Annotated in this window: 52 protein-coding genes and 2 pseudogenes (1 of these 54 only partly in view); 25 read left to right on the forward strand and 29 right to left on the reverse strand. The window is 70.8% G+C overall.

Going from position 1 to position 55974, the window contains the following annotated elements:
- Window positions 1-45: 45 nt before the first annotated feature.
- Window positions 46-3087: an excinuclease ABC subunit UvrA gene (uvrA, locus tag ACWIF2_RS07720; RefSeq protein WP_454359200.1), complete on the reverse strand. Its 3042-nt coding sequence runs from the start codon at window positions 3085-3087 to the stop codon at window positions 46-48.
- A gap of 222 nt (window positions 3088-3309) precedes the next feature.
- Here uvrA and ACWIF2_RS07725 point away from each other — a divergent pair, with 222 nt between their 5' ends.
- Together ACWIF2_RS07725 and ACWIF2_RS07730 are read left to right on the forward strand one after the other, a co-directional pair.
- The gene (locus tag ACWIF2_RS07725; RefSeq protein WP_454359201.1) at window positions 3310-3999 is read left to right on the forward strand and encodes a maleylpyruvate isomerase family mycothiol-dependent enzyme; all 690 of its coding nucleotides are present in this window, start codon (window positions 3310-3312) and stop codon (window positions 3997-3999) included.
- A 50-nt stretch (window positions 4000-4049) separates the two neighbouring features.
- Window positions 4050-4703 (forward strand): MBL fold metallo-hydrolase, encoded by a 654-nt coding sequence (locus tag ACWIF2_RS07730; protein ID WP_454359202.1) that lies wholly within the window; start codon window positions 4050-4052, stop codon window positions 4701-4703.
- Window positions 4704-5372: 669 nt separating this feature from the next.
- Here ACWIF2_RS07730 and ACWIF2_RS07735 read toward each other — a convergent pair.
- On the reverse strand, window positions 5373-5696 hold the full coding sequence (locus ACWIF2_RS07735; RefSeq protein WP_454359203.1) for a CU044_2847 family protein: 324 nt from the start codon (window positions 5694-5696) through the stop codon (window positions 5373-5375).
- 130 nt (window positions 5697-5826) lie between these two features.
- On the opposite strand from ACWIF2_RS07735, the gene ACWIF2_RS07740 reads away from it, so the two are divergent.
- Window positions 5827-6513: a hypothetical protein gene (locus ACWIF2_RS07740; protein ID WP_454359204.1), complete on the forward strand. Its 687-nt coding sequence runs from the start codon at window positions 5827-5829 to the stop codon at window positions 6511-6513.
- Window positions 6514-6540: 27 nt separating this feature from the next.
- Window positions 6541-8658, forward strand: coding sequence for a CHAT domain-containing WD40 repeat protein (locus ACWIF2_RS07745; protein WP_454359205.1), 2118 nt, complete (start codon window positions 6541-6543; stop codon window positions 8656-8658).
- 285 nt (window positions 8659-8943) lie between these two features.
- On the opposite strand, the gene ACWIF2_RS07750 is transcribed toward ACWIF2_RS07745, so the two are convergent.
- Complete coding sequence (locus ACWIF2_RS07750; protein WP_454359206.1) at window positions 8944-9552, reverse strand: hypothetical protein; 609 nt, start codon at window positions 9550-9552, stop codon at window positions 8944-8946.
- A gap of 423 nt (window positions 9553-9975) precedes the next feature.
- On the opposite strand from ACWIF2_RS07750, the pseudogene ACWIF2_RS07755 reads away from it, so the two are divergent.
- From ACWIF2_RS07755 to ACWIF2_RS07770, 4 genes and pseudogenes are all read left to right on the forward strand, one after another.
- A pseudogene (locus ACWIF2_RS07755) lies at window positions 9976-10161 on the forward strand (MBL fold metallo-hydrolase); the annotation flags it as partial.
- A 291-nt stretch (window positions 10162-10452) separates the two neighbouring features.
- Window positions 10453-11325, forward strand: a complete 873-nt coding sequence (locus ACWIF2_RS07760; protein ID WP_454359207.1) for an ABC transporter substrate-binding protein — start codon at window positions 10453-10455, stop codon at window positions 11323-11325.
- The gene (locus tag ACWIF2_RS07765) at window positions 11322-12224 is read left to right on the forward strand and encodes an amino acid ABC transporter permease (RefSeq protein WP_454359208.1); all 903 of its coding nucleotides are present in this window, start codon (window positions 11322-11324) and stop codon (window positions 12222-12224) included. The genes ACWIF2_RS07760 and ACWIF2_RS07765 overlap by 4 nt, the downstream gene beginning before the upstream one ends.
- Window positions 12221-12973, forward strand: a complete 753-nt coding sequence (locus tag ACWIF2_RS07770) for an amino acid ABC transporter ATP-binding protein (RefSeq protein ID WP_454359209.1) — start codon at window positions 12221-12223, stop codon at window positions 12971-12973. The genes ACWIF2_RS07765 and ACWIF2_RS07770 overlap by 4 nt, the downstream gene beginning before the upstream one ends.
- 85 nt (window positions 12974-13058) lie before the next feature.
- Here ACWIF2_RS07770 and aroQ read toward each other — a convergent pair whose 3' ends face one another.
- The gene (gene aroQ, locus ACWIF2_RS07775; protein ID WP_454359210.1) at window positions 13059-13532 is read right to left on the reverse strand and encodes a type II 3-dehydroquinate dehydratase; all 474 of its coding nucleotides are present in this window, start codon (window positions 13530-13532) and stop codon (window positions 13059-13061) included.
- Window positions 13533-13635: 103 nt separating this feature from the next.
- Here aroQ and ACWIF2_RS07780 point away from each other — a divergent pair, with 103 nt between their 5' ends.
- Both ACWIF2_RS07780 and ACWIF2_RS07785 read left to right on the forward strand, forming a co-directional pair.
- Entirely contained in the window at window positions 13636-14682 is a 1047-nt protein-coding gene (locus ACWIF2_RS07780; protein WP_454359211.1) for a S66 family peptidase, read from the forward strand.
- Window positions 14683-14775: 93 nt separating this feature from the next.
- Complete coding sequence (locus tag ACWIF2_RS07785; RefSeq protein WP_454359212.1) at window positions 14776-16068, forward strand: MFS transporter; 1293 nt, start codon at window positions 14776-14778, stop codon at window positions 16066-16068.
- On the opposite strand, the gene ACWIF2_RS07790 is transcribed toward ACWIF2_RS07785, so the two are convergent.
- From ACWIF2_RS07790 to ACWIF2_RS07820, 7 genes are all read right to left on the reverse strand, one after another.
- The gene (locus tag ACWIF2_RS07790) at window positions 16058-17158 is read right to left on the reverse strand and encodes a calcium:proton antiporter (RefSeq protein WP_454359213.1); all 1101 of its coding nucleotides are present in this window, start codon (window positions 17156-17158) and stop codon (window positions 16058-16060) included. The two genes, ACWIF2_RS07785 and ACWIF2_RS07790, sit on opposite strands and share 11 nt — an antisense overlap.
- 63 nt (window positions 17159-17221) lie before the next feature.
- A complete protein-coding gene (locus ACWIF2_RS07795) occupies window positions 17222-17524 on the reverse strand; it encodes a hypothetical protein (protein ID WP_454359214.1) in 303 nt (100 codons plus the stop codon).
- 129 nt (window positions 17525-17653) lie between these two features.
- Window positions 17654-18655 (reverse strand): TerC family protein, encoded by a 1002-nt coding sequence (locus ACWIF2_RS07800; protein WP_454359215.1) that lies wholly within the window; start codon window positions 18653-18655, stop codon window positions 17654-17656.
- Between the two features lie 224 nt (window positions 18656-18879).
- Window positions 18880-20898 carry a TerD family protein gene (locus tag ACWIF2_RS07805; RefSeq protein ID WP_454359216.1) on the reverse strand — a complete coding sequence of 673 codons (2019 nt, stop codon included), beginning with the start codon at window positions 20896-20898 and terminating at the stop codon, window positions 18880-18882.
- A 78-nt stretch (window positions 20899-20976) separates the two neighbouring features.
- Window positions 20977-21555 carry a TerD family protein gene (locus ACWIF2_RS07810; RefSeq protein ID WP_454359217.1) on the reverse strand — a complete coding sequence of 193 codons (579 nt, stop codon included), beginning with the start codon at window positions 21553-21555 and terminating at the stop codon, window positions 20977-20979.
- A 139-nt stretch (window positions 21556-21694) separates the two neighbouring features.
- Window positions 21695-23848 (reverse strand): excinuclease ABC subunit UvrB, encoded by a 2154-nt coding sequence (gene uvrB, locus ACWIF2_RS07815; protein ID WP_454359218.1) that lies wholly within the window; start codon window positions 23846-23848, stop codon window positions 21695-21697.
- Between the two features lie 40 nt (window positions 23849-23888).
- Complete coding sequence (locus ACWIF2_RS07820; protein ID WP_454359219.1) at window positions 23889-24761, reverse strand: MHYT domain-containing protein; 873 nt, start codon at window positions 24759-24761, stop codon at window positions 23889-23891.
- A 286-nt stretch (window positions 24762-25047) separates the two neighbouring features.
- Here ACWIF2_RS07820 and ACWIF2_RS07825 point away from each other — a divergent pair, with 286 nt between their 5' ends.
- Both ACWIF2_RS07825 and ACWIF2_RS07830 read left to right on the forward strand, forming a co-directional pair.
- Entirely contained in the window at window positions 25048-25920 is an 873-nt protein-coding gene (locus ACWIF2_RS07825) for a glycerophosphodiester phosphodiesterase (protein WP_454359220.1), read from the forward strand.
- A gap of 75 nt (window positions 25921-25995) precedes the next feature.
- Window positions 25996-26550, forward strand: a complete 555-nt coding sequence (locus tag ACWIF2_RS07830) for a methylated-DNA--[protein]-cysteine S-methyltransferase (protein WP_454359221.1) — start codon at window positions 25996-25998, stop codon at window positions 26548-26550.
- Window positions 26551-26582: 32 nt separating this feature from the next.
- Here ACWIF2_RS07830 and ACWIF2_RS07835 read toward each other — a convergent pair whose 3' ends face one another.
- The gene (locus ACWIF2_RS07835; protein WP_454359222.1) at window positions 26583-27011 is read right to left on the reverse strand and encodes a VOC family protein; all 429 of its coding nucleotides are present in this window, start codon (window positions 27009-27011) and stop codon (window positions 26583-26585) included.
- Between the two features lie 99 nt (window positions 27012-27110).
- Here ACWIF2_RS07835 and ACWIF2_RS07840 point away from each other — a divergent pair, with 99 nt between their 5' ends.
- Window positions 27111-28019, forward strand: coding sequence for a pseudouridine-5'-phosphate glycosidase (locus ACWIF2_RS07840; protein WP_454359223.1), 909 nt, complete (start codon window positions 27111-27113; stop codon window positions 28017-28019).
- An 89-nt stretch (window positions 28020-28108) separates the two neighbouring features.
- The gene (locus ACWIF2_RS07845; RefSeq protein WP_454359297.1) at window positions 28109-28999 is read left to right on the forward strand and encodes a carbohydrate kinase family protein; all 891 of its coding nucleotides are present in this window, start codon (window positions 28109-28111) and stop codon (window positions 28997-28999) included.
- 43 nt (window positions 29000-29042) lie between these two features.
- Here the strand turns inward: ACWIF2_RS07845 and ACWIF2_RS07850 are convergent, their stop codons facing one another.
- Window positions 29043-29837 (reverse strand): methyltransferase, encoded by a 795-nt coding sequence (locus ACWIF2_RS07850; protein WP_454359224.1) that lies wholly within the window; start codon window positions 29835-29837, stop codon window positions 29043-29045.
- A gap of 240 nt (window positions 29838-30077) precedes the next feature.
- On the opposite strand from ACWIF2_RS07850, the gene ACWIF2_RS07855 reads away from it, so the two are divergent.
- The gene (locus ACWIF2_RS07855) at window positions 30078-31205 is read left to right on the forward strand and encodes a magnesium and cobalt transport protein CorA (protein WP_382498844.1); all 1128 of its coding nucleotides are present in this window, start codon (window positions 30078-30080) and stop codon (window positions 31203-31205) included.
- 36 nt (window positions 31206-31241) lie between these two features.
- Here the strand turns inward: ACWIF2_RS07855 and ACWIF2_RS07860 are convergent, their stop codons facing one another.
- Together ACWIF2_RS07860 and ACWIF2_RS07865 are read right to left on the reverse strand one after the other, a co-directional pair.
- Window positions 31242-31667: a CBS domain-containing protein gene (locus ACWIF2_RS07860; protein ID WP_454359225.1), complete on the reverse strand. Its 426-nt coding sequence runs from the start codon at window positions 31665-31667 to the stop codon at window positions 31242-31244.
- A gap of 225 nt (window positions 31668-31892) precedes the next feature.
- Window positions 31893-32534 (reverse strand): uridine kinase, encoded by a 642-nt coding sequence (locus ACWIF2_RS07865; RefSeq protein ID WP_454359226.1) that lies wholly within the window; start codon window positions 32532-32534, stop codon window positions 31893-31895.
- Between the two features lie 219 nt (window positions 32535-32753).
- On the opposite strand from ACWIF2_RS07865, the gene ACWIF2_RS07870 reads away from it, so the two are divergent.
- The 3 genes from ACWIF2_RS07870 (at window position 32754) to ACWIF2_RS07880 (ending at window position 35801) form a co-directional block, all read left to right on the forward strand.
- A complete protein-coding gene (locus ACWIF2_RS07870; protein WP_454359227.1) occupies window positions 32754-33437 on the forward strand; it encodes a DUF2293 domain-containing protein in 684 nt (227 codons plus the stop codon).
- 247 nt (window positions 33438-33684) lie between these two features.
- Window positions 33685-34164, forward strand: coding sequence for an anthrone oxygenase family protein (locus ACWIF2_RS07875; RefSeq protein WP_454359228.1), 480 nt, complete (start codon window positions 33685-33687; stop codon window positions 34162-34164).
- 146 nt (window positions 34165-34310) lie between these two features.
- On the forward strand, window positions 34311-35801 hold the full coding sequence (locus ACWIF2_RS07880) for a glutamate synthase subunit beta (protein WP_454359229.1): 1491 nt from the start codon (window positions 34311-34313) through the stop codon (window positions 35799-35801).
- Window positions 35802-35935: 134 nt separating this feature from the next.
- Here ACWIF2_RS07880 and ACWIF2_RS07885 read toward each other — a convergent pair whose 3' ends face one another.
- A complete protein-coding gene (locus ACWIF2_RS07885) occupies window positions 35936-36409 on the reverse strand; it encodes a carboxymuconolactone decarboxylase family protein (protein ID WP_454359230.1) in 474 nt (157 codons plus the stop codon).
- 47 nt (window positions 36410-36456) lie between these two features.
- On the opposite strand from ACWIF2_RS07885, the gene pdxR reads away from it, so the two are divergent.
- Window positions 36457-37869 (forward strand): MocR-like pyridoxine biosynthesis transcription factor PdxR, encoded by a 1413-nt coding sequence (gene pdxR / locus ACWIF2_RS07890; RefSeq protein ID WP_454359231.1) that lies wholly within the window; start codon window positions 36457-36459, stop codon window positions 37867-37869.
- Between the two features lie 19 nt (window positions 37870-37888).
- Here pdxR and ACWIF2_RS07895 read toward each other — a convergent pair whose 3' ends face one another.
- The 3 genes from ACWIF2_RS07895 to ACWIF2_RS07905 form a co-directional block, all read right to left on the reverse strand.
- On the reverse strand, window positions 37889-38701 hold the full coding sequence (locus ACWIF2_RS07895) for an SAM-dependent methyltransferase (RefSeq protein ID WP_454359232.1): 813 nt from the start codon (window positions 38699-38701) through the stop codon (window positions 37889-37891).
- 107 nt (window positions 38702-38808) lie between these two features.
- A complete protein-coding gene (locus ACWIF2_RS07900) occupies window positions 38809-39063 on the reverse strand; it encodes a DUF397 domain-containing protein (protein WP_399020417.1) in 255 nt (84 codons plus the stop codon).
- Window positions 39064-39924 (reverse strand): helix-turn-helix domain-containing protein, encoded by an 861-nt coding sequence (locus tag ACWIF2_RS07905; protein ID WP_454359233.1) that lies wholly within the window; start codon window positions 39922-39924, stop codon window positions 39064-39066.
- A 242-nt stretch (window positions 39925-40166) separates the two neighbouring features.
- Between ACWIF2_RS07905 and ACWIF2_RS07910 the strand changes: the two genes are divergently transcribed.
- The 3 genes from ACWIF2_RS07910 to ACWIF2_RS07920 all read left to right on the forward strand — a co-directional run bounded on the left by ACWIF2_RS07910 (window position 40167) and on the right by ACWIF2_RS07920 (window position 43480).
- Complete coding sequence (locus tag ACWIF2_RS07910; protein WP_454359234.1) at window positions 40167-40823, forward strand: ATP-binding protein; 657 nt, start codon at window positions 40167-40169, stop codon at window positions 40821-40823.
- A complete protein-coding gene (locus tag ACWIF2_RS07915; RefSeq protein WP_454359235.1) occupies window positions 40820-41254 on the forward strand; it encodes a hypothetical protein in 435 nt (144 codons plus the stop codon). The genes ACWIF2_RS07910 and ACWIF2_RS07915 overlap by 4 nt, the downstream gene beginning before the upstream one ends.
- Window positions 41255-41506: 252 nt before the next feature.
- On the forward strand, window positions 41507-43480 hold the full coding sequence (locus ACWIF2_RS07920; protein ID WP_454359236.1) for an ABC transporter ATP-binding protein: 1974 nt from the start codon (window positions 41507-41509) through the stop codon (window positions 43478-43480).
- Window positions 43481-43504: 24 nt separating this feature from the next.
- Here the strand turns inward: ACWIF2_RS07920 and ACWIF2_RS07925 are convergent, their stop codons facing one another.
- From ACWIF2_RS07925 to ACWIF2_RS07950, 6 genes and pseudogenes are all read right to left on the reverse strand, one after another.
- Complete coding sequence (locus tag ACWIF2_RS07925; RefSeq protein WP_454359237.1) at window positions 43505-43687, reverse strand: hypothetical protein; 183 nt, start codon at window positions 43685-43687, stop codon at window positions 43505-43507.
- A gap of 158 nt (window positions 43688-43845) precedes the next feature.
- A complete protein-coding gene (locus tag ACWIF2_RS07930; RefSeq protein ID WP_454359238.1) occupies window positions 43846-44535 on the reverse strand; it encodes a DUF899 domain-containing protein in 690 nt (229 codons plus the stop codon).
- Window positions 44536-44614: 79 nt separating this feature from the next.
- Window positions 44615-45795: pseudogene (locus ACWIF2_RS07935) on the reverse strand (cytochrome P450 family protein).
- 18 nt (window positions 45796-45813) lie between these two features.
- A complete protein-coding gene (locus tag ACWIF2_RS07940; RefSeq protein ID WP_454359239.1) occupies window positions 45814-47178 on the reverse strand; it encodes an amidohydrolase in 1365 nt (454 codons plus the stop codon).
- A 23-nt stretch (window positions 47179-47201) separates the two neighbouring features.
- On the reverse strand, window positions 47202-49100 hold the full coding sequence (locus tag ACWIF2_RS07945) for an FUSC family protein (protein WP_454359240.1): 1899 nt from the start codon (window positions 49098-49100) through the stop codon (window positions 47202-47204).
- A gap of 176 nt (window positions 49101-49276) precedes the next feature.
- The gene (locus ACWIF2_RS07950; RefSeq protein ID WP_454359241.1) at window positions 49277-50053 is read right to left on the reverse strand and encodes a nucleotidyltransferase domain-containing protein; all 777 of its coding nucleotides are present in this window, start codon (window positions 50051-50053) and stop codon (window positions 49277-49279) included.
- Between the two features lie 152 nt (window positions 50054-50205).
- On the opposite strand from ACWIF2_RS07950, the gene ACWIF2_RS07955 reads away from it, so the two are divergent.
- Both ACWIF2_RS07955 and ACWIF2_RS07960 read left to right on the forward strand, forming a co-directional pair.
- Window positions 50206-50619: a RidA family protein gene (locus ACWIF2_RS07955; protein WP_454359243.1), complete on the forward strand. Its 414-nt coding sequence runs from the start codon at window positions 50206-50208 to the stop codon at window positions 50617-50619.
- A gap of 10 nt (window positions 50620-50629) precedes the next feature.
- Window positions 50630-51235: a gamma carbonic anhydrase family protein gene (locus tag ACWIF2_RS07960; protein ID WP_359895329.1), complete on the forward strand. Its 606-nt coding sequence runs from the start codon at window positions 50630-50632 to the stop codon at window positions 51233-51235.
- A 1-nt stretch (window position 51236) separates the two neighbouring features.
- Here ACWIF2_RS07960 and ACWIF2_RS07965 read toward each other — a convergent pair whose 3' ends face one another.
- Together ACWIF2_RS07965 and ACWIF2_RS07970 are read right to left on the reverse strand one after the other, a co-directional pair.
- Complete coding sequence (locus tag ACWIF2_RS07965) at window positions 51237-51959, reverse strand: aspartate/glutamate racemase family protein (protein WP_454359244.1); 723 nt, start codon at window positions 51957-51959, stop codon at window positions 51237-51239.
- 5 nt (window positions 51960-51964) lie between these two features.
- Window positions 51965-53416: an NCS1 family nucleobase:cation symporter-1 gene (locus ACWIF2_RS07970; protein ID WP_454359246.1), complete on the reverse strand. Its 1452-nt coding sequence runs from the start codon at window positions 53414-53416 to the stop codon at window positions 51965-51967.
- A 174-nt stretch (window positions 53417-53590) separates the two neighbouring features.
- Between ACWIF2_RS07970 and ACWIF2_RS07975 the strand changes: the two genes are divergently transcribed.
- Window positions 53591-54244: a GntR family transcriptional regulator gene (locus tag ACWIF2_RS07975; protein ID WP_454359248.1), complete on the forward strand. Its 654-nt coding sequence runs from the start codon at window positions 53591-53593 to the stop codon at window positions 54242-54244.
- A gap of 7 nt (window positions 54245-54251) precedes the next feature.
- On the opposite strand, the gene ACWIF2_RS07980 is transcribed toward ACWIF2_RS07975, so the two are convergent.
- Complete coding sequence (locus tag ACWIF2_RS07980) at window positions 54252-54953, reverse strand: uracil-DNA glycosylase (RefSeq protein ID WP_454359250.1); 702 nt, start codon at window positions 54951-54953, stop codon at window positions 54252-54254.
- Window positions 54953-55974, reverse strand: the 3' portion of a protein-coding gene (locus ACWIF2_RS07985; protein ID WP_454359252.1) for an MFS transporter. The gene runs 313 nt beyond the window's last position; 1022 of the gene's 1335 nt are visible here — the last part of the coding sequence; its start codon lies off the right edge, out of view; its stop codon occupies window positions 54953-54955. The genes ACWIF2_RS07980 and ACWIF2_RS07985 overlap by 1 nt, the downstream gene beginning before the upstream one ends.

Consider the following 55974-nt stretch of genomic DNA (forward strand, 5'->3'; position numbering starts at 1 on the left):
GTGCACCACGGGAGTCTCCGTGGTGCACGGCGCGTCTGCGCAGCCTCAGCCCTTGGTCGTCCGCGTCGTCTTCTTCGCGGCGGCCTTCGTGGTCTTGGCGGCCTTCGTGGTCTTGGCCGCCGCCTTCTTGGTGGCGGTGCTGTTGACCCTCTTGATGGCGGTCTTCTTCGCCGGGGTCTGTGCCGCGACCGTCTTCTTCGCCGCCGTCCGGCGCGGTGCCGGCACCGCGGACGCGTCGCTGATGCGGTCGGCGCCGAGGACCTCCCGGAGGAACTTGCCGGTGTGGCTGGTCGGGACCGCGGCGACCTGCTCGGGGGTGCCCTCCGCGACGACCAGGCCGCCGCCGGCACCGCCCTCGGGACCCATGTCGACGATCCAGTCGGCGGTCTTGATCACGTCGAGGTTGTGCTCGATGACGATGACCGTGTTGCCCTTGTCGACCAGTCCGGACAGGACCGTCAGCAGCTTGCTGATGTCCTCGAAGTGCAGACCGGTGGTCGGCTCGTCCAGGACGTAGACCGTGCGGCCGGTGGAGCGGCGCTGGAGCTCGCTGGCGAGCTTGACGCGCTGGGCCTCACCGCCGGACAGGGTGGTCGCGGACTGGCCGAGCCGGACGTAGCCGAGGCCGACGTCCTTCAGGGTCTTCATGTGCCGGGAGATCGCGGGGACCGCCTCGAAGAACTCCGTGGCCTCCTCGATCGGCATGTTCAGGACGTCGGCGATGGACTTGCCCTTGTAGTGGACCTCCAGGGTCTCCCGGTTGTACCGGGCGCCGTGGCAGACCTCGCACGGGACGTACACGTCCGGGAGGAAGTTCATCTCGATCTTGATGGTGCCGTCGCCCGAGCAGTTCTCGCAGCGGCCGCCCTTGACGTTGAAGGAGAAGCGGCCGGGCAGGTAGCCGCGGACCTTCGCCTCGGTGGTCTCGGCGAACAGCTTGCGGATGTGGTCGAAGACGCCGGTGTAGGTGGCCGGGTTGGAGCGCGGGGTGCGGCCGATGGGCGACTGGTCGACGTGCACGACCTTGTCGACGAGGTCGTCGCCGTCCACGCGCGTGTGCCGCCCGGGCACGCTCCTCGCGCCGTTCAGCTCACGGGCCAGGTGGGTGTACAGGATGTCGTTGACCAGGGTCGACTTGCCTGATCCGGACACGCCGGTGACGGCCGTGAGCACGCCCAGTGGGAAGGACACGTCGATGTCCTGGAGGTTGTTCTCCCGGGCGCCGTGCACCGTGAGCTGCCGGGACGGGTCCAGCGGGCGCCGGATGTCGGGCAGCGGGATGGCCTTCTTGCCTGACAGGTACAGACCGGTCTGGGACTCGGCATTGGCGAGCAGCTCCTTGAGGGAGCCGCTGTGCACCACCTTGCCGCCGTGCTCACCGGCGCCGGGGCCGATGTCGACGATCCAGTCGGCGGTCTTGATGGTGTCCTCGTCGTGCTCGACGACGATGAGCGTGTTGCCCATGTCGCGCAGCCGGACCAGGGTCTCGATCAGGCGGTGGTTGTCGCGCTGGTGCAGACCGATGGACGGCTCGTCGAGGACGTACAGGACGCCGACCAGCCCGGAGCCGATCTGGGTGGCCAGACGGATGCGCTGGGCCTCGCCTCCGGAGAGGGTGCCCGCCGCGCGGTTCAGCGAGAGGTAGTCCAGGCCGACGTCGACCAGGAACCGCAGCCGTTCGTTGACCTCCTTCAGCACGCGCTCGGCGATCTTCTTGTCGCGGGCGGTGAGCTTCAGCTCGCCCAGGAAGTCCGCGCAGTCGCTGATCGACATCGCGGAGACCTCGGCGATGGACTTGCCCATGATCGTGACCGCGAGGACGATCGGCTTCAGACGCGTGCCCTCACAGGTGGGGCAGGGCACCTCGCGCATGTAGCCCTCGAAGCGCTCACGGCTGGAGTCGCTCTCGGCCTCGCTGTGCCGGCGCTTGACGAAGGGGATGGCGCCCTCGAAGGCCGTGGTGTACCGGCGCTCGCGTCCGTAGCGGTTGCGGTAGCGGACCTCGACCTGGGTCTTGTGGCCGTGGAGCAGGGCCTTCTTGGCGCGCTGCGGCAGGCCCGCGAAGGGGATGTCCGTACGGAAGCCCAGCGCGTCGGCCAGGGCGCCGATGAGGCGGCCGAAGTAGTCCTTGGTGTGGCCGTGCGACCAGGGGTGGATGGCGCCTTCGTCGAGGCTCTTGTCCTCGTCCGGGACGATCAGCTCCGCGTCGACCTCCATGCGGGTGCCGATGCCGGAGCAGTCCGGGCAGGCGCCGAAGGGCGAGTTGAAGGAGAAGGAGCGGGGCTCCAGCTCCTCGAAGGAGAGGTCGTCGTACGGGCAGTACAGGTGCTCCGAGTACATGCGCTCGCGCTCGGGGTCGTCCTCGGGGAGGTCGACGAAGTCCAGCACGACCATGCCGCCGGACAGGCCGAGGGCGGTCTCCACGGAGTCGGTGAGGCGGCGCTTGGCGCCCTCCTTGACCGTGAGGCGGTCGACGACCACCTCGATGGTGTGCTTCTCCTGCTTCTTCAGCGTGGGCGGGTTCGACAGCTGGATGGTCTCGCCGTCCACGCGCGCGCGGGAGTAGCCCTTGGTCTGGAGCTCGGCGAAGAGATCGACGAACTCGCCCTTGCGCTCGCGCACCAGCGGCGACAGCACCTGGAAGCGGCTGCCCTCCGGCAGCTCCAGGACCTTGTCGACGATGGCCTGCGGCGACTGGCGTGAGATCGGGCGGCCGCACTCGGGGCAGTGCGGCTTGCCGATGCGCGCGAAGAGCAGGCGCAGGTAGTCGTAGACCTCGGTGATGGTGCCGACCGTGGAGCGCGGGTTGCGCGAGGTCGACTTCTGGTCGATGGAGACTGCCGGGGAGAGGCCTTCGATGAAGTCGACGTCCGGCTTGTCCATCTGGCCGAGGAACTGCCGGGCGTAGGAGGAGAGCGACTCCACGTAGCGCCGCTGTCCCTCGGCGAAGATGGTGTCGAAGGCCAGCGAGGACTTGCCCGACCCCGACAGGCCCGTGAAGACGATGAGCGAGTCGCGCGGGAGGTCGAGCGAGACGTTCTTGAGGTTGTGCTCGCGCGCTCCACGAACGATGAGACGGTCGGCCACGCCGGTCCGCACCTTTCTTGAGAGAAGTGACAGGGGCGGGGCCCCCGTCATTCTCAGACTAGGGGGAGCCACTGACAACGCCGGTCGGATTCACGGGTTGCCAACAAACCCCGGCTCTCCAGCATGCCCGACGTCACGTCCGACCATATAGCACGTACATTCGATTTACGGCACTCGTTCACCACCTTCACCCAAAGGTGTGGCGGGACTAGGGTCAGCACCATGATTGATCACGGTCATGACCTGGCGTCTGTACATGACGCTACCGAGCGGCTGCTCATCGCAGTCGGCAAACTGGACAACGCGTCTGTGACGCAGCCGTCACGGCTTCCCGGCTGGACCCGCGGCCACGTCCTCGCCCACCTCGCCCGCAACGCGGACGCCCTCGTGAACGTCCTCGAGGGGCGACCCATGTACGTCTCCGGCGAGGCCCGGGACGGCGACATCGAGCGGGACGCCCCGCGCGCCCTCGACGTCCAGCTCGCCGACCTGCGCGAGAGCGCGGCCCGCTTCCAGGAGACCGGGGCCGCTCCGGCGGACTGGTCGCGCACGGTGGAGCTGCGCAACGGGGTCACGGACTCCGCGTCCCGGGTGCCGTTCCGGCGCTGGGTGGAGGTGGAGCTGCATCACGTGGACCTGGGGATCGGGTACGAGCTGGAGGATCTGCCGGCGGAGTTCGCCGAGCGGGAGATCGTCTTCCTGGCCGACCGCTTCGCCGGGCATCCCGAAGTACCGCCCACGCGCCTCACGGACGGCACGCGCGCGTGGAGCACCGGGCGGGAGCGGGGCGACGGGCCCGAGGTGACCGTCACCGGCTCCCCGGCCAATCTGCTGGGCTGGCTCGCCGGCCGCCGTGCCGGATCCGGCCTGACGGTGGCCGGCGGCCCGCTTCCGGCGCTGCCCCCGCTCTAGGACCCGGAGCTCCAGCACCGGGGCCACTCCCCCGCTATAGGCTGGCGGACATGACGTACAGCGGAGAGGTGACGGTCGGCGGGCCTGCCGACGTGCATGAGCTCAAGGACCTGATGATCACCAAGATCGCGGTCGGCCCGATGAACAACAACGCCTATCTGCTGCGGTGCCGGGCCACGGACGAGCAGTTGCTGATCGACGCCGCGAACGAGGCGGAGACGCTGCTCGGCATGATCGGTGGCGACGGCATCGCGTCCGTCGTCACCACCCACCAGCACGGCGACCACTGGCAGGCACTCGCCGAGGTCGTGGCGGCCACCGGCGCCCGCACGTACGCGGGCCGGGACGACGCCGAGGGCATCCCCGTACGGACCGACGTGCTGGTCGACGACGGCGACACCATCCAGGTGGGGCGCGTGGAACTCACCGCGCGCCACCTGGTCGGCCACACGCCCGGCTCGATCGCCCTCGTCTACGACGACCCGCACGGGCATCCCCATGTGTTCACCGGGGACTGCCTGTTCCCGGGCGGTCCCGGCAGGACAACACGTCCGGAAGAGTTCAACTCCCTCATGGACGGCCTGGAGACCAAGGTCTTCGACGTCCTGCCCGACGAGACGTGGGTCTACCCCGGCCACGGCAACGACACCACCATCGGCACGGAGCGGCCCCACCTCGCGGAGTGGCGCGCACGAGGCTGGTAACCGTTCAAAAACGACCGCTCCGTTTCGAATCCGAAACGGAGCGGTCGCGCGTTCAGGCCCGTCGGGACCCGGAAAACGTCATGCCCCGAGGACGGTGGCGTCCAGAGCTCCACCACCGATGTCGGAAACAGTGACCAGGGGTCACTGCTATAGATCGTCATCGGGTTGGTCTGTACGGGTACTCCGGCCTTGGCGGCCGTCCGGCCACGGTCGATCACCTCGGCCACCCGTCGAAGGCTCACGGGACCAGGGGAGGCGCTAATGGGTCGCGTGGATCTCGGCGTACAGCTCGGCCGCCCGGCGCTGCGCGTCCCGGAGCTTCTGGGGGTAGCCGAGGGGGTCGAATGGCTTCTCTGCGGCGAGGGCCTGCTCGGAGGCAAGGGTGGTGGCGCTGGTTCCGACCCCCGCTCCCGCGGCGATTTCCTCGCGTCGACGGTGAGGGGGTGATCAGGTGAGGGCGGCGCGGTGCTCCGGCGTACGGCTGGGAGCCGGGTGTGCGCTCCGGCTACCTGCGCGCTGGGGTGAGAGGGCTGTGATGGGTTGCGGCGCGCGGGAGGTGCCGCCCCAAGGCGCTGCTGGCCATGTCGCACGGCGGCGAAAACGAGGACGGCGGAGAGTCAGGGTGGGGGCAGCTTGGGTCACGCCAGCGGATCTACGGGGCGCACTCGCTCAGGAGGCGTTCCACGTGAGGCTCACCTTCAACTGGGCGGACGCGCCGGCCGCTGAGACGAACGCACCCGCCTGGGCGCTCAGCTCGACGCCGAACTCCACCACGAGCGCATCTGGTTTGTGCACGAATTCCTCCACTTGTGTGGCAACGCTTCGGCTCACCGCACGGACGACACCCATCGCCGACTCGAATGTTCCCTCGGCCCGCGCCATCACGGCGGATGCCGAGGCTCCGCGGGTGACAACAGGGCTTTCTGCTTGCTCGTCAGAAACTCTGACCAGCACCGTACTGCCGTCCTGTAGCACGAACTCTGCAAGGGTCATAGACTCGTAATAACACGAACTGCTGCGGCTAGCCACTTAGTTGACCGTTCTCCCATTTGCTGGCCTTGCGGTATGTGGAGCAGGGTCGGCGGGAGCGTGACATGCGGGGAGTCACCCGAGGAGCGGAACCATGCCACTCGCGATAGAAATCCTACTCGTCCTCGTCGGCATTCTTCTTCTGGCGCTTGCGCTGATCGGCAGCGGAATATCCCGACGCCTGATGACTATACCCAGAATGCATAAATGGCCCCGCATAGTCATAGCCGTCCTCGGTGTCGTGATGCTTGTCGGCGGAGGCTGGCTTTTGATGACCCCTAACGAGGAGGATGGTCCCTCCTATGCGGACCTCGAGGATCACATACCCAGCACGTTGACGAGCTGGATGACGTGCGAGAAGCACAGTGAGGCACCCGAGGGAGCAGTCGAGGCGATGTGCACGTCGAGCGACGGCGCGCAAACCGTATATTACTCGCTATTCAAGGAGGTCAACTCCATGCAGGCGTTTTACACGAAGAGCGTCGACCCGGAAGCACTTACCGATTCCGAGTGCAGTAGCGTGGAGGATTTCCAATCAGGCGGCAAGAGTATCTATGGCAACGACGAATTCCCCGTGCTGGGCGACGTGGCGTGCCAGGTTGGCAGCGACGACAGTCTTTGGATGACCTACACGGATCGGCGATTCAACATCGTCGTGGAGGCAAACCACGCTGAGCAAGAAGATGTTTCCGGATTCTCCGACTGGATGGCTGACACCACACCTGTAGGGGCCGCAAACTCCACACCCGCGACACCCACCCAAACCGCAGCACAGCAGTGATCTCGTGCCACGGAAGAGAAGGCTGTCATGGCCGAGGAGTTCGACTTCGTGGTTCAGATGAGCGAGACACCCGGCGGGTACGAGATTGAGGTGTCCTCATCAGCTGGCGAGGACCGGGAAGTCGTCAATGTTAGCACCGACGATCTGCTGAGTAGAATGCCCGATCTGCAAGCCGCGATTCTGGGATCGTCCGTTCACTCCCGAGGGGCCGGCAGCGAACTCGAGGAGCCGGTTCTGCAAATCGGTGACGCTTTGTTTGATTCAGTCTTCCAGAACTCCATCAAAGGGCTTTACATCTCCAGCAAGCAAAAAGCGGAAGAGCAGGACCACGTGCTGCGTATCGTTCTTCGGGTGCGGTCGCCAGAACTTGCCGCCCTCCCGTGGGAACTTCTTCACGACTCGAAGCACGGCGGCTACCTGTGCCTGAATCACCCCATCGTGCGCTATGTCGACATCCTGAAACCAGTCGCACCGCTTCGCGTGTCGCCGCCGCTCCGTGTGCTCGGAATGGTAGCTCTTCCCGGTTCTCTGGCGAGCCTGGACACCGAAACCGAGAAAGAGAATCTGCACGCCGCATTGAAGCCACTCATCGACGAGGATATGGTGCGGCTCGAATGGGTTCCGGGAAACAAGAAAAGCGACTTGTACAGCGCTCTGCTGCATGGCGGATGCCATGTTCTGCATTTCATCGGTCACGGAAGGTTCGACGAGCATCGACGTCAGGGCACAATCATTTTCGTCGACGAGAGAGGACGGGAGGACCCGTTGCATGCGGAAGCACTCGGTTCTCTCATCAGCGTCGGCCAACCGCGCCCACGCCTGGTCGTACTCAACAGTTGCCAGACGGGAACCTCCAACGCTCAGGACCTCTTCTCCAGTACGGCAGCCCAGTTGGAGCACACAGTCCCGGCAGTGGTGGCCATGCAGTTCGCCGTGACCGACATGGCGGCCGTGCTGTTCTCCCGCGCGTTCTACCAGGCCCTCGCGGCGAATCGCCCCGTCGACGAGGCGGTGCGCGCCGGTCGTATAGCGTTGCGGGTCCACAAGGACGACAGCCTGGAGTGCTTCACACCGGTTCTGTACCAGCGCGCCGGCGACGCCAGGCTCTTCGACCTCACTGCGCGAACACCCCCGCCTCCCCCGGCGCCCGAGACGACCGAGCCTCCGCCGGAACGCGGAAAGCACGGCGTGGATACGGAGCCGGAGACAGAGCCGAACAGAAAGCGGGCCGAGACCGGCTCTGGCCCGGGGAAGATGACCGACATTCCGGTCCTGCCGGTGATCGACACGGACCACTGGGTCGTGAGCATGGCCGTGCATCCCCGGGGGCGTCTGCTCGCCACAGGTGCCCGCCGACTCGTGCGCCTATGGGACACGTCCACCGGTCAGGCGGAATGGGAGCGCCGGATCCCGGGCTGGAGCACGATGGCGAATGCCGTCTGCTTCAGCCCCGACGGCGGCCTCTTGGCCGTCGGCAGTTCCGACAACACGGCACGTGTGTGGGACCTCGCGACCGGTCAGGTCTCACTGGAACTCGCGCACCGACATTTCGTGAACGCCGTCGACTTCGACGCCAGGACCCGCCGTCTGGCCACAGGCGACTCCGATTCCTTGGCTTGTCTTTGGGATCTCCGTACGGGCAGCAAAATGCTGACCCTGCGGCACGGTCGGGCAGTCAGGGACGTCAGGTTCAGCCCGGACGGGACATTGCTGCTCACCGCCAGCGAGGATCGGCACGCGTACGTCTGGGACACGGCAAGCGGCGAACAGCGGGCGCGGATCCCGCACGAGAGCTACGTCCTCGGCGCCGCCTTCTCTCCTGATGGGCGACGGATTGCTACCTGCAGCGAGGACCGAACCGCTCAGATACGGGACACCAGCACCTGGGAGCCCCTCTTCCACGTCGAGCATCGGAGCGGTCTGCGCGCAGTGGCCTTCAGCCCCGACGGCGCCCTGATCGCCACGGGCAGCGAGGACGGCGCGGTACACGTATGGAGCGCGACCACAGGCGAGCAGGTACTGCACATCAAGCACAAACGCTCGGTCAACGTCGTGGCGTTCTACCCCGACGGCCGACACCTGGCGAGCGGCGGTGAGGACAAGAACGTGCGGAGTACGCGGATCTCTACTCGGGGAGCCGGGTGACTGTCAGTCCCTCAAGGCCGGTGAGAGCGCGGCCGCGTAGTGACCAGGTGGCCCCGGGCGCCGGGCGTCCGTGGGTCAGTGGACCTCGCGTGCGTACGGTGCGACGGTGATCCGGTCGATCAGCGGCGCGTAGCGCGAGCAGAACAGGACGCTGGGGAACGTGTCCGAGGCGTAGGTAGTGCGCCGTCGAGGTTCGGCAGTTCCTCGGAGCGGAAGCCGATCGTATTCCTTCCCTTCTTCAGTCGGACCGGGACGGCCAGCTCCCAGGAGTCGTTCTCGTGGAAGCTATGCGGGAAGCCGACGCGCCGCGCCGCCGTTGACGCTGATGTCGGCGTGGCGGGCGAGCAGTCGGGGTTGTAGTGCGTGGCCTCGGAGTGTTCGGGGTTGGAGTAGCGGATGCTCAGCGCGTACAGACCGGCCCGCTCGGCCGTCACGGTGAACGCCGCGGTGTTGCCGTTGCGGGCCCCGCCGATTGTCCGTGATCGCCGCGCCGTCGGTGGCGAGGAACAGCGGGGCGAGCGTGGTCGAACCGGCGAGCGTCGCGTCCCCGGCTTCATAGATGCGCGCCGGCAGCGTGCCCTCGGTTGGTGTGACCGTGAGGCGGTCGACGAGGGTCGTGGCCGGGCCACCACCGGTCGCGGTCACCTTGTTGACGCCGCCGGAGGGGGAGACCGCCGCATGGCTCCGGTCCTTGGCCAGGCACAGCACGTCATGGCCGTTGACGGCAAGCTGGGCACCGCTGCCGCCGAGCGTGTCGACCTGGAGGGTGGCCTCGCGGTCGGCCGGTGAGTAGACCCAGAACGTCGCGCTATGGCCGGCTGTAGCGGGTGGTGTGGCGGACCGTACGGCGCAGGACACGACCGCCGTGGCGGCGGACGTACCGGCTCGTCGCACGGGCCGCCTTCGGGGTGCACGGCGCAGGAGCCGGGCTCCTCGACGTCCCGCGCGGCGACTGCGCCGGGCGATGGAACGGCCGGCGTCCTTCGCGGCGCTCAGGGCCAGGGCCCGGCCGCACGAGGCCACGCAACGCTTGTAGCGGCATCCAGTTTCGCACCGGCTGGCGGTGCCGTGGGCGGGGCGTCCTGCGCCCTTGCCCTTCCCTCCGGCCTTCCCGCCCTTGTTGCCCTTGCCCGCCGGGCCGGTCGGGGTGCCGCCGCCCTTTGGTGGCCTTGTCCTTGCCGCCGCGCTTGCTGGGGTTCTTGGTGCCCTTGCCGGTCGGCTTCGGCCCGGAGTCCTTGCCGCCCCCGCCCGACCCGCCGGAGCCCTTGCCCTTGGCCGGAGCCCTTGCCCTTGGGGTCCTTGCCGCCGCCGTTGCCCTTCCCCGGCGGTGTGGGCAACACACACAAGGATCCCAAGGCGTTCGCCAGCCTGCTCCACGATGTCGAGACCAGGATCTTCGACGTCCTCCCGGACGAGACATGGGTCTACCCGGGGCACGGCAACGACACGACGCTGGGCACGGAGCGCCCGCAGCTTCCGGAGTGGCACGCGCGCGGGTGGTGACGGTGGCGCGGAGCGCGTGCGTGTCGGGTGATGAGCCGCGCACGCACCCCGTGTGAACGCTTCGCACACGCCGGTGTCGTGCGCGCGCTCCCGGTGCGCGTAGTTGCGCAGTCAACTGGTGGGAGCCCCGCGCAGGATGACGGCTCCTGGGCGGATGGGCCGCCGGCCTGTCGATCCCCGCCCTCGGCCGGCGGCCCCGGCCGTTCACGAGATTGCAACACCCGTTCCCACCATGCGGAACATGTCGGCGTGACCTCGACAAACAGGTCCGTCGGCTGCCAATCTCCCGCCATGCATCCTGCCCCGCGCGCCCTGCGCCGCGCTGCCGCCGCCGTCGCCCTTCTCGCCGCCGCCGTGAGCTGCGCTCCGCAGCCGGAGGCCTCGGACAGGCCGTCGGCATCGGCCGGAAGCACCTGCGCGAAGGGCAAGTTGGCCACCCACACCTCGGGCAAGCTGACGATCGCCACCGACGAACCCGCCTACGAGCCGTGGTTCAAGGACGACGACCCCGCCGGCGGCAAGGGCTTCGAGTCGGCGGTCGCGTACGCCGTCGCCGAGCGGCTCGGGTACGGCAAGGACAAGGTCGCCTGGCAGACCGTCCCGTTCAACAAGGCCTTCGCGCCCGGCGAGAAGACCTTCGACTTCGACATCAACCAGGTGTCCGTCAGCGCCGAACGCAAGAGAGCCGTGGACTTCTCGTCCGGCTACTACGACGTCCGCCAGGCCGTCGTCGCGCTGAAGGGCTCCAAGGCCGCGAAGGCGAAGAGCATCGCCGACCTGAAGGACGTGAAGCTGGGCGCCCAGGTCGGCACCACCAGCCTCGACTACATCGACGACGTGGTGAAGCCGAAGCAGGAGGCCGCCGTCTACGGCAAGAACGACCAGGCCAAGTCCGCGCTGAAGAACGGCCAGGTCGGCGCCATCGTCGTGGACCTGCCGACCGCCTTCTACATCACCGGCGCCGAGATCACGGACGCGACGATCGTCGGCCAGTTCGAGAACCAGGGTGGTACGCCGGAGCAGTTCGGTCTCGTGCTCGACAAGGGCAGCGCGCTCACCCCCTGCGTCTCGCGGGCCGTGGACGCGCTGCGCGAGGACGGCACACTCGCCAAGCTCGAGCAGCAGTGGCTGTCGGACGCCGTCGACGCCCCGGTGCTCAAGTGACGGTGAACAAGGCGGAGCCGGTGGAGAGCTCCGGCGAGCACGACGCGCCGGACGGGTACGTCCCCTCGCGGCGGCGCCTGGACCGCGAGCGCTACAAGCGCGCCCGCGCCCGGCGTGCCACCGCCATCGGCGCGCTCTCGACCCTCGTCACCGCAGCGGTCCTCTACCTGGTCGTCGTCAACGCCCCGGGCTGGCCGCGTACCAAGGAGACCTTCTTCGACTGGGGATACGCGCGCGAGGCGTTCCCGAAGGTCCTCGAAGGGCTGTGGCTGAACGTCCGGCTGCTGCTGGTCTGCGGTGCCGCGGTGCTCGTCCTCGGCATGCTGATCGCCGTCGCGCGTACGCTTCGCGGCCCGGTGTTCTTCCCGCTGCGCTTCCTGGCCGCCGCCTACACGGACTTCTTCCGGGGGCTGCCGCTCATCATCAACCTGATGATCGTGGTCCTCGGCGTCCCGGCGCTGCGGCTCCAGGGGGTGACCGTCGACCCGGTGCTCCTCGGCGGCACCGCGCTCACCCTGACGTACTCGGCGTACGTCGCCGAGGTGTTCCGCGCGGGCATCGAGTCCGTGCATCCCTCGCAGCGCGCCGCGGCCCGTTCGCTCGGGCTCAGCAACCGGCAGGCGCTGCGCCACGTGGTGCTGCCCCAGGCGGTACGGCGCCAGGTGCCGCCGCTGCTGAACGACCTGGTGTCGCTCCAGAAGGACACCGGGCTCGTCTCGATCGGCGGCGCGGTGGACGCCGTACGGGCCGCCGACATCATCGTGGGCCGCAGCCTCAACTACACGCCGTACATCGTCGCGGGGCTGGTCTTCGTCGCGCTGACCATCCCCATGACCCGCTTCACGGACTGGGTGACGGCACGGATGGACCACCGGCGGGCCCAGGGAGGAACCACATGAGCGAGACGCCCGTGCTGCGCATGGAGTCCGTCCGCAAGACCTTCGGCGGCTCGGTCGTCCTGCGGGACGTCGATCTGGAGGTGGCCCCGCACACGGTCACCGCGTTGATCGGTGCCTCCGGCTCCGGCAAGTCCACGCTGCTGCGGTGCGCGAACCTGCTGGAGGAGATCGACGACGGGGCGATCTGGCTGGACGGCGAGGAGATCACCGACCCGCGCGTCGACCAGGACGCCGTGCGCCGCCGGATCGGCGTGGTCTTCCAGTCGTACAACCTCTTCCCGCACATGACGGTCCTGGAGAACATCACGCTCGCTCCGCGCCGGGTGCACGGCCTGGGGCGCGCCGAGGCCGAGGCACGCGCGCGTGAGCTGCTGGAGCGGCTGGGGCTGGGCGGGAAGGCGGGTGAGTACCCGGACCGGCTGAGCGGCGGCCAGCAGCAGCGGGTGGCGATCGTGCGTGCCCTGGCCGTACGCCCCCGGCTGCTGCTGCTCGACGAGATCACCGCCGCGCTCGATCCCGAGCTGGTGGGCGAGGTCCTCACCGTCGTCCGCGGCCTGAAGGACGAGGGCATGACCATGGTGCTGGCCACGCACGAGATGGGTTTCGCGCGGGAGGTCGCCGACCAGGTGTGCTTCCTGGAGGGCGGCGTGGTGCTGGAGCGCGGGACCGCCGAGCAGGTCTTCGGGGAACCGCGGCAGGAGCGCACACAGCGCTTCCTGCGGCGGATCGTGGAGGCGGGGCGGCTGTAGTCGGTGGCGAGGCGGGTGTAGTCGGGGCAAGGCTGGTGTAAGGGGCGCTCGCCATGGTCGTCGGGGCTTACATCGCGGGCAGGCTCTACGTGTCCGCCTGGCCCGCCCCCGCCAGCGCCGCGACGCGCTCCACCCCGAACACGTAGCCCTGCACACCACAGCCCGCGATGACACCGTCGGCACGCAGCGAGACATAGGAGTGGTGCCGGAACGACTCGCGCTTGTGGATGTTGGAGATGTGGACCTCCAACACCGGCATGCCGTCGCAGGTGTTGAGGGCGTCCAGGATGGCGACGGAGGTGTGCGAGTAGGCGCCCGGGTTGATCACGATGCCGCAGTGGTTCAGCCGCGCCTCGTGGATCCAGTCCACCAGCTCGCCCTCGTGGTTGGACTGGCGGAAGTCGACCGTACCGCCGTGCGCGGCCGCCGCCTTGGCGCACAGGGCCTCCACGTCGGCGAGGGTGTCGGAGCCGTAGATCTCCGGCTGACGCTGGCCGAGCAGGTTCAGGTTGGGGCCGTTGAGGATCATGATCGGGGCGTGGGCCAGGGTGCGGGGCACGGTTCCTCCGGTCCGTTCAGGGTCGGGCGGCCCGTGACGGACCGCTGCTCGGACCCGGTTTATCACGGTGCGCCGACAGCGCGCCGGGCCGTAGCCTCCCAGCATGACGAGCCTCTCCTACCCGCCCAAGCCGTCGCCCGGTGACCGTATCGCCGTGATCTCGCCCTCCTCCGGTCTTCCTGGGCTCTTCCCGCTCCCTTACGAGCTGGGCCTGGAGCGGCTGCGCAAGGAGTACGGGCTGGAGCCGGTCGAGTATCCGGCGACGCGCAAGATGGGCTCCTCCCCACGGGAACGGGCCGACGACATCCACGCCGCCTTCGCCGACCCGGACATCAAGGCGGTCATCGCGTCGATCGGCGGGGACGACCAGATCACCGTGCTGCCGCTGCTGGACCGGGAGTTGATCCGGGCGAACCCGAAGCCGTTCTTCGGGATGAGCGACAACACCAACCTGCTCGCGTTCCTGCGCAACAGCGGCATCGTCGGCTACCACGGCGGGAGCGTCATGTGCGAGCTGGGCCGTCCTGGCGCCATGCACCCGCAGACCGCCGAGTCCCTGCGGGCGGCCCTGTTCACCTCCGGCCCGTACGAGCTGAAGCCCGCCGAGTGGTGGCGTGACGTCGACCGGGACTGGGCGGATCCGGCGACCTTCGATGCCGAGCCGGAGACCCGGCCCGGGACCGGCTGGACCTGGGTCAACGCCGACCGGGTGGTGGAGGGCCGCAGTTGGGGTGGGTGCATGGAGATCGTCGGCTGGCTCCTGATGGCCGACCGCGAGATCGCGCACGACCTGTCCGAGTACGACGGCGGGGTGCTGCTGCTGGAGACCTCGGAGGAGATGCCGAGTGCCGCGGAGGTCTTCAGCACCCTGCGCAACATGGGCGAGCGCGGGCTGCTCCAGCGCTTCCCGGCGCTGCTGATGGGCCGCCCGAAGACCTGGTTCTTCGAGCGCCCCAACACCCCGGAGGAAGCCGCTCGTTACGCGTCCGACCAGCGTGAGGCGGTCCTGCGCGCCATGCGGGTCTACGCTCCCGACACCACGATCGTCTTCGACGTGGACTTCGGGCACACCGATCCGCAACTGGTGATCCCGTACGGGGGAACCGTGCGCGTGGACGGCCCGGACCGGCGCATCACGGTCACCTACTGAAGGACCCCGACCCCCCGCGCGCCCCCGTAACCGGCCGTCACCGTGGGTAGTTGACGCGGCATGCACGACGTACGCACCGTAAGGGCACCCTCCATGCCGCGCCTCGCGGCCGCCTCGCTCGCCGGCACGGCCATCGAGTTCTACGACTTCTTCGTCTACGGGACCGCGGCGGCCCTCATCCTGGGGCCGCTGTTCTTCCCAACCTTCTCGCCGGTGGCCGGGACGCTGGCCGCCTTCGCCACCTTCGGCGTGGGCTTCGTGGCGCGGCCGCTGGGGTCGGTGCTGTTCGGGCACATCGGGGACCGGCGCGGACGACGGCCGGTCCTCGTTGCCTCCCTGCTGCTGACCGGCGCCTCCACGGTCGCGGTCGGCTGTGTGCCGACGTACGACACGATCGGCGTGCTCGCTCCCCTGCTGCTCCTGGTGCTGCGTTTCCTGCAGGGGCTGGGGCTCGGCGGGGAGTGGGGCGGGGCGGTGCTGCTGACGGTGGAGCACGCGCCCGCCGGCCGGCGCGGGCTGTGGTCGAGCTTCCCGCAGGTCGGGCCCGCGGTGGGGTTCCTGCTCGCCAACGGTGTGGTGCTGGGGCTGTCGACGACCCTGTCCGAGGCGCAGTTCGCCGCATGGGGGTGGCGGGTGCCGTTCTGGGCGGCGGGGGTGCTGGCGATCGTGGGGCTGTGGCTGCGCTCGTCGCTCGCCGAGAGCCCCAGCTTCCTCGAACTCGACGACCACGCGCGCGTGCCCCTCGCCGAGGTCCTGCGCCACCACTGGCGCCTCCTCCTGCTGACCGGCGGAGCGCTCGCGATCGGCTACGCGATCTTCTACGCCGTGACGACCTGGTCCCTCGCCTACGGCACGGAACGGCTCGGGGTGAGCCGCGGCGTCATGCTGACCTGCATCATGGGCGCGGTGCTCGTGAAGGGCGCGCTCACACCGCTGGTGGCCATGCTCGGGGACCGCTACGGCCGACGGCCGATGTGCCTGGCCGGGTGCGCGGCAGCCGCCCTGTGGATGTTCCCGATGGTCGCGCTTCTCGCCACCGGCGCACCGCTGCCGATGTTCCTCGGCTTCCTCGGGGCGATGCTCTCGTTCATCACGATGTTCGCCGTGATCGCCGCGTATCTGCCGGAGCTGTACGAGCCGCGGGTGCGCTGCACCGGCGCCGCCGTCGGCTACAACCTCGGCGGTGTCCTCGGCGGCGCGCTCACGCCGATCGTGGCGACGGCGCTCGCCGAGCAGGGCGGGCGGGTGCCCTGGGGCGTGGCCGCGTATCTGACGGTGATCGCGCTGTTCAGCCTGGGGTGCTTCGCGCTGCTGCCGGAGACGCGACCGGTGCCGGTGGAGCCGGGGGCGAAGGCCGGCGCCGAGGCCGAGGCGTCTACGGGTTGATCGCCAGCTCCAGATACGCCGCGAACAGCACCAGATGGACCCCGCCCTGGAGTGGTGTGGCCCGGCCCGGGACCACCGTCAGGGAGGCCACCACCACGGTCAGGGCGAGCAGCACCATGTGCGTGGCGCCGAGGCCGAGCACCAGCGGGCCGGACAGCCACACGGACGCGAGCGCGACGGCGGGGATGGTCAGTCCGATGCTGGCCATGGCCGAGCCGAGGGCGAGGTTCAGACTGGTCTGCACGCGGTCGCGGCGTGCGGAGCGCAGTGCGGCGATGGTCTCCGGGAGCAGCACCAGCAGCGCGATGATCACACCGACCACGGCCTGGTGCAGCCCCGCGGCCTCCACCCCGGACTCGATGGTGGGCGACACACCCTTGGCCAGGCCGACCACGCCGATCAGCGCCAGGCCCAGCAGTCCCAGGCTGATCAGGGCGGTACGAGCGGTCGGCGCCGCGGCGTGCTCCTCGGCGGTGATCACGTCGCCCTGCCGGGTGATCGGCAGGAAGTAGTCCCGGTGCCGCACGGTCTGCGTCGCGACGAACAGGCCGTACAAGATCAGCGAGGAGAGCGCCGCGAAGGTCAGCTGGACGGTGGAGAACTCCGGGCCCGGCTTGCTCGTGGTGAACGTCGGCAGGACCAGGCTGAGCGTGGCCAGGGTCGCGACGGTCGCGAGTGCGGCCCCGGTGCCCTCGGGGTTGAAGACGGCCGTGCCGTGCCGCAGCGAGGCGACCAGGAGGCACAGGCCGACGATGCCGTTGCAGGTGATCATCACGGCCGCGAAGACCGTGTCGCGGGCCAGTGTCGAGCTCTTGTCCCCGCCGTCGACCATCAGGGTGACGATGAGGGCGACCTCGATGATCGTGACGGCGACGGCGAGAACGAGGGAGCCGAACGGTTCACCGACCCGGTGCGCCACCACCTCGGCGTGGTGGACGGCGGACAGAACAGCTCCCGCCAGGACCAGGGTCACCAGCGCGGCGACAGCGGCGGGCAGATCGCGCCCCCAGGTAAGGATCAGCAGCACGGCCGCGAGTACGGGCACCAAGGTCGTCCACTGTGCCGTGAGCGGCCTGCGCCGAGCGATCATGCAGTGATCGTCGCAGAGGTGCGGGGGCCCCGCACTCCGGTCGCGCGGGGCCCGTGCCGGAGGCTACTTGAGCTCGCTCGCGTCCAGGAGGTCGCAGTTGGTGTACACCCGGTCGCCGATGCAGAGCGCGCCCAGTTGCTCCGCCATCGCGCTGGTCTCGGGGTCGTCGCTGTTGCGCATGGCCTCGTCGTACGACTCGAACTCGATCAGCGCCAGATAGCGGCGGGGGTTGTCGCGGTCCTTCAGGAGCATGCGGTGGGTGGGGCCGCCCGTCCGGCCGGCGAAGCGCCGCTCGGCGTCTTCGAAGACCTGCTCCATCTCGTCCAAGCGCTCGGTCTCGAAGTCGATGATCTGCACGAACTTCATGGCACCTCCAGCCGGCCTCGGCGCCCCCGGGCCGGGGTACGCGCTCAGGAACAAGCAAGCACCGGGACCGGTGGTCGGCAATTCGCCGCGCACCGGTCCCAGTGATGGTTGTTCCTACGTCCGAGGTGGTCAGACGTCGATGCTGTCCTTCGGAGCGCTTCCGCTCTGCCCCTGCGCCGCCTCGGCCGCCGCCTGCTTCTTGGAAGCGCGCAGGCTGGTGATCGTGGTGACGATCAGGACGGCACAGATCACGCCGAGCGACACCGGAATGCTGATCTCGGGGACGTGCACCCCGGACTCGTGCAGGGCGTGGAGCACCAGCTTCACGCCGATGAAGCCCAGGATGATCGACAGGCCATAGCTGAGGTGGACCAGCTTCTTCAGCAGGCCGCCGATGAGGAAGTACAGCTGGCGCAGGCCCATCAGGGCGAACGCGTTGGCCGTGAAGACGATGTACGGGTCCTGTGTCAGGCCGAAGATCGCGGGGATGGAGTCGAGGGCGAACAGCACGTCGGTGGTGCCGATCGCGAGCATCACGACCAGCATCGGGGTCATGACCCGCTTGCCGTTCTCCTGGATCCACAGCTTGGTGCCGTGGTAGCGGTCGGCCACTCCGAAGCGGCGCTCGGCCGCCTTGAGCAGCTTGTTCTCCTCCCACTCCTCGTCCTCCTGGTCCGCGCGGGCCTCCTGGATGAGCTTCCAGGCGGTCCAGATGAGGAAGGCGCCGAAGATGTAGAACACCCAGGCGAAGCTGGCGAGGATCGCCGCGCCGGCGGCGATGAAGATGGCCCGCAGGACCAGGGCGATGAGAACACCGATCAGGAGAACGCGCTGCTGGTACTGCGAGGGCACCGCGAACTTCGCCATGATCAGGACGAAGACGAAGAGGTTGTCGACGCTCAGCGACTTCTCTGTGATGAAGCCCGCGAAGAACTCACCGGCGGGCTGGCCGCCGCCGAACACCAGCAGACCGAGCCCGAAGAGCGCGGCGAGCACGATCCAGACGATCGTCCAGATCCCGGCTTCCTTGATCGACACGTCGTGCGGTTTGCGGCCGATGAAGAAGTCGACCGCGATCAGGGCGGCAAGGCCCACGATCGTCAGGACCCATAGGGTCACGGAAACATCCACTGCGCCTCCGGCAGTCGTTAACGGCAAATGTCAGCGTCGTCGCTGCCGGAGGTCTCTTCCACCCAAGGATGGGCCGACGCCCCGGGATCTGGCCGGATCCGTATTGACGGGTACGTCGCAGCAGACAGGGAGTACTCCCCTCCGTGCCGACAACAGTACCGCAATCACCAAGAACAGGTAAAGCGCTTGGCAAAAGAAGGACCAAAAACCCAGGTCAAGAGGCTTTACAAGTACTTGGTGCGGGCTGCCGCGACCTGGCTGAGCACCTGCTGGAGGATCTGGCTGCCGGGCGGCACAAGCGAGGGCTCGTACGTCCAGGCATGACCGACCCATGGGTCGGCGAGGTGATCGTCGGGCACGGACGTCAGTCGCAACAGCGAACGCCACAACGGGTCGAGCAAAGGACCGTATCCGGAGGACTCCTCACGGTCGGCCACCATCATCAGGTGAACGCCGAAGGCGGGACCCTCGTCGGCGAGGTAGCGCAGCTGGTTCACGGCACGGTCGTCGAAGCCATGCGGGAAGTCGTTGACGATCAGCAGCTGCTGCGAGGTGTCGAAGCCGGGCGGCAGGGAGTCGGCGGCGCCTCCCCGTACCGCCATCTGCACCAGGTCGACCCGCTGGGTGAGCCGCCCCAGCACGTCTGCCACCCCTGCGGCGCCGAGCGCGGGCGGGGCCGCGAGCACACCGGTCCGCACCAGAGGTGTCAGGGGCTGCGCCCCCGAGCCGGCCGGGTCGATGACATGGACGGTGAACTCACCCGCCGGATAGACGGCGAGCAGCCGGGCCGCGTGCGCGACCGCCGTCTCCATGGCGAGACGCCCCATGGCGTGCGAGTCGGTGAACGAACCGTCGGACGATCCGGTGTGGCCGCTGTCGATCCACAGGCCGCGCTCCAGCGGCAGCCGGACCAGCATCGGGATTCGGATCCGGTCGGCCTCGGGGAGACGGAGGTCGCCCAGGCGCAGCGCCATGGGGATCTCCATCGGCGGCCGGTAGGTATGCCATACCGGGTTGTCCCAGCGGGCGTACGCCGGCGGCAGGGCCGGTTCGACGACGTCGGCCTCGGCCGCGAGCTGGGAGAGGTCCCGGTCGAGGGCCTCCCTGGCCTGGGCGACGAGCTGTGCGTGCCGGGCGCGGGCCGCCTCACGGGCGGCGTCGCCCTGCCCGCCGATCCGGCTGCGCGGGTCGGACAGGACCTGCTCGAGCTCCTTGTCCATACGGGACTCGGCGAAGTCGACCGCGCTGCGGTAGGCGGCGGTGGTGCGGGCCAGGTCCTCGAACATGCCCCACACCTGGTTGTAGAGCCGCTCCTCCATGGACCAGCCGGTCGCGTCGCCCGCCACGGGCTGGGCGGGCTGCCCGGGGGCGGCAGGGGGTGCGGTGGGCGGCGGCGGGGGCGGAGCGGCGTTCTGGCGGCGCGGATGGCTGTAGTCGATCGGGCCGCCCGCGGTGGGCCCGGACGGCTGGGTGACGGCGGAGGGATCCGGTGCCGCGCCGGGGTACGGCGACTGCGGTGCGGGCTGTCCCGGGACGCTGGGCGGCTGCCCGCCGTACGGGGACGTGGGCGGTACGGGGCCGGGGGCGCCCTGTGGCGCGGTGCCGCCCTGGTCCGGGCCGAGGGCCGGGGTCGCGGTCTGGCGGGAACGGTCGCCGTCCGCGGTGCGCGGTGGGGGCATCTGCACCGAGCGGGCCAGCCCTCGGGCCACCGCCTCGTCGATGCCGCCCGCGAGCTGCCGGGCCTCGGGCAGGCCCTGGTCTGTGAGGAGTTCGGCGAGGCCGCCCGCATAGCCCTGGCCGACGGCGCGCACCTTCCAGGCACCCTGCCGGCGGTAGAGCTCCAGGGCGACCACGGCCGACTCGGTGTCCAGGCCGGTGAGGGTGTAACTGGCGATCTCGCCGCCGTCGAGGCCGGTGACGGCGACGAACGGGGCGGCGACGGCGCCGAAGCGGACCGGGCCCGCCCCGCCGGGCAGGGCGAGCAGCACACCGACACGGTGGACGGCCTCCGGCAGGGCGTCCAGGTCCACCGCGAGGCGGTGGTCGGCGGCGGCCTGCCGGGAGACCTCGAGACCGGGCTGGGTGGGTGCGCCCGGATGGGCCACCCATTCCACTCCGTGGATCCTGCCGGTCTCGTCGCTGAGCGCGGCCGCGGTCACGATCGGCGTGCCGGCCGAGACCCGGATCTCGAGACGGGCCTGGGAGAGCGGGTGGTTCTGCCCCCGCACCAGCTCGGCCGTCATCGCCTTCGTCCCCCTGTGTCGTTGTGTGGTGTCGTCTGCCGCTCGCCGGCCCGCCCCGAGCGGCTGCCTCCTGAGGCCTTAGAGAACGGGCAGGATCGTCGGCATGAGGTCCTGGAAGGTGCGGCCGTTGGCCGGGTTGCCCAGGGCCGTCATCGACCAGCCCGGGCCCGAGCGGTGCACCTTCGCCATGATCTGGGCCGTGTACTGGCCGCCGCCGGCCAGTGTGTAGCGGGCGAGCTCCTGGCCGTTGGTCTCGTCGACCAGGCGGCAGAACGCGTTCTGCACCTCCTGGAACGTCTGGCCCGTGAAGGAGTTCACGGTGAAGACGATCTGGTCGATGTGGACCGGGACCCGGGAGAGGTCGACGAGGATGGCCTCGTCGTCGCCGCCCTGGCCGACACCGCCGACGAGGTTGTCACCGGTGTGGCGCACCGAGCCGTCGTCGCTCACCAGGTGGCGGAAGAAGACGACGTCGACCGGCTGCTTGTCCGCGAACAGGACGGCGGAGGCGTCGAGGTCGATCTCGCGCGTCCGTGAGCCGAACAGGCCGCGCCGGGGAGCCGCCTGCCAGCCGAGACCCATCCGCACCGCGGTCAGGCTGCCGCCGTCGTTCTTCTGCAGACTGATGGCCTGACCCTTGGTCATGTTGATGGTCACGCGCTGATTCCCCTCTCGAACATCCCCTGTTGCCGCGCATTCGCGGTTGACCAGAACCCTACGCAGGGGCACTGACAGTGACGTAGTCCGGACCGCGCTTTGTGTCGGTCTTGCAACACTGCGCGTACGGGGTCCGCTGTCAGGCCAGGCCCGCCTCCTTCATCTGGCGCAGCTCCTTCTTCATCTCGGAGACCTCGTCGCGCAGCCGGGCCGCGATCTCGAACTGGAGGTCCGCGGCGGCGGCCCGCATGCGGGTGGTGAGCTCCTCGATCTGCCCGGTGAGTTCGGCCGCGGGGCGGTCGGTCGGGACCGTTTCCTTGGCCTTGCCCCTGCCCTTGCCCTTGGCGGGCTTGGCCCCGTCGGCGGCCTTGCCGCCCAGGGAGGGCACGGGCGCCTTGGCGCCCCCGCCGTCCTTGCGCCCCTTGCGGTAGCCCGAGCCGAGCAGCTGCTCGGTGTCGATGTCCTCACGGGCGATCTGGGCGACGATGTCGTTGATCTTCTTGCGGAGGGGCTGGGGGTCGATGCCCTGTTCCGTGTTGTACGCGATCTGCTTCTCCCGGCGCCGGTTGGTCTCGTCGATGGCCTTCTCCATCGCCGGGGTGATCTTGTCGGCGTACATGTGGACCTGGCCCGAGACATTGCGCGCGGCGCGGCCGATGGTCTGGATCAGGGAGGTGCCTGAGCGCAGGAAGCCCTCCTTGTCGGCGTCCAGGATCGCCACCAGGGACACCTCGGGCAGGTCGAGGCCCTCCCGCAGGAGGTTGATGCCGACGAGCACGTCGTACTCGCCGGAGCGCAGCTCACGCAGCAGCTCGACGCGGCGCAGGGTGTCGACGTCGCTGTGCAGATAGCGCACCTGGATGCCCAGCTCCAGGAAGTAGTCGGTGAGGTCCTCGGCCATCTTCTTGGTGAGCGTGGTGACCAGGACGCGCTCGTCCTTTTCGGTTCGCGTCCGGATCTCGTGCACCAGGTCGTCGATCTGGCCCTCGGTGGGCTTGACGACGACCTCCGGGTCGACCAGGCCGGTGGGGCGGATGATCTGCTCGACGACGCCGTCCCCGCGGGAGAGCTCGTAGTTTCCGGGGGTCGCCGACAGGTAGACCGTCTGGCCGATGCGCTCCTGGAACTCCTCCCACTTCAGGGGGCGGTTGTCCAGGGCGGAGGGCAGCCGGAAGCCGTGGTCGACGAGGGTGCGCTTGCGGGAGGCGTCGCCCTCGTACATGGCGCCGATCTGGGGCACCGTGACGTGCGACTCGTCGATGACGAGGAGGAAGTCGTCCGGGAAGTAGTCGAGCAGCGTGTTGGGCGGGGAGCCGGGCTGGCGGCCGTCGAAGTGCATCGAGTAGTTCTCGACGCCGGAGCAGGAGCCGATCTGGCGGAGCATCTCGATGTCGTACGTGGTGCGCATCCTGAGGCGCTGGGCCTCCAGGAGCTTGCCCTGCTTCTCCAGCTCCGAGAGGCGCTCGCCCAGCTCCTTCTCGATGTCGTTGACCGCCCGCTCCAGCCGCTCGGGTCCGGCGACGTAGTGGGAGGCCGGGAAGACGTACAGCTGCTGGTCGTCGCTGATGATCTCGCCGGTGAGCGGATGGAGGGTGGACAGCGCCTCGATCTCGTCGCCGAACATCTCGATGCGGACGGCCAGCTCCTCGTAGACCGGGAAGATCTCGATGGTGTCGCCGCGGACGCGGAAGGTGCCGCGGGTGAAGGCCATGTCGTTGCGCGTGTACTGGATGTCCACGAAGCGGCGCAGCAGCTCGTCCCGGTCGAACTCGTCGCCGACCCTGAGGGGGACCATCCGGTCCACGTACTCCTGCGGCGTACCGAGACCGTAGATGCAGGAGACCGAGGCGACCACAACGACGTCGCGGCGGGTGAGCAGCGAGTTGGTCGCGGAGTGGCGCAGGCGCTCGACCTCCTCGTTGATCGAGGAGTCCTTCTCGATGTAGGTGTCCGACTGCGGGACGTACGCCTCGGGCTGGTAGTAGTCGTAGTACGAGACGAAGTACTCGACGGCGTTGTTCGGGAGCAGCTCGCGGAACTCGTTCGCCAGCTGGGCGGCCAGCGTCTTGTTCGGCGCCATCACGAGGGTGGGGCGCTGAAGCTTCTCGATCATCCACGCGGTGGTGGCGGACTTGCCGGTGCCGGTCGCGCCGAGCAGGACGACATCCTTCTCGCCTGCCTGGACGCGCCGGGCGAGATCGGCGATGGCCGTCGGCTGGTCGCCGTTCGGCTGGTAGGGGCTGACGACCTCGAAGGGCGCCACCGTGCGTTCGATCTGGGAAACGGGCCGCATGGAATCCACCGTACGACCCCGCACTGACAATGGGCTCCGATCAGCGCTTCTGCGGGGTTCGGGAGCGGCTGTGCTCCACGGGGCGGCGGGGGCGGAACCGCAGTCGGTGCGCCGAGTGGCGGACGGCGCTGTGCGTGTGGGCGGGAACGCCGGGCTTCTGCTCGACGGGAGCGACGGTGGGCTTCCCCATGACCATCAGCGGATCGAACATCACCACGACACCCGCGAGCAGGAGGAAGGCCAGCGGGCCGATCAGCATGGGCGCGAGCAGGGCCGCCGGCGACTCTCCCGATGTGGGGGCGCCCGTGCCGTGGAGGTGGACGTCCAGGGCGGCCATACCGGTGTAGTGCATGCCGCTGACGGCGAGCCCCATGACAAGGCTGGCGCCCACGCTCCACAGGAATCCCCGGACCTGGCCGGCCGCCCACAGCGCGGCCGTGGCGGCACACATGGCGATCGCGACGGAGATGCCGACGGTGAAGGTGTTGTACTCGAGCTTCCCGTCCAGGCGCATGCTGGCCATGCCGAGGTAGTGCATCGACGCGATGCCCAGACCGGTGATGGTGCCTCCGGTGAACAGGGCCGTTCCCCGGGCGCCCTTGTAGCCCACGATGAAGACCCCGACGCCCACCATGACGACCGCCACGGCGAGGCTCGCGAAGGTCATCGCCTTGTCGTAGTGGATCGGGGTCTCCTGGACCGTGAACCCCATCATCGCGACGAAGTGCATGGTCCATATGCCGGAGCCGATGGCGGCGGAGCCGAGGGCGAGCCAGCCGGGGCGCCACGACTGGGCGACGAGCATGGATCTGGTGGTGCACCGCAGCCCCAGGGCGCCGCCGAGGCAGGCCATGAGGTAGGCCACCAGGGGTGTGACCAGGCCGTAGCTGAATCCGTCGACCGTGCCCTGCATGCGCGGCTGCCCTTCCCGCCCTTTGCGTCCCGGAACTCCTGATGTGCCCCCCTCCCAGGACCGCACGAGCGGTCAGGGTTGACGCAGAGAGTATGACTCCCACCGGAATGGTCGAACGACTTTCCGGCAAAGAAACACGGCCTTGCCCCAGTTGTGCGGCACCAGTGAGCGGACTTGGGTCATCTGCGTTCAACCTGTGGCCATCCTGCACCCCTCTCGCGTTGACCCTCTGCTGTCACAGTTGATCTGTCTGTGATGCCGCCGAACGCTCACGCGAGGAGTACGCATGCACGCGCGCGCTGTTGCCGCCTCCACCACCGCACTCCTGGGGACCGCCGCTCTCCTCGTCCCCGTCTCCCCCGCCGGGGCAGCGGACGCCGAGGGGGCGCCGCTGGTCATCGCCCACCGGGGCGCTTCCGCGTACGCGCCCGAGAACACGCTGGCCGCCGTGGACAAGGCGGCGGAGCTGGGCATCCCCTGGGTGGAGAACGACGTCCAGCAGACCAGGGACGGCGAGCTGGTGGTCGTCCACGACGACAACCTGCGGCGCACCACCGATGTCGAGGAGGTCTTCCCCGGGCGGGCCCCCTGGAAGGTGAAGGACTTCACCGCCGCCGAGATCGCCCGTCTCGACGCGGGCAGCTGGTTCGGCCCGGCCTACGCGGGCGCGCGCGTGCCGACGCTGGAGCAGTTCGTGGACCGCCTCGAGCGGCACCATCAGAAGCTTCTCCTGGAGATCAAGAACCCGGAGCTGTATCCGGGCATAGAGCGCCGGACTCTCAAGGTGCTCAGCAACGAGGGCTGGCTCGACAAGTCACATCTGGCGGGCCGGCTGATCGTGCAGAGCTTCAGCGCGGACAGCGTGCGGACGGTCCACGAGCTGAAGCCCGGGGTGAAGACCGGCTTCCTGGGGACGCCCCCGGTGTCGGAGCTGTCCTCCTACGCCGGTTTCGCCGACCAGATCAACCCGTCGTACGGCTCGATCTCCACGGCGTACGTCTCCGCCGTCCAGGGGTTCGACGGACCGCACGGCACGCCCATGGAGGTCTTCACCTGGACGGTCGACGACGCGACCACGGCCAAGCGGGTCGCCCGGTACGGCGTCGACGGGATCATCACGAACAAGCCGGACGTGGTGCGGGAGGCCGTGGGCGGGTGATCCGCCGCCCCGGCAGCAGCCTGCCGGCCCTGCCGCCGCGGCGGCGCTGTCAGTGGTGGGCCGTACGGTGGGCGCATGGACAGCCATGGGCAGGTTGAGCAGCGGGTCGTATGGAGCGTCGTCGACACCGGCATCGGTCCGCTGCTGCTGGCCGCGACCCGCGAGGGCCTGGTCAGCGTCGTGTTCCATGCCACGGACGCGGTGCGGGACCGGGCGCTCGAGCGGCTGGCGTCGCGCCTCGGCACCGAGCCCGTCGAGGCGCCCGGCTCCCCGCTGCTGGCCGAGGCGATACGTCAGGTCGGGGCGTACTTCGCGGGTGAGCGACGCGACTTCGACCTGCCGCTGGACTGGTCGCTGATCTCCGGCTTCAACCGGGAGGTCCTGCGGGAACTGGCCTCGGGCGTGCCGTACGGCACGGTCGTCGGGTACGGCGACCTGGCCGGGCGGGTCGGTCAGCCGGGCGCCGCACAGGCCGTGGGCATGGCGATGGGCGCCAATCCGCTGCCGGTGGTGGTGCCCTGCCACCGGGTCGTCGAGAGCGGCGGCGGCATCGGCGGCTTCGGGGGCGGCCTGGAGACCAAGCGGAAGCTGCTCGCCCTGGAAGGGGTGCTGCCCGAGCCTCTCTTCTGAGGTCTCGGGCCTGCCTGAGGTCCCGGGCCCGGTCAGTCGTAGTGCCGCGCCTCGAAGACGTTGCCGTCCGGGTCCCGGAAATAGAAGCTGCGGGTGGCTTTGCCCCGGGCTCCGAAGGAGTCGTAGGAGAGCTCCGACACCGGTACGGCGCGTTCCTCGAGGCGGCCGAGAAGGGCGTCGAAGTCGCCGCGGGGCAGGGACAGGCAGACGTGGTTGACGGGGTGGCCGGCGCTGTCGGCGGCGCCGGGCAGCATCTTCATGCGTTCCGCGAAGGTCAGCGGCATGAGGTCGAGGATGGTCTCGTCGTTGACGCGCACGGAGGGGAACGGCACCTTGCCCGCGGCGAACTCGGTGAGCCTGACCGTCTCCATGCCGACGGCCTTCTCGTAGAAGTCGGCGGCGGCGACCGGGTCGCGCACCCAGAGGACGACGTGGTCGAGACGTGCGGTGTGGTCCGTCATGCACTCCAGGCTCGTGACGTCCGCGACGTCCCGCAAGTGTTTGGCCCGGCGCGCCGCCCGCCAGAGATGAGGGAGGACCGACTGACAGGAGGCAGGCGCGTGGTGCTGGTGATGTCGGAAGAGGTGCGGGCGGCGCTCGAGGCGCGGCGGCCCGTGGTTGCCCTGGAGTCCACGATCATCGCCCACGGTCTGCCGCGGCCGCGCAACCTTCAGGTGGCCCTGGAGCTGGAGGCGGCCGTCCGGCAGGAGGGGGCGGTGCCCGCGACGATCGCCGTGCTGGACGGGCGGCCCCATGTCGGACTGGACAAGGAGCAGCTGGAGCGGGTCGCGAACGAGGACGGGATCCGCAAGCTGGGCCACCGCGACCTGCCGCTCGCGCTGGCCTCCGGGGCGAGCGGGGCGACCACGGTGTCGGCGACCGCGCTGCTGGCGGCGCGGTCGGGCCTACGGGTGTTCGCTACGGGTGGGCTCGGCGGAGTGCACCGGGAGTGGACGGTGACGCAGGACGAGTCGGCGGACCTCGGTCTGCTGGCGCGGACCCGGATCACCGTGGTGTGCGCCGGGGTGAAATCGATCCTGGACGTGCCGGCGACCTTGCAGCGGCTGGAGACGCTGGGTGTCGCGGTGGCCGGTTACGGCACCGAGAGGTTCCCGGGCTTCTATCTGTCCGACTCGGGGCATCCGGTCGACTGGACGCTGCGGACACCGGAGCAGGTGGCGGACGTCATGCGGGCCCAGGACGCGCTCGCCGAGCCGGAGTCGGCGCTGATCGTCGCCAACCCCGTCCCCGAGGAGGAGCAGCTCGATCCGGAGCTGCACGCACGCGTGCTCGCGGACGCGCTGCACGCGTGCGAGGCGGCGGGAGTCACCGGTCCGGCGGTCACGCCGTTCCTGCTCGACCATCTGGTGCGGCACACCGACGGGGCGTCGCTGAGCGCCAACCTGGCGGCGGTCCGCGGCAATGTACACCTCGCGGCGCGGATCGCGGCGGCCTGGGCCCGGAGGTGACCGGGATCGAAGCCGGGATCGAGGCCGGGACCGGTCTCGGCCCCGGTCGCTCCAGGGGACGTGACGAGCGCTCCACGGAGGGCGGGGCGCTGCTGGTCGTCGGGGATGTGATCACCGATGTCGTCGCGCGGTACGGGGGGCCACTCGCGGCGGGCACGGACACAGTGGCCTCGATCCGGACGGTGCCGGGCGGGGCGGGCGCCAACGTGGCGTGCTGGGCGGCACACCGGGGCGAGGCGGAGGTACGGCTGTTCGGGCGCGTGGGCGCGGATGCGGCCGCCTGGCACGAGCGTGAACTGGCCGCCCACGGCGTTCGCCCGCACCTCGTCGTCGACCCGGCGGCACCGACCGGCATGGTGATCTGCCTGGTGGACCGGGAGGCTTCGGCGGAGCGGACATTCCTCACCGACAGCGGCGCGGCGTTCCGGCTCGCACCCGCCGACTGGTCGGACACACTGCTCGACGGGGTGGCCCGGCTGCATCTGTCGGGGTACCTCCTGTTCTCCGAACCGGGTCGCGCGCTGGTGACGGTGGCTCTGAAGGCGGCACACGCGCGTGGCGTGCCGGTGAGTCTGGACCCGGCGTCGGCCGGGTTCCTCACCGAGCTGGGCGTCGAGCGTTTCCTGGAACTCGTCGAGGGCGTGGACGTGCTGCTGCCCAGCCGGGACGAGGCATGCCTGGTGACGGGGCTGGCCGACGCGGCCGACGCGGCGGCCGAGCTGAGCCTGCGCATCCCGTTGGTCGTCGCCAAGCAGGGACGTGAAGGAGCACTCGTGGCCCGTTCGGGAAAGGTGTGCGCCCGGGTTCCCGCCGTGCCGGCGACGCCGCGGGACCCCACCGGCGCCGGTGACGCCTTCACGGGCACGTTCCTCGGCGCCCTGCTCGCGGGCGCCGCGCCGGAGAAGGCGGCGGCGGAGGGCTGCCGGGCGGGTGCGCTGGCAGTGGAGCGGGTGGGCGGCAGGCCGCCTCTGCCCGGCTGACGTCCCACGCCCGCGCCACCCCTGGCTACCGCTTGCGTCCCCGCTACTGCTTGCGTCCCCACGCCGAGATCATCGGTGGCGTCGTGAGGTCGAGCGTGCCGGATGTGACGTTCATGAGGTGCCGCTGGATGTCCTGTTCCGAGGCGAGGCCCGCGGTGACCAGCTGGTCGCGGATCTGGCGGACCGTGGCGGACTCCAGGGCCGCACAGGCCGGTGAGGCGATGGGGAAGTAGGCGTCGGCCTGGACGCGGGTCAGGCCGGCCTCCCGGAGCAGACGCGGGAGGGTGCGGCCGCAGGGGAGGTCGGTCCCGCGGTCGGCGAGCAGCTTGCGGAAGCTCTGCCGCAGCCGGTTCGCGAGCTGCTGCTCGGGGCCGTACTCGTCGGGACAGAGCAGGGGCTGAAGGGCGGGGTCGACGTCTTCGACGAGGAGGCGCCCGCCGGGGCGCAGAGAGTCGGCCATGGACCGCAACGCCCGTCGCCGGTCGGTGACGTGGACGAGAGCGAGGCGGGCGTGCACCAGGTCGAAGCCCTCCCCCGGCGGGTCCTGCGCACCCAGGTCGTGGACGCGGACCTCGACGGGCGGCCGGGCGCCCCGCGCGAACCGAGAGGTGTCGGCATCGGTCGCGACGACGCGTCCGGTCGGGCCGACCTTCTTCGCCAGCCAGGACACCACGGACGGGCCGCCGGCGCCGACCTCCCAACACCGCCAGCCGGATCCGACGCCGAGTGCTTCGAGATGCCGGAACGTCGTGGGGTCGAAGAGGGAGGCGAAGGCGCTGAAGTGCTCTGCCGCCTCGGTCTGCCGGTTGTCGAGGACGTGCCCATCGGTTCGCGTCATGCCGCGATCATCCCATTTGTCTGACTTGTTCTTAATCGTCGACGCTCCGGTAAGGAGAACCGCGCAGCCCCCGCACGCGTCGATGTCTCAGAACAACGGCACCGGCGATCGCTCGTCCACAGCCGGGAACAAAGCGGAATGAGTCGTTTCCACAGGCTTACCCGCAGCTCACGTGGGCCTGGCAGACTGGCGCGGCAAGGCGCAGGAACGGCGCGAGGAGTTCCACGCAAGGAGATCCGGATGTCCATGGCAGGGAATCTGCGGAAGGTCACGAGCCTCGGCGGGGTCGGCGGCCTTCGCAAGGTGGCTCGGCTGGCCCGGCGGCGCCCGCGCGTCGACCTGAGTCACCCGGCCCGCTCCCCCCTGGGCTCCTCGGTGGTGAACTGCGTGACGTACCGGGACGGCGTCCGCACCCCCGCGCGCGGCGATCTGGTGGATGTCGTGGAGCGGGTGCGCAAGAGCCGGGAGGGCTTCGTCTGGCTCGGCCTGCACGAGCCGACCGACCAGGAGTTCGCGGGCATCGCAGAGCTCTTCGACCTGCACCCGCTGGCCGTCGAGGACGCCGTCGAGGCCCACCAGCGCCCCAAGCTGGAGCGGTACGGAGAGACGCTCTTCGCGGTGTTCAAGACGGTCTGCTACGTCGAGCACGAGGAACTCACGGCCACGAGTGAGGTGGTGAACACCGGCGAGATCATGGTGTTCGTGGGTGAGGACTTCGTGATCACGGTGCGGCACGGCCGGCACGGCTCGCTGGGTCCGCTGCGCGAGGAGCTTGAGTCCGATCCCGGCCAGCTGGCCAAGGGCCCCTCCGCGGTGCTGCACGCGATCGCGGACCACGTGGTCGACGACTACCTGACCGTCACGGACTCGATGCAGGCGGACATCGACCAGGTCGAGACGGATGTCTTCGCGGAGACCGGCGCGCGCGCCGACCCGGGGCGCATCTATCAGCTCAAGCGTGAACTCCTCGAGCTGAAGCGGGCCGTGGTGCCGCTCAGCCGCCCGCTGGAGGATCTCGCCACCCGGCCGATCCGAGCGGTCGACCCGGAGATACAGGCGTACTTCCGCGACGTCTCGGACCATCTGCTGCGAGCTAAGGAGCAGATCGCCGCCTTCGACGAACTGCTCAACTCCATCCTGCAGGCGCACCTCGCGCAGGTCACGGTCGCGCAGAACGAGGACATGCGAAAGATCACGGCGTGGGCCGCGATCATCGCCGTGCCGACGATGGTCTGCGGCGTGTACGGCATGAACTTCGAGCACATGCCGGAGCTGCACTGGCGGTACGGCTACGGCATGGTCATCGGTGTCATATCCGTCGCTTGCGTGACGCTGTACCGGGCCTTCCGGCGCAGCGGCTGGCTCTGACGCGGGCCGTGACGCGCGAGGTGTGAACCCTCTGGGTCAGCGCGTGGTGGTGGAGTAGACGCTCTCTGCCCAGGAGGCGATCTGGTCGTCCGCCAGGTGCCGGGCCAGGTCGGCTTCGCTGATCATGCCGACCAGGCGCTTGTCCTGGATGACGGGCAGCCTGCGGATCTGGTGCTCCCGCATCTCACGGAGCACTTCGCCGACATCGGCGTTCGCGTCGATCCAGCGCGGGGTGCCCTTGGCCATCTCACCCGCGGTGGTCCTGGCGGGGTCGTGCCCCATGGCGACGCAGCCGACGACGATGTCGCGGTCGGTGAGGATGCCGCAGAGCCGCTCGTTCTCGTCGCTGATGGGCAGGGCGCCGACGTTCAGTTCGCGCATGAGCTGGGCGGCGCGATCGAGGGTTTCGTGGGCGGGGATCCACTGGGCGCCGCGGTGCATGATGTCTCCGGCGGTGGTCATGGAGTACCTCCCGAGGCCGGACGGCCGGCGCGGCGCGGGACGCACCGCGAGTCCCGACGCCCTTCATTCTCGCCGCGCTACCGGATGCCCGCACACGGAACCCGTCCACCGGACACCTCGAAACCCGTCTACCGGACACCGCCCTCGGAACCCGACGGCGCACGCCCGCCGGTATCCGCCCGGCGGCGCCCGCCGGCCGACGTCCACCCGACGGCGGGCAGCCGCTCAACCGCTCCATGCCGGATGGCGCGGATCGTCGGCCCGCACCAGGACGTCGGCCGTGCCGGCCGGGTCCGTCTCGTGCTCGTAGCGCTCGAAGGCCGGCAGGGTCCAGTGCTCGGCCTCGGGCGTGCGGCGGCGCAGGGCGCCCGGGGAGAGCAGGACATGAACGCTCAGGTCGAAGGGGAACCAGTGCCGAAGGAGGAAGGGCCCGTGCAGCAACAGGACGGCACCGGGCGGGAGTTGGGTGTAGGGGCTGCGTGTGGCCCGGTCGGCGGCCGGGTCCCACAGGTCGGGCAGGACGCGGCCGTCGCCGTCGGCTTCGAGAGGGCCGAACACCTCGCGCCACAGGGCGCCGGTGTCGTACCAGCCGTTGTAATAGGCCTCCACGTCCCGGTGGCCGTACTCCAGCCGCACCGAGGCAGGGCGCAGGAAGCCCTCCGTGCCCACGACGAGCGACGAGCGGCCGCGTATGCGCAGCGCCTCGGAGACACGCTGGGCGAGATCCCCCGGGCAGGCGGCCGGAGCGCCGTCGAAGGCGATGCGGGGCCAGGGCGCTCCGTCGGCGGGCTTCAGGTCGAGGAGGCGCTCGGCGAGCAGGTCGCCGAGCCGGTCCCAGGTGATCGCGTCGAGTCGCACACAGCCCATGATGCGTCAGGCCGGGGCAGGAACTGCCACCACCGCGGGCTCCTCGGACCCCGGGGAGGGACAGGCCGCGGGGAGGCGTCGAGATGGCCGGGGCCGGTCATGGCGAACGTGGTTCGTCCCGTCGTCGTTCGTCGCGTCGTCGTTCGTCGCGTCGTCGTTCGTCGCGTCGTCGTTCGTCGCGTCGTCAGGGGGAATGAACCACCTATGGTCCCCCGCGCGATGCTTCCGCCCCTCACCGGGTTCCTCGTCTTCCAGCCTCTCAAGCGCCGGTACTGCGCCGAGTGCCGGCGAGGCCCGCTGCCGCTGCTCGTCCTGGAGGACGGCGCCCCGCGCTGCCTCGACTGTGCCGACCTCGGGCATCTGGTGTTCCTGCCGAGCGGCGACACCGCGCTGACGCGCAGATCACGGGAGGAGAGCACGCTGTCGGCGGTGGTCGTGCGGTTCAACCGGCGCAAGGGCCGCTATGAACGGCAGGGCGTTCTGGTCGAGGAGGCGGCGCTGGCGAGGGCCGAGCAGCGGTGTCTCGCGGACGCCGAGGCGCGGCGGCGGCGCCGGGTGCGGGACGCGCGGCGGCGGGCGGCCCAGGACGAGCTGTTCGCTCTGGCCTTCGCGGCGGAGATACGGCGGCTGTATCCCGGATGCCCCGCCGACCGGGCGCACGCCATCGCCGCACACGCCTCGGAGCGGGGCAGCGGGCGAGTGGGCCGCAGTGCGGCAGGGCGGGCGCTGACCGAGGGGGCGGTGACCTCGGCGGTCGTGGCGTCCGTGCGGCATCTGGACACACCGTACGACCGACTGCTGATGAGCGGGGTGCCGAGACACGAGGCGCGGCGGCGGATCGCGGCGGCCGTGGAGACGGTGCTGAGGGGGTGGACGGAGGCCGGGCTCGATTCCGCCGGTTGACCCGGCGGGAGTCGGCGGGCGTCGGCGGGCGCCGAGAACGGTCGAGGGCTCGATTGCTGCGTCCCCGTGATGGCGAGGCGGCGAGCTGCCGCGTGGCATCCGTTGGACACGGCCGATCGGGGGATCGTGGACGTTCGCTTATGGCCCCGCGCCGCTCGGCCATGGTCACTGTGCTCGTACGGGAATTCACTTGTGGTGAGGAAGGGTGCCGGGCAGGATCCCGGCTCGACGGGCGGGAGAGGCTGACATGATCGACGGACCGTACTTCGTACTGACGGTGCTGGGTGTGCTCGGGACCGGCCTGGTGGCGGGGGTGTTCTGCGGCTTCTCGACCTTCGTCATGCGGGGCCTCGCCACGCTGCGGCCCGCGCAGGGGGTCGCCGCGATGAACGCGATCAACGTGGCCGCGGTGACGCCGCCCTTCATGGTCGTGTTCCTCGGGTCGGCGGTGCTGTGCGCGGTGATCGCCGTGGTGACGTTCGTGCTGTGGCCGGAGGAGGGGACGGTGGAGCTGCTGGTGGGCAGCGCGCTGTATCTGTTCGGCTCGTTCGGGCTCACCATGGTCGCGAACGTGCCGCGCAACGACGCGCTGCTCAAGCTGGAGCCGGGTACGTCGGAGGCGGCCGCGTACTGGCCGGCGTATGTGCGCGAGTGGACGATGTGGAACCACGTCCGCACGGCCGCCTCGGCCGGGGCGGCACTGGCGTACGTGCTGGCGCTCACCTGACGGCTCCCACCTGACGGCTCCCACCTGACGGCTCCTACCTGACGGCCGCGGCGATGGGCACCGCCCCGGAGGCGGACGTATCGTGGCCGGAGGAGTACCGCCCGACGACACACGGCCTGTCACACGCGCACGCAAGGAAGACGGCCATGGCCGACCCCAAGGGTTTCATGACCACGCCCCGCCAGGACTGGCCACGGCGGCCGGTGGAGGAGCGGGTGCGGGACTGGGACGAGGTCTACGTCCCCGGGGCGCTGCTGCCGATCATCAGCAAGCAGGCCGATCGCTGCATGGACTGCGGCATCCCCTTCTGCCACGACGCCTGCCCGCTGGGCAACCTGATCCCCGAGTGGAACGACCTGGTGTCGAGGGAGGACTGGCGGGCGGCCGCGGACCGGCTGCACGCCACGAACAACTTCCCGGAGTTCACCGGCCGGCTGTGCCCGGCGCCGTGCGAGGCGGGGTGTGTGCTGGCGATCAACCAGCCGGCCGTCACCATCAAGAACGTCGAGTGCGCGATCGCCGACCGGGCGTGGGAGGAGGGCTTCGCGCCCCCGAGGCCGCCGGAGCGGCTGTCCGGCAAGACGGTCGCGGTGATCGGTTCGGGGCCCACCGGACTGGCCGCGGCCCAGCAGCTGACCCGGGCCGGGCACACGGTCGCCGTGTACGAGAGGGCCGACCGGCCCGGCGGGCTGATGCGGTACGGCATCCCCGAGTTCAAGATGGAGAAGCACCATCTGGAGCGGCGGCTGGAGCAGATGCGGGCCGAGGGGACCAAGTTCCGTACGTCGACGTCGGTCGGGCAGGACATCGGGGCCGATGAGCTGCGGACCCGGTACGACGCCGTGGTGCTCGCCACGGGGGCGACCGCGTGGCGTGAACTGACAGTGCCGGGGCGGGAGCTGACGGGGGTTCACCAGGCGATGGAGTACCTGCCGCTCTCCAACCGGGTGTGCGCGGGCGATCTGGAGGCCTCCCCGCTGTCGGCCGCCGGGAAGCACGTCGTCATCGTCGGCGGCGGCGACACCGGGGCGGACTGCCTGGGCACGGCCGTCCGGGAGGGTGCCGCGTCGGTGACCCAGCTGGACATCTACGCGCTTCCGGAGGCGGAGCGCGACGAGGACGCCGAGCCCTGGCCGACGTATCCGATACGGATCTACCGGCTGTCCGCCGCGCACGAGGAGGCGCGTGATCTGCGGACCGCTCCGGTCGCCGACGCGGACGCGCGGCTGTTCGCGGCGTCCACGCTGCGCTTCGACGGCGACGCGGAGGGACATGTGCGGTCGCTGCACCTGGTCGAGGTGGACGCGCGGCGCCGCCCGGTGGAAGGCACCGGGCGGACACTCCCCGCCGACCTCGTGCTGCTCGCCCTCGGCTTCTCCGGGCCCGACCGGCAGGACGGCCTCGTCGACCAGCTGGGGCTGGCGATGGAGCCCCGCGGCACCGTCACGCGTGACGCCGGTTTCGCCACGAACGTGCCCGGCGTGTTCGCCGCGGGTGACGCCGCCCGGGGGCAGTCGCTCATCGTCTGGGCGATCGCCGAGGGGCGGGCCGTGGCAGCCGGGGTCGACCGGCATCTGACGGGCAGTTCGCGACTGCCGTCACCGATCGGGCCGTACGACCGGCCCATGGCGGTCTAGAAAGCGGTCCCCATGGCCGTCTGGCAAAGCGGTCCCCATGGCCGTCTGCAAAGCGGTCCCCATGGCGGTTTGGGAAGGGGCCCCATGGCGGTCTGGAAAGCGGTCACGAGAGACGGCCGTCCTCCGGAAGGCGGTCACCGCTCGTCCGTGCCCGCTACCTTCGCCGTGGACAGCGCCACCCGGTTCCAGGTGTTGATCGTGCAGATCACGGCGAGGATCTGGGCCAGTTCCCGTTCCTCGAAGAGGGACGCGGCCTGCGCGTAGACGTCGTCCGGGACTCCGGCGTCGGCGACGAGGGTCATCGCCTCCGTGAGGGCGAGGGCCGCCTGCTCCCGCTCGGTGAAGAAGTGGCGGGCCTCTCGCCAGACGGCGACCATGTGCAGCCGGTCCTCGCTCTCGCCGGCCTTGCGGGCGTCGTTGGTGTGCATGTGGAGGCAGTACGCGCAGTGGTTGAGGTGCGAGGCGCGGATCTGGATCAGTTCGACGAGGGCCGGGTCCAGGCCCTCACGGGCGGCGGCGTCGAAGGCGATGAGGGCCCGGAAGGCCTTCGGGGCGGACTGCGCGAACTCCAGCCGGGCCGTGTCCGTCGTGTGCGTGGTCGTCGTCATGTCCCTCAACCTACGATCCGCAAAGACCCGCTGTAGGGTGCATTCCCATGGCGAATTCGTGGGTCAATTCCGCGGAACGGATCGGGTCCGACCTGCATCTGGAGCTGTCCGGGCCGGGCGGCCGGCGCACGGCGCTGATCCGCGCGCTGCGCGAGGCCGTACGCGACGGGCGGCTCGCTCCGGGCACGCGGCTGCCGCCGTACCGCTCGCTCGCGGCCGACCTCGGTGTCGCGCGCAACACGGTGGCCGACGCGTACGCGGAACTCGTCGCGGAGGGCTGGCTCACCGCCCGTCAGGGCTCGGGCACCCGGGTCGCGGAGCGTGCGGAGCCGCTGCGTCCGGCCGCGCGCGTGCCGAAGAAGGCGCCTGAACGCGCGCGTGGCCCCCGGCACAACCTGCTGCAGGGCACGCCGGACATCTCGGCGTTCCCGCGCGCGGCCTGGCTGGCCTCCTACCGGAGGGCGCTCCAGCAGGCGCCCAACGAGGTGTTCGGCCCGGGCGACCCCGCGGGCCGGGCCGAACTGCGGGAGGCGCTCACGGAGTACCTGGCCCGCGCGCGTGGCGTGCGGACCGAGCCCGGCCGGATCGTGATCTGCTCCGGCTTCGCACACGCGCTGCGGCTGCTGTTCGGAGGTGGTGTCCTGCGCGGGCCCCTGGCGGTGGAGGCGTACGGGCTCGGATTCCACCGGGAGGTCCTCGCGGGCGCCGGGGTGCGAACCGTGCCGCTGCCCCTCGACGAACACGGCGCGCAGGTCGACCGGTTGGGGCGCGAGCGTGCCGTGCTGCTCACTCCGGCGCACCAGTTCCCGACCGGCGGACCACTGCACCCCGCGCGCCGGGCGGCCGTGATCGACTGGGCACGCGCGCGTGGCGGGCTGGTTCTGGAGGACGACTACGACGGGGAGTTCCGCTACGACCGCCGGCCGGTCGGCGCCGTCCAGGGGCTCGACCCCGAGCGCGTGATCCACATCGGCTCGGTCAGCAAGAGCCTGTCACCGGCGGTGCGGCTGGGCTGGATGGTGCTCCCGGAGCGGTATGTCGAGGACGTACTGGCCGTGAAGGGCGAGCGCGAGGCATGGGTGAGCGTCCTCGACCAGCTGAGCCTCGCCGACTTCATCGTCTCCGGGTCGTACGACCGTCATGTACGGCGGATGCGGCAGCGGTACCGGAGGCGCCGGGACCGGCTCGTCGCGGCGCTCGCCGAGCACGCACCGCAGGTCGAGGTCACGGGGGTCGCGGCCGGGCTGCACGCGGTGCTGCGGCTGCCGCCCGGCACCGAGGCCTCCTCGGTCAAGGCCGCCGCCTGGCGGGGCATCGCCCTCGACGGCCTCGCCGCGTTCCGGCACCCGGACACGGACATGGCGGTGAGCGACGGCCTCGTCGTGGGATACGCGACTCCGTCCGAGCATGCCTACGGGCCGGCCCTGGAGGCGCTGTGCGGGGCGCTGCCGCCGCCGTGACCGGCCCGTCGGAAGCCCCTCAGGGCTTGCGCGCCACCGCCCCATAGCCCGGGATCACCCCGTCGTCCTGCCCGGGCACGGGCTCGCCCAGCTCGGGGTGCCAGTGGTGGGGCACCTCGACGCCGGGTTCGACGAGGTCGAGGCCGTCGAAGAAGCGGGTGAACTCCTCGCGGGAGCGCAGGGCCAGGGTGACGCCGGCGGCGCGGAGCTTCTCGGTCGCCGCCCTGGACTCCTCCGGGGTGAAGTCGGCCGTGGCGTGGGTGAGCACCAGGTAGCTGCCGGAGGGCAGTTCGGCGAGCAGGCGGCGGACCAGCTCGTGCCCGCCGTCCTCGTCGGAGACGAAGTGCAGCAGCGCGATGAGCGACAGTGCGACGGGCCGGGTGAAGTCCAGGACCTTACGCGCGCCCTCCAGGATGGTGTCCGGGTCGCGCACGTCCGCCTGGAGGTACTCGGTGGCGCCCTCGTCCGCGCCGCGCAGCAGGGCCGCCGCGTGGGCCAGGACGATGGGGTCGTTGTCGCAGTAGACGACCCGGGCGTCGGGGGCGATCTCCTGGGCGACCTGGTGGAGGTTGGGCTCGGTCGGTATGCCGGTGCCGATGTCCAGGAACTGCCGTACGCCGTTCTGTGCCAGCCAGCGCGTGGCCCGGTGCATGAAGGCGCGGTTGACGCGCGCCATCACCGGCACCCTCGGGTCGAGGGTGAGCATCTGCCGGCCCATCGCCTCGTCGACGGGGTAGTTGTCCTTCCCGCCGAGATACCAGTCGTACATCCGCGCGGGATGGGGTCTGGTCGTGTCGATCTGGACGGCCGTCGTGGGGTCCTGCCCGGTCATGAGGCACTCCGTAAGGCACAAAGGGTGGTCAATTCAGCACCAGCGTCAAAGAGTTGATTTCAGAATGTCGAGCGTCAGAGAGCCGAGTGTGGGCAAAGGCGATCACGTCAGGACAGCAGGAAGTCCGCCTTCCCCTCCTTCGCCCCCTCGATGAAGGCCGTCATCTCGTCAGTGGTGTAGATCAAGGCCGGACCGTCGGGGTCGGTGGACTGGCGGACGGCGATCCGGCCGTCGGCGAGCTTCATCGCCTCCAGGCAGTTCCCGCCGTTCCCGCCGCTCCACGGTTTGTGCCAGCCTTCGCTGCCCAAGTCACGCGCGGGCATGCCGTTGTAGACCTGTTTGCGCGGCTTGATGCGATCCATTCACAGCTCCTTGCGGAGATCCCGGAGGATCTCCTTCGTGCGATGTGCCGTAGCGGCCTGCGCCGCCATGCGGTCCATGACCTCGAGGTGGGTCGCCACCTCCGCGCGCGCGTCGAGATAGACCGCGCCGGTCAGGTACTCGCTGTAGACCATGTCCGGCAGTTCGGGCATGGCGAATCGGAACAGCACGAACGGCCCGTACGTGCCCGGGTGCGGCCCATTGGCGAACGGGGCGACCTGCAGCGTCACGTTGGGCAGCTTCGTGGCCTCGAGCAGTCTGTCGATCTGGGCACGCATCACCTCCGGGCCGCCGACCGGGCGCCGCAGCGCGGTCTCGTCCATCACGACCCACAGCCGGGGCGCGTCCTCGCGGGTGAGCAGGTCCTGGCGCTGCATGCGCAGGGCGACATGGCGCTCGATGTCGTCGGGCCGGGTCTGGCCGATGGCGCCTGAGCGGAGCACTCCGCGCGCGTAGTCCTCGGTCTGCAACAGGCCGGGGACGAAATGGGGTTCGTAACTGCGGATGACGCCTGCCGCGCCCTCCAGGCTCACGTACATCGAGAACCAGCCGGGCAGGATGTCGTGGAACCGCTGCCACCAGCCGGGCCTGTTCGCGTCCTCGGCCAGCTGGACGAAGGCGTCGGCCTCTTCGTCGGAGATTCCGTAGGCCTTCAGGAGCAGTTGCAGGTACGGGATTTTGAGCGCGACCTCGGCCATCTCCATACGACGGACCGTGGCGGGGGCGACGCGGAGGATGCGGGCGGCCTCCTCGCGCTTCATCCCGGCGCGTTCCCGCAGGTCCAACAGGCGTCGACCGAGGACGACCTGACCGACCGTCGGTGCGGACCGCGGTTCGCTCACGCTCCACCTCCACGAAGAGTTATGACGAGCCGGCCAAAAGAACGCTGACAGCCCGGCGGCGCCATTCGAAGACCCTTTCGAAGAGCTGATCCGAACTGACGTTTCGAACGAATCTTCGACGATCTCAACTGGCGCCGCGCGGAGTGCTGTTGCGATGCAGTGTGCCACGGCCTTCCAGACCGTCACAGCGCACTCTGCAATTTTCAGAGTGACACTTGCCAAGTGTTCGCGCCGGGGCGATAGTGGCAAGCGTGATTCCGTCCGCGCCCTTAGGAACAGACGCCGCCGCAGGCCCTCTCGGCCTCGGCACCGCCGGAGTCGGCCCCGACCGGGCCGCCGCCGAGCGCCGGTTCCGTTTCGAGCTGGCCGCACATCCGGGTTCTCCCGCTCAGGCCAGACGCCTGACGCGGGCCCGGCTGACCGGCTGGTCGGTGTGCGAGGACACGTGCGACAGCGCGGCCCTGGTGGTTTCCGAGCTGGTCACCAACGCCATCGTGCACACGGCGAGCACGCACATAGTGTGCGAGCTGCACGACGGCGACGAACTGGTGCGGATAGCGGTGCGTGACGAGGGCTGCGCCCCTGGCCAGCCCCACGCGGCCGGCCGGACGCGGCCCGAGGAGGAGCACGGGAGGGGACTGCTTCTCGTCGACACGCTCTGCGAAGCCTGGGGTGCCCATGAGCACGGCCCCGGGATGCTGGTCTGGGCCGAGCTGCCGCGCACGGACACTCCGCGTGAGGCGTCGGAGCCCCGGAACGACCTGGGCTGGGGCGCCCGACCCAAGCCGGGTCCGTCCGAGGACTCGGGCGACGGGGACGGAGCCCACCAGGCCCGCCGCACGCGGAGCGCGCCTGAGGTCCCCGCGCAGGGGCGACGCCGAGAGCGGGGAGCGGCATGACGTCCGCGCCCGGTGGCCGTGTACTGAATCTGGACACACTCGCCCGCCTGCGGCGCGGACTGCGTACGCCGGGACCCTCCCTGCGCCTGCCCGTGCCCGATGGCATGACCGCGCCGCTCGGCTGCGACGCGGTCGCGGTTCCCGCCCGTCTCGGACGGCTGGTCATGCCCCGGCTGCCCCGCGCGGGCTGTGTCTACGCCGACGGCACGCACTGGTGGTGGCTGGTGCCGGCCGACTCGGATCACGCCCTGGAGTGGCCGGCTCCCGTGCGGTACGCCACGGGCGCGGTCGTCCCGGACGCCCCGGAGCTCCCCCGACTGATCCACCGCCCGGACGGCAAGCTTCCGTACACCCCGCCGATACCGCTGTACCTCGCCCTGTGCCGCGTGACGGGGACGGCTCCGGCGTGGTCACGGCCGGTCAGCGCGTAGGACAAGTCGACCAGGACACGTCGCACACAGCCATCCGTTCATGACTCGTCCGGCGCGTAACCCGCCGAGCACCTCCCGGTCGAGGGCTCCGCACCACCCCAACGCCCCCGCGCCGACCCACACCTCCCCCGGTCCGGTCGTGCGCCCGCGCGCATCCGGCGCCCCGGGCTGCGCCCTGCCCGGGCGGGCTCCGCCCCCGCGATAGTGGCCGTTCGTCCACAAGCGGGGCCTGAGCGGGGAGGTCGGTCGACGGTGGGGAAGAAGCGGACCGCGCCGGAGGTGTCCGAGTCGGAGCGGCTGCTCTTCGGGGGCCCGCTGCGCTACGACATGGGCTGGAACCAGCACGCCGACGCGTTCCTGGAGCTGAACTTCCGCGCCATGATCACCCGGTTGCCGTCCCTGCTGAAGTCCAGCCTCCAACTCGCCCGGCAGGCAGACCGGGGCGCCGCCCGGATCGTGCTGGCCTCCGAGGCGGGCCGGGGCGTCGCACAGGCGGTGAGCCTGCTCGCGGTCAACAGCGTGCTGGCCCGGCTGATGGGCGGCGGGCCGATCGAGGACCGGCTGCGCGGAGCCGTCCCCGCGCTGGTCACGGTGGCCCTCGTGATGCTGCTCGCGGCGCTGCTGCGGGCCGCGAGCACCTACGCCACCGGCCGCCTGGAGCCCAAGGTGGAGCGGGTGGCGACCGAGCGGTACCTGGAGCGGGCCGCGGCCGTGGAGCTGGCCGCGATCGAGGACCACGCGTTCCACAAACTGCTGGACACCGCCCAGTACGGCGCCGCCTCCGCCCGCCGGATGATCATGTACGGGACGCGCGTGATCAACGCGATGATCTCCCTGGTCGCGGCGGCCGGCGTGCTCACCGTGCTGCATCCGGCCCTGCTGCCGCTGCTGGTGACGATGACGCTGCCGAGCGCCTGGAGCGCACTGACCGTGGCCCGGCGGCGGTACGAGTCCTTCCACGCCTGGGTGCAGCACGCCCGCGCGGGCCGGCTGCTGGGCAACCTGCTGATCGAACCCGAGGCGGCCCCCGAGATCCGGGTGCACGGGGTGGGCGCGTTCCTGCTGCGGCACTTCCGCGCGATGTCGGAGACGGCCGAGGCCGAGCAGGCCCGCCTGGCCGGGCTCGCCGCCCGCACCGGCCTGATCGCGGCGGCGTGGACGGGCCTGGCGACGGTGGCGACGTACGCGACGCTCGGCGGACTGCTGCTGGCGGGGTCGATGGCGCTGTCGGTGGCGGGTACGGCCGTGATCGCGATCCGGACCGGCTCGCAGAGCCTCGACACGCTCGTGGTGGAGGTCAACGCGCTGCACGAGGAGGCGCTCTTCGTCGGCGACCTGCAACGGCTGTACACGGAGGCGGCGCAGCGCGCGATCCCGGCGGGTGGGCAGCCACTGCCGGAGGACCCGCGCGAGATCCGCTTCGAGAACGTCACGTTCCGCTACCCGGGCGACTCGGCCCGCCCCGCTCTCGACGACGTGACGCTGGCCCTCCCGCTGGGCCGGATCGTCGCGCTGGTCGGCGAGAACGGCTCCGGCAAGACGACCCTGGTCAAGCTGCTCGCCGGGCTGTACACCCCGGAGCGGGGGCGGATCCTGTGGGACGGCGTGGACGCGGCGACCGCCGACCGGAACCTGCTGGCCGAGCGGATCGCGATGGTGGCGCAGGACTTCAAGCGGTGGCCGTTCACGGCCCGGGTGAACGTCGCCCTGGGGCGTACGTCGGCGCCCGTGTGCGACGAGCGGCTGGCCGCGTCGATCGCCGAGGCCGGAGCGGAGACGGTGGTCGCGGACCTGCCGCGCGGCCTCGACACGCTGCTCGCCCGCAACTTCAGCGGCGGGCACGAACTGTCGGGCGGCCAGTGGCAGCGCCTCGGCATCGCCCGGGCGGCCTATCGCAGGGGCCGCATCCTGATCGTGGACGAGCCGACGGCGGCCCTGGACGCACGGGCCGAGCTGGAGGTCTTCGAGCGGATCCGCGCCCTGGCCGACAGCGGCCAGACGGTCGTACTGATCACGCACCGGCTGGCGTCCGTACGCCACGCCGACCTGGTGCACGTCCTGGACCAGGGCCGGCTCGTGGAGTCCGGGACGCCGGACGGGCTGCTGGCCACCGGCGGGCTCTACGCCGAGCTGTACGCGCTCCAGGCGGAGCAGTTCACCAAGCCGCCCACGACGGCTCCGCAGGTCGTGCCGGTCACGAAGGTGCCGGCGCCGAAGGCGGGCTGAGCCGCGCCTTTGCCGGGCCGTCCGTCAGGCCGTGGCGTCGGCGCTGTCGCCGCTGCGCACGATCACCAGGAACATGTCCGTCGCGAGGTCCATGACAACCTCGGCACGCAGGCCTTCCAGACGCCGCGCCTGCGCGAACTCCTCCGCCGGCCAGGAGCCACGCGGCCCACCGGCGGGAAAGCGCTCGAGCACCGTTCGCCCGTTCACCACCCTGCACCTCCATGTAGCGCTGTACTCGTAGAGTTAAACGCCAACCATGGGGTGAACGGCTCGCGAAGTGACGGTTCTGAGACGTAGTTGACACTCGTTCACCGCCAAGTGTGACCAACCTCTCAGCCTCTTGGCGGATGTGCTCACTTTGCGTGTCAATCGTCGTACTCGTCGTGATAGCGGATGCGCTCGCTTCCCGCAGTCGCCCCAAGAGCCGACGCGCGCCCCTTGGGCTCCTCCCACGCCTCCTGCCTGCCCAGCGCGGTGAGGTCCAGCAGGCTGGTGGTCGAGCCGAGGCCGTCGAGGCCGCGCTCGTACGTCGAGTAGGTGTGAAAGACCCGGTCGTGGTCCCGCAGGAAGCAGCTGAGGCCGGGCCGCTCGAGGAGCTCCCCCTCGTGGTCGAGTGTCACCTCGAAGTCGCGGTTGAAGTCGCTGCCGTGCGACGAGTACCAGGGCACTGTCCAGCCCATCCGGGCCTTGAAGGGCAGGATCTTCGGAAAGGGCGCCCGGGAGACGGCCGCGAACGACGTGCCACGGGCCTTGAGATGGGCGAGATGCCCTATTTGGTCCAGGAACCCCGAGCAACTGCGGCAGCCGGCGTCCCACTCGGGCGCGAACATGAAGTGGTAGACGACGAGCTGGTGCCGCCCCTCGAACAGGTCGAGCAGGGTGGCCTTGCCGTCCCCGCCCTCGAAGACGTACTCCTCGCCGACCTCCACCATGGGCAGTCCGCGCCGCTCGGCGCCCAGCGCGTCCCGCGCGCGGGTGGCGGCCTTCTCCTTGACCAGCAGTTCCGCGCGCGCCGCGCGCCACCGGTCGCGCGAGACGATCTCCGGCAACGACATGAACCCCTCCTGTACCCCTCCTGCGGCAACGGTCCGTCCGGGGTGGTGACCGCAGGGAGGGGCGGAACTCATCGCCGGCTCAGGAAGTTTTTTCCGCGTACGTCACCGGCAGCGCGACCAGGCCCCGGGCGCGCAGGGAGGGGCGCCACCGCGGGGCGTCGGACGCGAGGGCGAGGTCCGGGAACCGCTCCACCAGCGCGGCCAGGGCGATCTCGGTCTCGGCACGGGCCAGCGGCGCGCCAAGGCAGTGGTGGATGCCGTGGCCGAGGGCGAGATGACCTGAGGTGTCCCGGCCGAGGTCGAGCCGGTCGGGGTCGGGGAAATGGGCCGGGTCGCGGTTGGCGGCGGCCAGGGACAGCAGAACGGTCTCCCCGGCGGGCACGGTGACGTCCCCGATCGTCACGTCCTCGGTCGGGAAGCGCCGGATGGCGAGCAGGGCGGGCCCCTCATGGCGGGCGAACTCCTCGACGGCCGCCGGGATACGCGCCGGGTCGCCGCGCAGGGCGGCGAGCTGCTCGGGGTGCTCCAGAAGGCCCAGCACGGCGTTCCCGATGAGCTGGACGGTGTTCTCGTACCCGGCGAAGAGGATGAGGAAGGCCAGGGACATCAGCTCGTCCTCGGTGAGCCGGTCGCCCTCGTCGCGGACCGCGATCAGGTCGGAGAGCAGGTCGTCGGCGGGCTCCGCGCGCTTGGCGGCGATCAGGCCGGTGAAGAAGCCGAGCATCGCCACGACCGCCTCCTTGGCGGCCGCCGGGCGGGCCGGGTCGGGGGCGACGAGCGCGTCGGTCCAGGCACGGAAGTCCGGGCGGTGGTCGTGGGGACGCCGAGGAGGTCGCAGATCACGGTGATCGGCAGGGGTGCGGCGTAGGCGGCGATCAGGTCGGTGGTGCCGTGCGGGCCGAGCGCGTCGAGGAGGCGGTCGGCGGTCCGGCGTATGGGGGCGCGGAGGTACTCGACGCGGCGCGTGGTGAAGGCCCGTGCGACCAGGCGGCGGATGCGGGTGTGGTCCGGCGGGTCCATGTTGAGGAGGTTGGCGTCCAGGGCCGGCGGCAGGGACAGGCCCCGGTAACTCCCCTCCTTCGCCCGCGCCTTGTCCAGCGAGAGCCGGGGGTCGGCGAGGGCCGCGCGGACGTCCTCGTACCTGGTCACCAGCCAGGCGGGGCTGCCGTCGGGGCCGGCTGTGCGGTGTACCGGCGCGCTCTCGCGCAGGCGCCGGTACACGTCGTGGGGGTTTTCGAGGAGGCCGTGGGCTGGATCCATGCGGGCCAGCCTAGGGAATCAGGTGTCGTACTCCTGGATGCGGCGGCCGTGGCCGCGGTCGACGAGCGCGGGCAGGCGCTCCTCCAACTCCCCCGCCACCGCGGGCACATCGATCGTCAGCAGCGTCCGGTCGCGCATCAGGATCCGTCCGTCGACGATGGTGGTGCGGACGTCGGCGGAGCGGGCGCTGTGCACGAGGGTGGCGGCGAGGTCGTGGACGGGCCGGGTGTGCGGGCCGGTGAGGTCGACCAGGACGATGTCCGCCCTCCGGCCCGGCGCGATGCTGCCGACGCTGTCCCCCAGCCCCACGGCACGGGCGCTCTGCAGGGTGGCGTGGTGAAGGGCCTGGCGGGAGGTCAGCCAACGGGGGTCGCCCTCGGCCGACTTCTGGACCAGCGAGGTGAGGGCCATGGACTCCCACACGTCGAGGGAGTTGTTGGAGGCGGCGCCGTCGGTGGCGAGTCCGACGTCGACGCCGATGTCGCGCAGGGCGCGGACGGGCGTGGTGTCGGGCCAGGCGAACTTGAGGTAGCCGCGGGGCGCGGTGGCGACGGCCGTACGACCGTCCGCGCGCTCCATGACCGGCAGGTCGCGGTCGGTGATGCCGGTGCCGTGGGCGAGGAGCAGGTCCGTGTCGAGGATGCCGGTGCGGGCCAGGACCTCGACCGGGGTGACGCCGAGGCGGGCGAGGCTGGTGTCCGTCTGGTCGCGGTTCTCCGCGGCGTGGATGTGCACGGGCAGGCCGTGCGCGCGGGCGAGCTCGGCGGTGGCGGCGAGGTCGGTGTCGTCGACCGTGTAGGGGGCGTGGGGCGCGAGCGCGGTGGTGATACGGCCGTCGGCCGAGTCGCGGTGCCGCAGCGCGAACTCCAGTGACCTCTCCCGGCCCTCGGGGCCCTGCGAGGAGAAGTAGGCCTCGCCCAGCAGCGCCCGCATACCGCTCTCGGCGACCACCGCGGCGACCTCGTCCATGGCGAAGTAGTGGTCGGCGAAGCAGGTGACCCCGGCCCGGATCATCTCGGCGCAGGCGAGCCGCGCGCCCAGCTCGACGTCCTTCGCCGTGAGGTTGGACTCGACGGGCCAGACGACATCGTTGAACCACGCCTCGGTGGGCAGGTCCTCGGCGAGGCCGCGCAGCGCGACCATCGGCGCGTGCGTGTGACAGTTGATCAGGCCGGGCAGGGCGACCTGGCCGCGGGCGTCGAGCCGCTCGGCGGCGGCCAGGTCCGCGACCGCTGCGGTGCTCGTGACGGCCTCGACGATCCCGTTCCGCACGACGATCGCGGCGTCCTCCTCGAAGCCGATCCGCTCCTGATCGTCGTGCACGAGGACGGTGCACGCGCTGATGATGAGGTCGGCTGGACTGTCCGCGGCAGAAGGCGTCATCACGCCAACGTACGACGAGGACGCTATCCGGCGAGGGGTGTCCGGGGCAGTCGGATCCCCACCCGTTCGACGGGTCCGGTGAGTTCGTCGAGGACCGCGGCGAGGCGTTCCGTGTGGCGGGGGCCGATCCGGCCGGTGTCGTCGAGGTGCACGGCGCAGGCGGTCGTGGTGTCGACGAGCCGTTCGAGGAGGTCGGCCACCTCGTCGGCGCCCTCGGTGTGCCGGGCGAGGGCGGGCAGTTCGTGCGCGGAGAGGGAGATGGCCGTGCGGGCCTCGGCGAGAGTGCGGTAGGCCTCACGGCGCAGGGTCCAGCGGGTGGCGCGGTGGTCGGAGGGGGTGCCGGAGCCGCCGATGCGCGGGGCGTCGGCCTCGTCGAGGACATGGGTGAGGTAGGCGTACGCGGCTCGGCTGGCCGCCGCGAGCCGGGCGCGCACTCCCCCGCCGCGCTGTCCGGGCATCGGCAGATGTCCGACGATCAGCACGATCGCGCAGGCCAGCAGTGTTTCGCCGATCCGGCCCGCGGAGGCCTGGGCCTCGCCGCCGACCATGACCAGGGCGAGGACCAGGACGGTGACGACGGCGGTCTGGGCGGCGAAGTGCCGGGTGGCGACGGGTATCAGCGCCCCGCTGAGGGCGACCAGCGCGATGAGCCCTTCAGGGCGGGGCAGGACGGCGGCGAACCCGGCGAAGAGAAGAGCGCCGAGGACGGTCCCGGCGGCCCGGTTCAGCACCCGCGAGGCCAGCGGCCCCAGGTCGGGCTTGACGAGGAAGACGGCGGTGGCGGGCAGCCAGTACCAGTGCTCGTGCTGCCCGTACCACTGGGTCCGGTGCAGGGCCTGGGCGACCGCCGCACTGGCCCCGAAGCACAGGGCGACGCGCAGTCCGTACTCGCGTCCGGCGGTACCGAAGGCGGCGCGCAGCCGGTCCCTGGCGGTACGGGGCCGGGTGTGCAGCTCGCCGCCCCGGCCCTGGTCGAACACCTCGGCCGCCTGCAGCAGGGCGTCGTCGAGGGCGCGCAGGGCGGGCGCCGAGCGGGAGGGGGCGGGCAGCGGCCCGGTGTGGGCGTTGTCGCGTACGGCGGCGGCGAGCCGCCGGGGACCTTCGGATGCCCGTTCGGAAATGGCCTCTTCGGCCCAGGCCAGCGCGGTGGCGGCCTCGGCGAGGGGCAGCGCGGCGGCGTACTGCGCGTGCAGCCGCCGCTCGCTGGAGGAGGAGGCGTACCGGCGCAGCCGGGGCCCGGCGAGGGCGTCCTGGGCGTGGTCGAGGGCGGCGGTGAGCGCGGCACGGCGGCGGATGGCGTCCGGCCCGCCGACGGCGTCGAGCAGCTCGGCGACCGCGTCGTACACCCCGGCCACGGCCGCCCGCTCGCCGTCGAAGCGGAAGTCACCGGCGAGGGAGCCGGGCGTGGGCAGCACGAGCCGGAGCACGAGCAGCCAGCCGGCCCCGGCGAGGAAGGCGAGCGCGCGCTGCCACCCCGGCTCGGGCAGGGGCATTCCCGCGCCGATCGCCGCGCCGACGAGCAACTGCGTCCCGGAGGCGGAGGCGACGGGCCCCACGGCGCTCATCCCCCCGGCGACGAGCCCGACGACCGTGAGGACCACGGTCAGCACGACCGCGCCGGTCTCGTCCCCGGCATACGTCCCGATCACCAGACCCAGGGCACCGCCCAGCGCGGGCACCCCGAGCCGCTTGACCGAGACCCGCCGGCTGCCGGGCCGGTCGTTGATCCCGGCGAGCATGGCGGCGATGGCGGCGACGACACCGAGCGACGTACGCCCCGACCCCACCGCCACCAGCAGCAGCGGCCCTGCGGACAGGGCCCCTCGCGTCACCGCGCTCCAGGGCACCGGACCCCGCTGGGCGCGCAGGGCGTGCGCGAGCCAGGGTGGCAGCACAAGGGAAAAACGGCGGGACCGGGACACAGGGCTCCTGTCGTCACATCGAGGGCAGGGGTGGGCCTTCGGGCGACGGTGGCCGGGCGGGGTGTGGCTGTCCACGGTAGGCGGGGTTCCTGGAAGAAAGGTTTCCGGAACGTGACGGAGTGCGGGAGAGCCGGGTTCTTTATGAACGCAATCGGGGACGCGACCGGCGACGGCGGTCAGCCCCGCGCCGCGTCCACGGCCCGGCCGAGGAGTGTCTCCGCGTCGGTGATCGTCCGGGCGAGCGCGCCCGGGTCGTCCGTCAGGCTCCTCACCAGGTCGTCCATCCCGCGCAACCCCGCCCGCGCGAGGAGCCCCTTCTCGTTCGTGACCCACTCCCCGCGCGCTGCCAGCACCGCGTGCGCGGTCTGTGTCGTGGCGAGGGCGATCGCTCCCGCGACCTGGGTGAGGGCGCCCTTCGGGGCGTGGCCGGCCTTGGCGTAGCCGAGGGTGGCGGTGGCCATGCCGTGCCAGTGCCCGGGGGCGCGCTCGCGCAGGGCCCTCGGGTAGGAGGCGGGACGCGGCAGCTCGCCCCGCAGGACCTTGTTGATCGCGAGTTCGGCGACGAGCAGGTACGTCGGGATACCGGCCAGATGGAACATCAGCGGCTCGACGCGGAAGCGGCCTGCCTCGGCCTCCGGGCGCTCGTGTTCGACGACGTCCAGATCGCGGTAGTGGACGTCCACGCGCCTGCCGTCGATCGTCAGCCAGGCACCTCCGTTGAAGACTCCGCCACCCCACGCGCCGATCGCGGACACCTCGCCCTCCCAGCCGACCGCGCGGAGATCCGCCGGGTCGAAGGCGCCGCGGTAGTAGACGGCCAGGTCCCAGTCGCTGTCGGGGCGTTCGGTGCCCTGGGCCCGGGAGCCGCCGAGGGTGACGGCCTCGACGGCGGGGAGGACGGCGAGACGGTCCGCGGTGGTGTCGAGGAAGGCCTGGTCCGGGAGGGTGGGCACGGGGGTGGCTCCTGGGGCGGGCGGTGAGGGGCCCGAGCAGAGTAAAGGGACCGGCCGGATCGCGTGAACCGAAATACGAGTGCGTCCGTGGACCGGGCCGCGCATGATCGGTCGGACAACTGCCCAGTCGCCGCCCCAGATCGGAGCCCCGAGTGATCCGCCGCGTCACCGTCCCGAGCCTCTTCCCGCCGCCCACCTACTCCCACGCGTCCGTCGTCGAAGCCGGGACGCGGCTGGCGTTCCTCGCCGGGTCCGTGCCGCTCGACGCCGGCGGCAACCTCGTCGGTCCCGGAGACCCCGTACGGCAGGCCGAGCAGGTGATCGCCAATCTGCGGGAGCAGTTGCGGGCCGTCGGCAGCGATTTGCCGCATGTCGTGGCGACCGAGGTGTACGTCGTGAGCGCTGAGACGGCCGTGCTGTCCGCCGTCTGGGAGATCGTCGAGGCGTCCGGGCTCAGTGCCGGTCCGCACTCGTCGACGCTGATCGGCGTGGCGTGCCTCGGGTACACAGGGCAGCTGGTGGAGATTACGGCGACAGCCGTCGTGCCCGACGGGGCGCCGACCTGAGGAGAACTCCATGCTGATCGAGCACCGCGGGCGGCGCCCCGTCGTCCCCGAGTCCGCGTACGTCGCACCGACGGCCGTCCTGTGCGGGGCGGTCGTCCTCGGGGAGCGCAGCCGTGTGCTGCACGGGGCCGTGCTCACCGCCGAGGACGGGGAGGTACGGGTCGGCTCGGACGTGGTCGTGATGGAGAACGCGCTGGTGCGGGGGCGGGCCGCGCACCCCGCCGTGATCGGTGACGCCGTGCTCGTCGGCCCGCACGCGCATGTCAACGGGGCGACCCTCGAGGACGAGGTCTTCGTGGCCACCGGCGCCTGCGTCTTCCCCGGGGCCGTCGCGAGCACCGGCTCCGAGCTGCGGATCCACAGCGTGCTGCACGTCAACTCCGTACTGCCGCCCGGCACGGTCCTGCCCATCGGCTGGATCGCGGCGGGAGCACCCCGGGCCCGGCTCTTCGCCCCCGGCGAGCACGACGAACTGTGGCAGATCCAGGAGGCGCTGGACTTCCCCGGCACGGTGTACGGCATCCCGCGCGGCACGTCGATGCGGGAGGTCATGGCCCGCCAGGTGGCGTTCTACGGGGCTCATGGCGACGACGTCACCCTCGACGGCCCGTCCTGAGCTACCGCCGTTCGGACCTCCCCCACACCCGCCGCTTCGGCAGCGCCTCCGCATAGCTCCCCACCCTGCTCGTCGTCAGCCCCAGCGCCACCAGCGACTCCGCGAGTTTGACCGCCGCGGCGACCCCGTCGACGACCGGCAGGCCCAGCTTCTCCCCGACCGCCCGCTGCAACCCGGTCATCCCGGCGCAGCCCAGCACCAGCACCTCGGCCCCGGCCGCGCAGGCCCGTTCGGCGGCGGCGAGGAACGCGGTCTCGGTGCGCTCGTCGTCGCCGAGGTCGAGCACGTTCAGGCCCGTGCCGACGACCGCGGCGCAGTTCCGCGCCACACCCGCCGTCTCCAGGCTGTCCTCGATCTGGCCGCGCGAGCGCTCCAGTGTGGTGACGACCCCGTAGCGGCGGCCCAGCAGACAGGCGAGATGCGCGGCGGCCTCGGTGATGTCGACGACCGGTACGTCCACCAACTCCCGCACGCCCTCCCGCCCGTGCTCCCCGAAGCCGGCCATGACCACGGCGTCGTACGGCGGCCCGTCGTAGGTCCGCAGCGTGTCCAGGACGGCCGCGGCGGACAGATAGCTGTCGAGCCAGCCCTCCGCGGACTCGGGCCCCCAGGCGGGGGTCAGTCCGGTCACGGTGGTGCCCGGGCCTGCGGCGGCCCGGGCACCTCGTACGATCTCCTCGGTCATCTCCTGCGTGGTGTTGCAGTTGGTGACGACGATCCGCACGTCTCTCAGACCTCCGCGGTGGCGCGCTCGGGACGGCACAGGACCACGTACAGCCCGGCCGCGATCGCCGTGCCGATGAACCAGGAGTACGGCGCCACGTCGCTGAAGGTCTTCACCAGCGCGAGCACCGCCGCGACACCGGCCGCGGGCAGGAACGCCCACAGCGCCTTGGGGTTGAAGCCCTTGCGGTAGTGGTAGCGGGCACCAGGAGAGGCGTCGAACAGTTCGTCCACGTTCACCCGGCCGCGCTTGACCCAGTAGTAGTCGACCATGATCACGCCGAACAGCGGGCCGAGGAAGGCACCGAGGCCGCCGAGGAAGTAGTTCACGACGGTCGGGTTGGAGAAGAGGTTCCAGGGGGTGACGAGCAGCGCGGCGACCGTGCTGATCATGCCGCCGACCTTGAAGGTGATCTTCTGCGGCCAGACGTTGGCGAGGTCGTACGCCGGTGAGACGAAGTTGGCGACGATGTTGACGCCCATGGTGGCTATGGCGAAGGTCAGCGCGCCCAGCACCAGCACCCAGGTGTTGCCGATCTCGGCGACCAGGTAGGCCGGGTCGGTGATCTCCTTGCCGAAGACCTCGAAGGCGCCCGCGGTGACGATGACCGAGACGATCACGAAGGCCGTGGAGTTGATCGGCAGGCCCCAGAAGTTGCCGCGCTTGACGGACTTGTAGTCGGGCGCGAAGCGGGAGAAGTCGCAGAAGTTGAGCATCAGCGTGCCGTACGTGGCGAGGACCAGGCCGATCGCGCCGAACCACTGCCGCCACTGTTCGCCCCCCGAGACCGGGTGCGGGGTGGAGGTCAGCGAGATCGTCCAGCCGGCCTTGTAGAGGATCCACCCGGCCAGCGCGATCATCACGAGCCAGATCGCCGGGCCGCAGAAGTCCTGGAACTTGCGGACCGATTCCATGCCCCGGCTGATGATCGCCGCCTGCACCAGCCACAGGGCGATGAAGGAGACCCAGCCGAGTGCGTCGAGCCCCAGGAAGGAGCTGTGCGTCCACGACTCCAGGCTCGGCCAGGCCGCCAGCAGCATCACGTTGACGGCGACGGAGGCCAGGTAGGTCTGGATGCCGTACCACATGATGGCGATCACGGCCCTGATCAGCGCCGGGATGTTGGCGCCCCAGATGCCGAAGGCGATCCGGCTGACCACGGGGAAGGGGACACCGTGGCGCTGCCCGATCTTCCCCATCCAGTTCATGCCGATGTAGATGATCACGAAGCCGACGAGCAGCGACGTGAAGATCTGCCAGACGTTCATGCCGAGGAAGAGCAGTCCGGCGGCGAAGGTGTAGTTGCCGAGGTTGTGGACGTCGGACATCCACATGGCGAAGAGGTCGAAGACCTTCCAGTTGCGCTTCTTGGCGGGCGCGAGGTCTTCGTTGGTGAGCCGGGGATCGGGGACGAACGCTGGGGTGCCGGTCTCTGCGGCACGGTCGGCGAGGGACACGGGGGCCTCCACGAGCAAGGGGACGACGGAGGACTGCTCCGCAGGACGGGGGGCCACCCTGCGAGGTGTTTGGTATACCAAACTGCGCCATGGTCTCCCCGTCAACCGTCCTGACCGATGTCGCTCTTGTTAACGCTGCGTAAAAGACACCTCGCGTCGACGAAGATGGGCTGCATGACGAAGATCGAACCCCTCGGAGCGGTCCGCGAGCGCGTCACGGCCGATCTGCGCCAGGAGATCATCGCGGGCAGCCTCCGTCCCGGCGACCGCCTGGTGGAACGCGAACTGGCGGAGCGTTTCGGTGTCTCGCGCGTTCCGGTCCGGGAGGCGATCCGGGCCCTGGTCGCAGAGGGATTCGTCCACTTCGAGACACCCCGACGCACGGTAGTACGCCGCCTCACCCCGACCGACGTCAAGGAACTGTTCGAACTGCGGGAAGCCCTGGAGGTCTACGCCGCCGGACTCGCCGCGTCCCGCGCGACCCCCGAGGACCTGGCCGAGGTCCAGGAACTCCTCGACCGCGCCGCCGCCGCGACCCGGGCCGAGGACGCCGAGGTGATCACGGACGTCAACAGCCGCCTGCACGACCGCATCGTGGCGATGGCGGGCAACAGCCTGCTGACCGAGGCCCTGGAACCGGTCGCCGGCCGGCTGCGCTGGATGACCCGGCGCAACGAGGAGTGGCCCCAACTCCTCGTCGAGCACCGCGAGCTGTACGAGGCGATCGCCTCGGGCGACCCGGACCGGGCTCGCGCGCACGCGCTTACGCACGTACGGACCAACTACCGGTCGACGGTGCGGCACCTGTTCGAGGAGGAGGCTCCCTAGGGTCCGTCTAGTCGGCCGTCGGCAGCTCCGCCGCCCGCGCGGCGTTGCGCAGTACGTCGCGCAGCATCCCGGGGGTGAGGCGACCGGTGAAGGTGTTGCGCTGGCTGACGTGGAAGCAGCCGAAGAGCTCCAGGCCGTCGAGGACGTAACGGGCCCCGTGGCCGAATGCGGGGCGGGGCCGGGGCACTGACCAGCCCGCCTCGGCGAACGCCGGCAGCGCGGCCTGCCAGCCGAAGGCGCCGAGCACGACGACGGCCCGCAGCGTCGGACGCAGCAGCCCCAGTTCCCGCACGAGCCAGGGACGGCAGGTGTCCCGCTCCTCGGGGGTGGGCTTGTTGGCGGGCGGGGCGCAGTGCACGGGTGAGGTGACGCGTACGCCGTACAGCTCCAGACCGTCGTGGGCGTGCTCGGCGGTGGGCTGGGAGGCGAGGCCGACGTCGTACAGCGCCTCGTACAGGACGTCCCCCGAGCGGTCGCCGGTGAACATCCGCCCGGTGCGATTGCCGCCGTGGGCGGCGGGGGCGAGCCCGACGATCAGCAGCCGGGCGTCCGCAGGCCCGAACCCGGGCACCGGCCGGCCCCAGTACGTCCAGTCCGCGTAGGCGGCCCGCTTGGCACGGGCCACCTCCTCACGCCAGGAGACCAGCCGCGGGCAGGCCCGGCAGTCCGCGATGCGCCGGTCGAGGAGAGGAAGACCGCTGGTGTCCATCACTCCACGGTAGGGGCGGGTCGGGGAGTGGTGACCTGCGCGGCCCGCACCTCCCCGCGGCGGAGCCACAGCAGCGCCCCGGACAGCAGCAAGGCACTCGTCAGCAGCCAGGGCAGCGGGCCCGGCCGCATCACCCCGACGACCAGGCCGCTGAGCGCGCCGACCAGTTGCTGGGCAAGGGACTGGACGGACAGCGCGGTGGCGCGGCCCTCGCTGGGGACGCGTCGGTGCAGCAGGTCGTTCTCGTTCGGGGTCACGGCGCCGATGCCGACATAGAAGACGCAGAAGCCTGTGACAGCGACGGTTGTGGCGAGCAGGTGGGTGGAGGACGCGGTGACCGCGAGCAGCAGCACGCCGATCGCCCCTGTGCCGAGACAGATCAGCACGGCCCGCTCCCCGCCGCCCGCGACCCGGGCGGCGAACGGGGCGAGGTGGCTGCCGACACCGCAGCAGACGAATCCCGCGCAGGCGAGGGCCGCATAGGCCAGTGCCCCGGAGCCGCTCGCCCCGGTCAGCTCGACGGTACGGCCGGGTACCAGCAACTCGACGACGCCCAGAGCGCCTCCGGCGGCGGCCGCGCTGAGCACGACCCGGCCGACCAGCGCGTCCCGTCCGCCCAGCCGCAGCCCGTCCAGGACGGTGACCGGGACGCCGCGCAGCACGGAGCCCAGGGTGGCCCGGGGTCGCGGCGGCTCCCTCAGGACGGCCAGCACGTAGCAGACGAGCACGACCCTGAGGGCGGCTCCCAGCAGCAGGGGAACGGACAGGGGCAGCACCACCCCGGACGTCGCTTCGCTCAGCCCGGCACCGAGGCCGGTGCCCGTGCCGAGCAGCCAAGGCAGGGCCCCGCCGAGCAGCAGGCCGACGGCGAGCGCGGCGGAGGTCGCGGTGCCGCCCCGGGCCAGTCCCGTCCGCAGCTCGGCGTCGGGTCCCGCACTCGCCTGGACGGTGTCGACGTACCAGGCCTCGGCGGTACCGCTGGACAGCGCGCGGGACACCCCCATGAGGACCATGCCGGCGG

The sequence above is a fragment of the Streptomyces sp. NPDC055506 genome (genome assembly GCF_053643595.1).

Bases quoted from the DNA above. Each gene is read 5' to 3' on its own strand.
- ACWIF2_RS07725 (WP_454359201.1), top strand. From the start codon at position 3,310: ATGATTGATCACGGTCATGACCTGGCGTCTGTACATGACGCTACCGAG.
- ACWIF2_RS07730 (WP_454359202.1), top strand. From the start codon at position 4,050: ATGACGTACAGCGGAGAGGTGACGGTCGGCGGGCCTGCCGACGTGCAT.
- ACWIF2_RS07735 (WP_454359203.1), bottom strand. From the start codon at position 5,696: ATGACCCTTGCAGAGTTCGTGCTACAGGACGGCAGTACGGTGCTGGTC.
- ACWIF2_RS07740 (WP_454359204.1), top strand. From the start codon at position 5,827: ATGCCACTCGCGATAGAAATCCTACTCGTCCTCGTCGGCATTCTTCTT.
- ACWIF2_RS07745 (WP_454359205.1), top strand. From the start codon at position 6,541: ATGGCCGAGGAGTTCGACTTCGTGGTTCAGATGAGCGAGACACCCGGC.
- ACWIF2_RS07760 (WP_454359207.1), top strand. From the start codon at position 10,453: ATGCATCCTGCCCCGCGCGCCCTGCGCCGCGCTGCCGCCGCCGTCGCC.
- ACWIF2_RS07770 (WP_454359209.1), top strand. From the start codon at position 12,221: ATGAGCGAGACGCCCGTGCTGCGCATGGAGTCCGTCCGCAAGACCTTC.
- ACWIF2_RS07780 (WP_454359211.1), top strand. From the start codon at position 13,636: ATGACGAGCCTCTCCTACCCGCCCAAGCCGTCGCCCGGTGACCGTATC.
- ACWIF2_RS07785 (WP_454359212.1), top strand. From the start codon at position 14,776: ATGCCGCGCCTCGCGGCCGCCTCGCTCGCCGGCACGGCCATCGAGTTC.
- ACWIF2_RS07790 (WP_454359213.1), bottom strand. From the start codon at position 17,158: ATGATCGCTCGGCGCAGGCCGCTCACGGCACAGTGGACGACCTTGGTG.
- ACWIF2_RS07795 (WP_454359214.1), bottom strand. From the start codon at position 17,524: ATGAAGTTCGTGCAGATCATCGACTTCGAGACCGAGCGCTTGGACGAG.
- ACWIF2_RS07805 (WP_454359216.1), bottom strand. From the start codon at position 20,898: ATGACGGCCGAGCTGGTGCGGGGGCAGAACCACCCGCTCTCCCAGGCC.
- uvrB (WP_454359218.1), bottom strand. From the start codon at position 23,848: ATGCGGCCCGTTTCCCAGATCGAACGCACGGTGGCGCCCTTCGAGGTC.
- ACWIF2_RS07820 (WP_454359219.1), bottom strand. From the start codon at position 24,761: ATGCAGGGCACGGTCGACGGATTCAGCTACGGCCTGGTCACACCCCTG.
- ACWIF2_RS07825 (WP_454359220.1), top strand. From the start codon at position 25,048: ATGCACGCGCGCGCTGTTGCCGCCTCCACCACCGCACTCCTGGGGACC.
- ACWIF2_RS07830 (WP_454359221.1), top strand. From the start codon at position 25,996: ATGGACAGCCATGGGCAGGTTGAGCAGCGGGTCGTATGGAGCGTCGTC.
- ACWIF2_RS07835 (WP_454359222.1), bottom strand. From the start codon at position 27,011: ATGACGGACCACACCGCACGTCTCGACCACGTCGTCCTCTGGGTGCGC.
- ACWIF2_RS07850 (WP_454359224.1), bottom strand. From the start codon at position 29,837: ATGACGCGAACCGATGGGCACGTCCTCGACAACCGGCAGACCGAGGCG.
- ACWIF2_RS07855 (WP_382498844.1), top strand. From the start codon at position 30,078: ATGTCCATGGCAGGGAATCTGCGGAAGGTCACGAGCCTCGGCGGGGTC.
- ACWIF2_RS07860 (WP_454359225.1), bottom strand. From the start codon at position 31,667: ATGACCACCGCCGGAGACATCATGCACCGCGGCGCCCAGTGGATCCCC.
- ACWIF2_RS07865 (WP_454359226.1), bottom strand. From the start codon at position 32,534: ATGGGCTGTGTGCGACTCGACGCGATCACCTGGGACCGGCTCGGCGAC.
- ACWIF2_RS07870 (WP_454359227.1), top strand. From the start codon at position 32,754: ATGCTTCCGCCCCTCACCGGGTTCCTCGTCTTCCAGCCTCTCAAGCGC.
- ACWIF2_RS07875 (WP_454359228.1), top strand. From the start codon at position 33,685: ATGATCGACGGACCGTACTTCGTACTGACGGTGCTGGGTGTGCTCGGG.
- ACWIF2_RS07880 (WP_454359229.1), top strand. From the start codon at position 34,311: ATGGCCGACCCCAAGGGTTTCATGACCACGCCCCGCCAGGACTGGCCA.
- ACWIF2_RS07885 (WP_454359230.1), bottom strand. From the start codon at position 36,409: ATGACGACGACCACGCACACGACGGACACGGCCCGGCTGGAGTTCGCG.
- pdxR (WP_454359231.1), top strand. From the start codon at position 36,457: ATGGCGAATTCGTGGGTCAATTCCGCGGAACGGATCGGGTCCGACCTG.
- ACWIF2_RS07895 (WP_454359232.1), bottom strand. From the start codon at position 38,701: ATGACCGGGCAGGACCCCACGACGGCCGTCCAGATCGACACGACCAGA.
- ACWIF2_RS07900 (WP_399020417.1), bottom strand. From the start codon at position 39,063: ATGGATCGCATCAAGCCGCGCAAACAGGTCTACAACGGCATGCCCGCG.
- ACWIF2_RS07915 (WP_454359235.1), top strand. From the start codon at position 40,820: ATGACGTCCGCGCCCGGTGGCCGTGTACTGAATCTGGACACACTCGCC.
- ACWIF2_RS07930 (WP_454359238.1), bottom strand. From the start codon at position 44,535: ATGTCGTTGCCGGAGATCGTCTCGCGCGACCGGTGGCGCGCGGCGCGC.
- ACWIF2_RS07940 (WP_454359239.1), bottom strand. From the start codon at position 47,178: ATGACGCCTTCTGCCGCGGACAGTCCAGCCGACCTCATCATCAGCGCG.
- ACWIF2_RS07960 (WP_359895329.1), top strand. From the start codon at position 50,630: ATGCTGATCGAGCACCGCGGGCGGCGCCCCGTCGTCCCCGAGTCCGCG.
- ACWIF2_RS07975 (WP_454359248.1), top strand. From the start codon at position 53,591: ATGACGAAGATCGAACCCCTCGGAGCGGTCCGCGAGCGCGTCACGGCC.
- ACWIF2_RS07980 (WP_454359250.1), bottom strand. From the start codon at position 54,953: ATGGACACCAGCGGTCTTCCTCTCCTCGACCGGCGCATCGCGGACTGC.